Annotated in this window: 49 protein-coding genes, 1 tRNA gene and 2 pseudogenes (2 of these 52 running past the window's edge); 19 read left to right on the top strand and 33 right to left on the bottom strand. The window is 71.2% G+C overall.

Annotation, left to right across the window (positions count from 1 at the left end; translation table 11 throughout):
• The 3 genes from Vgi01_RS05320 to Vgi01_RS05310 all read right to left on the bottom strand — a co-directional run.
• Window positions 1-7,392: the 5' portion of a LamG-like jellyroll fold domain-containing protein gene (locus Vgi01_RS05320; protein ID WP_204290313.1), read on the bottom strand. Its footprint begins 3,450 nt before the window's first position; 7,392 of the gene's 10,842 nt are visible here — the first part of the coding sequence; the start codon lies at window positions 7,390-7,392; the stop codon falls past the left edge of the window.
• 108 nt (window positions 7,393-7,500) lie between these two features.
• Window positions 7,501-7,971 carry a type 1 periplasmic-binding domain-containing protein gene (locus tag Vgi01_RS05315; protein ID WP_146017403.1) on the bottom strand — a complete coding sequence of 157 codons (471 nt, stop codon included), beginning with the start codon at window positions 7,969-7,971 and terminating at the stop codon, window positions 7,501-7,503.
• Window positions 7,972-8,147: 176 nt separating this feature from the next.
• Window positions 8,148-9,938 carry a potassium channel family protein gene (locus Vgi01_RS05310; RefSeq protein ID WP_204290312.1) on the bottom strand — a complete coding sequence of 597 codons (1,791 nt, stop codon included), beginning with the start codon at window positions 9,936-9,938 and terminating at the stop codon, window positions 8,148-8,150.
• Between the two features lie 100 nt (window positions 9,939-10,038).
• Here Vgi01_RS05310 and Vgi01_RS05305 point away from each other — a divergent pair, with 100 nt between their 5' ends.
• The 3 genes from Vgi01_RS05305 (at window position 10,039) to Vgi01_RS05295 (ending at window position 12,957) form a co-directional block, all read left to right on the top strand.
• Complete coding sequence (locus Vgi01_RS05305; protein ID WP_102655924.1) at window positions 10,039-10,518, top strand: MSMEG_6728 family protein; 480 nt, start codon at window positions 10,039-10,041, stop codon at window positions 10,516-10,518.
• A 109-nt stretch (window positions 10,519-10,627) separates the two neighbouring features.
• Window positions 10,628-12,154 carry a hydroxysqualene dehydroxylase gene (locus Vgi01_RS05300; RefSeq protein WP_204290311.1) on the top strand — a complete coding sequence of 509 codons (1,527 nt, stop codon included), beginning with the start codon at window positions 10,628-10,630 and terminating at the stop codon, window positions 12,152-12,154.
• Window positions 12,155-12,513: 359 nt separating this feature from the next.
• Window positions 12,514-12,957 carry an HNH endonuclease gene (locus Vgi01_RS05295; RefSeq protein ID WP_204290310.1) on the top strand — a complete coding sequence of 148 codons (444 nt, stop codon included), beginning with the start codon at window positions 12,514-12,516 and terminating at the stop codon, window positions 12,955-12,957.
• A 69-nt stretch (window positions 12,958-13,026) separates the two neighbouring features.
• Here the strand turns inward: Vgi01_RS05295 and Vgi01_RS05290 are convergent, their stop codons facing one another.
• Both Vgi01_RS05290 and Vgi01_RS05285 read right to left on the bottom strand, forming a co-directional pair.
• A complete protein-coding gene (locus tag Vgi01_RS05290; protein WP_204290309.1) occupies window positions 13,027-13,794 on the bottom strand; it encodes an enoyl-CoA hydratase/isomerase family protein in 768 nt (255 codons plus the stop codon).
• A 177-nt stretch (window positions 13,795-13,971) separates the two neighbouring features.
• Window positions 13,972-14,048 (bottom strand) — tRNA-Thr (locus Vgi01_RS05285).
• 315 nt (window positions 14,049-14,363) lie between these two features.
• On the opposite strand from Vgi01_RS05285, the gene Vgi01_RS05280 reads away from it, so the two are divergent.
• Complete coding sequence (locus Vgi01_RS05280) at window positions 14,364-15,455, top strand: ABC transporter ATP-binding protein (protein WP_158244823.1); 1,092 nt, start codon at window positions 14,364-14,366, stop codon at window positions 15,453-15,455.
• 72 nt (window positions 15,456-15,527) lie between these two features.
• Here Vgi01_RS05280 and rlmB read toward each other — a convergent pair whose 3' ends face one another.
• Both rlmB and cysS read right to left on the bottom strand, forming a co-directional pair.
• Window positions 15,528-16,649 carry a 23S rRNA (guanosine(2251)-2'-O)-methyltransferase RlmB gene (rlmB, locus tag Vgi01_RS05275; RefSeq protein WP_204290308.1) on the bottom strand — a complete coding sequence of 374 codons (1,122 nt, stop codon included), beginning with the start codon at window positions 16,647-16,649 and terminating at the stop codon, window positions 15,528-15,530.
• On the bottom strand, window positions 16,649-18,064 hold the full coding sequence (cysS, locus tag Vgi01_RS05270; RefSeq protein ID WP_204290307.1) for a cysteine--tRNA ligase: 1,416 nt from the start codon (window positions 18,062-18,064) through the stop codon (window positions 16,649-16,651). The genes rlmB and cysS overlap by 1 nt, the downstream gene beginning before the upstream one ends.
• A gap of 210 nt (window positions 18,065-18,274) precedes the next feature.
• Between cysS and Vgi01_RS05265 the strand changes: the two genes are divergently transcribed.
• Both Vgi01_RS05265 and Vgi01_RS05260 read left to right on the top strand, forming a co-directional pair.
• Complete coding sequence (locus tag Vgi01_RS05265; RefSeq protein WP_199180042.1) at window positions 18,275-18,910, top strand: IclR family transcriptional regulator; 636 nt, start codon at window positions 18,275-18,277, stop codon at window positions 18,908-18,910.
• 280 nt (window positions 18,911-19,190) lie between these two features.
• Complete coding sequence (locus Vgi01_RS05260; protein WP_102655932.1) at window positions 19,191-20,162, top strand: hypothetical protein; 972 nt, start codon at window positions 19,191-19,193, stop codon at window positions 20,160-20,162.
• Window positions 20,163-20,321: 159 nt separating this feature from the next.
• Here Vgi01_RS05260 and Vgi01_RS05255 read toward each other — a convergent pair whose 3' ends face one another.
• The 3 genes from Vgi01_RS05255 to Vgi01_RS05245 are packed head-to-tail and all read right to left on the bottom strand — an operon-like array spanning window position 20,322 to window position 23,747.
• Complete coding sequence (locus tag Vgi01_RS05255; RefSeq protein WP_102656017.1) at window positions 20,322-21,998, bottom strand: S8 family serine peptidase; 1,677 nt, start codon at window positions 21,996-21,998, stop codon at window positions 20,322-20,324.
• Window positions 21,999-22,033: 35 nt separating this feature from the next.
• On the bottom strand, window positions 22,034-22,774 hold the full coding sequence (locus tag Vgi01_RS05250) for an HAD family hydrolase (RefSeq protein WP_204290306.1): 741 nt from the start codon (window positions 22,772-22,774) through the stop codon (window positions 22,034-22,036).
• A gap of 13 nt (window positions 22,775-22,787) precedes the next feature.
• Complete coding sequence (locus Vgi01_RS05245; protein WP_102655933.1) at window positions 22,788-23,747, bottom strand: EamA family transporter; 960 nt, start codon at window positions 23,745-23,747, stop codon at window positions 22,788-22,790.
• Window positions 23,748-23,830: 83 nt separating this feature from the next.
• On the opposite strand from Vgi01_RS05245, the gene Vgi01_RS05240 reads away from it, so the two are divergent.
• Window positions 23,831-24,376 carry a CGNR zinc finger domain-containing protein gene (locus tag Vgi01_RS05240; protein ID WP_204290305.1) on the top strand — a complete coding sequence of 182 codons (546 nt, stop codon included), beginning with the start codon at window positions 23,831-23,833 and terminating at the stop codon, window positions 24,374-24,376.
• Window positions 24,377-24,449: 73 nt separating this feature from the next.
• Here Vgi01_RS05240 and Vgi01_RS30480 read toward each other — a convergent pair whose 3' ends face one another.
• The 4 genes and pseudogenes from Vgi01_RS30480 to Vgi01_RS05225 all read right to left on the bottom strand — a co-directional run bounded on the left by Vgi01_RS30480 (window position 24,450) and on the right by Vgi01_RS05225 (window position 25,834).
• Window positions 24,450-24,722, bottom strand: coding sequence for a pyridoxamine 5'-phosphate oxidase family protein (locus tag Vgi01_RS30480; protein WP_239088822.1), 273 nt, complete (start codon window positions 24,720-24,722; stop codon window positions 24,450-24,452).
• Window positions 24,723-24,741: 19 nt separating this feature from the next.
• Window positions 24,742-24,795, bottom strand: a pseudogene (locus Vgi01_RS30475) (pyridoxamine 5'-phosphate oxidase); the annotation flags it as partial.
• Between the two features lie 47 nt (window positions 24,796-24,842).
• Window positions 24,843-25,031, bottom strand: coding sequence for a DUF397 domain-containing protein (locus Vgi01_RS05230; RefSeq protein ID WP_102655936.1), 189 nt, complete (start codon window positions 25,029-25,031; stop codon window positions 24,843-24,845).
• On the bottom strand, window positions 25,022-25,834 hold the full coding sequence (locus tag Vgi01_RS05225; protein WP_204290304.1) for a helix-turn-helix domain-containing protein: 813 nt from the start codon (window positions 25,832-25,834) through the stop codon (window positions 25,022-25,024). The genes Vgi01_RS05230 and Vgi01_RS05225 overlap by 10 nt, the downstream gene beginning before the upstream one ends.
• A gap of 255 nt (window positions 25,835-26,089) precedes the next feature.
• Between Vgi01_RS05225 and Vgi01_RS05220 the strand changes: the two genes are divergently transcribed.
• Window positions 26,090-26,374, top strand: a complete 285-nt coding sequence (locus Vgi01_RS05220) for a hypothetical protein (protein WP_204290303.1) — start codon at window positions 26,090-26,092, stop codon at window positions 26,372-26,374.
• A 6-nt stretch (window positions 26,375-26,380) separates the two neighbouring features.
• Here Vgi01_RS05220 and Vgi01_RS05215 read toward each other — a convergent pair whose 3' ends face one another.
• The 5 genes from Vgi01_RS05215 to Vgi01_RS05195 form a co-directional block, all read right to left on the bottom strand.
• Window positions 26,381-27,781: a class II fumarate hydratase gene (locus Vgi01_RS05215; protein ID WP_373306869.1), complete on the bottom strand. Its 1,401-nt coding sequence runs from the start codon at window positions 27,779-27,781 to the stop codon at window positions 26,381-26,383.
• A 62-nt stretch (window positions 27,782-27,843) separates the two neighbouring features.
• On the bottom strand, window positions 27,844-28,497 hold the full coding sequence (locus tag Vgi01_RS05210; RefSeq protein WP_204290302.1) for an NYN domain-containing protein: 654 nt from the start codon (window positions 28,495-28,497) through the stop codon (window positions 27,844-27,846).
• A gap of 389 nt (window positions 28,498-28,886) precedes the next feature.
• On the bottom strand, window positions 28,887-30,548 hold the full coding sequence (locus Vgi01_RS05205) for a fumarate hydratase (RefSeq protein ID WP_204290301.1): 1,662 nt from the start codon (window positions 30,546-30,548) through the stop codon (window positions 28,887-28,889).
• A gap of 169 nt (window positions 30,549-30,717) precedes the next feature.
• Window positions 30,718-32,172: an outer membrane protein assembly factor BamB family protein gene (locus tag Vgi01_RS05200; protein WP_204290300.1), complete on the bottom strand. Its 1,455-nt coding sequence runs from the start codon at window positions 32,170-32,172 to the stop codon at window positions 30,718-30,720.
• Window positions 32,173-32,275: 103 nt separating this feature from the next.
• On the bottom strand, window positions 32,276-33,574 hold the full coding sequence (locus Vgi01_RS05195) for an MFS transporter (protein WP_373306867.1): 1,299 nt from the start codon (window positions 33,572-33,574) through the stop codon (window positions 32,276-32,278).
• Between the two features lie 65 nt (window positions 33,575-33,639).
• Between Vgi01_RS05195 and Vgi01_RS05190 the strand changes: the two genes are divergently transcribed.
• Window positions 33,640-34,626, top strand: a complete 987-nt coding sequence (locus Vgi01_RS05190) for an ArsR/SmtB family transcription factor (protein ID WP_204290299.1) — start codon at window positions 33,640-33,642, stop codon at window positions 34,624-34,626.
• 37 nt (window positions 34,627-34,663) lie between these two features.
• Here the strand turns inward: Vgi01_RS05190 and Vgi01_RS05185 are convergent, their stop codons facing one another.
• Window positions 34,664-35,170 (bottom strand): Lrp/AsnC family transcriptional regulator, encoded by a 507-nt coding sequence (locus tag Vgi01_RS05185; protein ID WP_204290298.1) that lies wholly within the window; start codon window positions 35,168-35,170, stop codon window positions 34,664-34,666.
• A gap of 138 nt (window positions 35,171-35,308) precedes the next feature.
• Between Vgi01_RS05185 and hppD the strand changes: the two genes are divergently transcribed.
• The 4 genes from hppD to hisC are packed head-to-tail and all read left to right on the top strand — an operon-like array spanning window position 35,309 to window position 39,369.
• The gene (hppD, locus tag Vgi01_RS05180) at window positions 35,309-36,514 is read left to right on the top strand and encodes a 4-hydroxyphenylpyruvate dioxygenase (protein ID WP_102655944.1); all 1,206 of its coding nucleotides are present in this window, start codon (window positions 35,309-35,311) and stop codon (window positions 36,512-36,514) included.
• 11 nt (window positions 36,515-36,525) lie between these two features.
• Window positions 36,526-37,311 carry an RDD family protein gene (locus tag Vgi01_RS05175; protein WP_239088804.1) on the top strand — a complete coding sequence of 262 codons (786 nt, stop codon included), beginning with the start codon at window positions 36,526-36,528 and terminating at the stop codon, window positions 37,309-37,311.
• 22 nt (window positions 37,312-37,333) lie between these two features.
• Window positions 37,334-38,272, top strand: a complete 939-nt coding sequence (locus Vgi01_RS05170; RefSeq protein WP_204290297.1) for an RDD family protein — start codon at window positions 37,334-37,336, stop codon at window positions 38,270-38,272.
• Window positions 38,269-39,369: a histidinol-phosphate transaminase gene (gene hisC, locus Vgi01_RS05165; RefSeq protein WP_204290296.1), complete on the top strand. Its 1,101-nt coding sequence runs from the start codon at window positions 38,269-38,271 to the stop codon at window positions 39,367-39,369. Before Vgi01_RS05170 ends, hisC begins: the two co-directional genes overlap by 4 nt.
• A 113-nt stretch (window positions 39,370-39,482) precedes the next feature.
• Here hisC and Vgi01_RS05160 read toward each other — a convergent pair whose 3' ends face one another.
• The 4 genes from Vgi01_RS05160 to Vgi01_RS05145 all read right to left on the bottom strand — a co-directional run bounded on the left by Vgi01_RS05160 (window position 39,483) and on the right by Vgi01_RS05145 (window position 43,334).
• A complete protein-coding gene (locus tag Vgi01_RS05160; protein WP_204290295.1) occupies window positions 39,483-40,727 on the bottom strand; it encodes an outer membrane protein assembly factor BamB family protein in 1,245 nt (414 codons plus the stop codon).
• Between the two features lie 151 nt (window positions 40,728-40,878).
• The gene (locus Vgi01_RS05155) at window positions 40,879-41,088 is read right to left on the bottom strand and encodes a DUF397 domain-containing protein (protein ID WP_102656020.1); all 210 of its coding nucleotides are present in this window, start codon (window positions 41,086-41,088) and stop codon (window positions 40,879-40,881) included.
• 174 nt (window positions 41,089-41,262) lie between these two features.
• Window positions 41,263-42,459 carry a fumarylacetoacetase gene (gene fahA, locus Vgi01_RS05150; RefSeq protein ID WP_204290422.1) on the bottom strand — a complete coding sequence of 399 codons (1,197 nt, stop codon included), beginning with the start codon at window positions 42,457-42,459 and terminating at the stop codon, window positions 41,263-41,265.
• Window positions 42,460-42,467: 8 nt separating this feature from the next.
• Complete coding sequence (locus tag Vgi01_RS05145) at window positions 42,468-43,334, bottom strand: hypothetical protein (protein ID WP_204290294.1); 867 nt, start codon at window positions 43,332-43,334, stop codon at window positions 42,468-42,470.
• A gap of 84 nt (window positions 43,335-43,418) precedes the next feature.
• Here Vgi01_RS05145 and Vgi01_RS05140 point away from each other — a divergent pair, with 84 nt between their 5' ends.
• Window positions 43,419-44,582 (top strand): homogentisate 1,2-dioxygenase, encoded by a 1,164-nt coding sequence (locus tag Vgi01_RS05140; RefSeq protein ID WP_204290293.1) that lies wholly within the window; start codon window positions 43,419-43,421, stop codon window positions 44,580-44,582.
• 899 nt (window positions 44,583-45,481) lie between these two features.
• Here the strand turns inward: Vgi01_RS05140 and Vgi01_RS30470 are convergent.
• The 4 genes and pseudogenes from Vgi01_RS30470 to Vgi01_RS05120 form a co-directional block, all read right to left on the bottom strand.
• A pseudogene (locus Vgi01_RS30470) lies at window positions 45,482-46,129 on the bottom strand (tetratricopeptide repeat protein); the annotation flags it as partial.
• Window positions 46,130-46,138: 9 nt separating this feature from the next.
• On the bottom strand, window positions 46,139-46,621 hold the full coding sequence (gene ispF / locus Vgi01_RS05130; protein ID WP_203223085.1) for a 2-C-methyl-D-erythritol 2,4-cyclodiphosphate synthase: 483 nt from the start codon (window positions 46,619-46,621) through the stop codon (window positions 46,139-46,141).
• A complete protein-coding gene (ispD, locus tag Vgi01_RS05125) occupies window positions 46,618-47,334 on the bottom strand; it encodes a 2-C-methyl-D-erythritol 4-phosphate cytidylyltransferase (RefSeq protein WP_102655953.1) in 717 nt (238 codons plus the stop codon). The genes ispF and ispD overlap by 4 nt, the downstream gene beginning before the upstream one ends.
• A gap of 56 nt (window positions 47,335-47,390) precedes the next feature.
• Window positions 47,391-47,876: a CarD family transcriptional regulator gene (locus tag Vgi01_RS05120; RefSeq protein WP_007073334.1), complete on the bottom strand. Its 486-nt coding sequence runs from the start codon at window positions 47,874-47,876 to the stop codon at window positions 47,391-47,393.
• A gap of 481 nt (window positions 47,877-48,357) precedes the next feature.
• Here Vgi01_RS05120 and Vgi01_RS05115 point away from each other — a divergent pair, with 481 nt between their 5' ends.
• Window positions 48,358-49,038 (top strand): hypothetical protein, encoded by a 681-nt coding sequence (locus tag Vgi01_RS05115; protein ID WP_204290291.1) that lies wholly within the window; start codon window positions 48,358-48,360, stop codon window positions 49,036-49,038.
• An 11-nt stretch (window positions 49,039-49,049) separates the two neighbouring features.
• Here the strand turns inward: Vgi01_RS05115 and Vgi01_RS05110 are convergent, their stop codons facing one another.
• The 4 genes from Vgi01_RS05110 to Vgi01_RS05095 form a co-directional block, all read right to left on the bottom strand.
• Window positions 49,050-49,634 (bottom strand): hypothetical protein, encoded by a 585-nt coding sequence (locus tag Vgi01_RS05110; protein ID WP_204290290.1) that lies wholly within the window; start codon window positions 49,632-49,634, stop codon window positions 49,050-49,052.
• A 52-nt stretch (window positions 49,635-49,686) separates the two neighbouring features.
• A complete protein-coding gene (locus Vgi01_RS05105; RefSeq protein ID WP_204290289.1) occupies window positions 49,687-50,736 on the bottom strand; it encodes a type III polyketide synthase in 1,050 nt (349 codons plus the stop codon).
• A gap of 34 nt (window positions 50,737-50,770) precedes the next feature.
• A complete protein-coding gene (locus Vgi01_RS05100; RefSeq protein ID WP_204290288.1) occupies window positions 50,771-51,937 on the bottom strand; it encodes an acyl-CoA dehydrogenase family protein in 1,167 nt (388 codons plus the stop codon).
• A 109-nt stretch (window positions 51,938-52,046) separates the two neighbouring features.
• Window positions 52,047-52,784, bottom strand: a complete 738-nt coding sequence (locus tag Vgi01_RS05095; RefSeq protein WP_204290287.1) for a methyltransferase domain-containing protein — start codon at window positions 52,782-52,784, stop codon at window positions 52,047-52,049.
• Here Vgi01_RS05095 and Vgi01_RS05090 point away from each other — a divergent pair.
• The 4 genes from Vgi01_RS05090 to disA all read left to right on the top strand — a co-directional run bounded on the left by Vgi01_RS05090 (window position 52,783) and on the right by disA (window position 57,398).
• Window positions 52,783-53,670, top strand: coding sequence for a UbiA family prenyltransferase (locus Vgi01_RS05090; RefSeq protein ID WP_373306864.1), 888 nt, complete (start codon window positions 52,783-52,785; stop codon window positions 53,668-53,670). The two genes, Vgi01_RS05095 and Vgi01_RS05090, sit on opposite strands and share 2 nt — an antisense overlap.
• 140 nt (window positions 53,671-53,810) lie before the next feature.
• Entirely contained in the window at window positions 53,811-54,539 is a 729-nt protein-coding gene (locus tag Vgi01_RS05085; protein ID WP_204290285.1) for a hypothetical protein, read from the top strand.
• A gap of 103 nt (window positions 54,540-54,642) precedes the next feature.
• Window positions 54,643-56,112, top strand: a complete 1,470-nt coding sequence (radA, locus tag Vgi01_RS05080) for a DNA repair protein RadA (RefSeq protein WP_204290284.1) — start codon at window positions 54,643-54,645, stop codon at window positions 56,110-56,112.
• Window positions 56,113-56,219: 107 nt separating this feature from the next.
• Window positions 56,220-57,398 (top strand): DNA integrity scanning diadenylate cyclase DisA, encoded by a 1,179-nt coding sequence (gene disA, locus Vgi01_RS05075; protein ID WP_102655961.1) that lies wholly within the window; start codon window positions 56,220-56,222, stop codon window positions 57,396-57,398.
• A 7-nt stretch (window positions 57,399-57,405) separates the two neighbouring features.
• On the opposite strand, the gene Vgi01_RS05070 is transcribed toward disA, so the two are convergent.
• A protein-coding gene (locus tag Vgi01_RS05070; RefSeq protein WP_204290283.1) for a hypothetical protein crosses the window boundary here: on the bottom strand, window positions 57,406-57,671 show its 3' end. 460 nt of this gene lie beyond the right edge of the window; 266 of the gene's 726 nt are visible here — the last part of the coding sequence; its start codon lies beyond the right edge, outside the window; it ends in the stop codon at window positions 57,406-57,408.

The raw sequence follows: 57,671 nt of genomic DNA, 5'->3' as shown, positions 1-57,671 counted from the left end.
GTCGTAGCGGGCCACCTGCTCGGAGAGCAGGGCACCGCCCGGGGCGCGCTCGGTCGTGCGGATCGCCCGCCCGGCCAGGTCGTAATCGACTGTGGAGTACGAGCCGTCCGGCCGGATGCTCCTGGTCGTCCGGCCCTCCGCGTCGTATTCGTAGCGGGTCCGGTTGTTGGCGCCGTCGAGCACCGAGGTCGGCTCACCGAGCACGTTGTACTCGGTGCTGCTGGTCACGCCGGTCGCGCTGGTGACCACCGAGGGCCAGCCCTGCGCGTTGTAGGCGTACAGGGTGGTGTGGTTCGTGCCCTGCTGCCGCACGACCTCCGTCGTGGTGACCGTCCGACCCAGGTAGTCGTACGTCGCGGTGGTGACCGCTCCGGTCGGGTCGGTGGACGACAGCATGTTGCCCAGGTCGTCGTAGGTGTAGGTGCTCGCACCGTCGTTCGGCGCGATCGTCTTGGAGACCCGGCCAAGTTGGTCGTACTCGTAGCGGGTCACCCGGCCCGCCGGGTCCGTCACGGAGACGAGCTGCCCGGCCGTGTCGTACGCCTGGGTGCTGCGCGGGACGATCGGGGTCGACGAGCCCGGCGGCGTGTACGCCGGGGCCTGCTCGGCCACGACCCGGCCGACCGCGTCGTACTCCACCACCGACCAGTTGCCGTTGGCGTCGCGGGTGTCGGTCGGCTCGTCGAAAGTGTTGTAGCCGACCCAGCTGACCGCGTTGGCCATCGCCGAGACCTGCCCGGCCTGCTCGACCAGGGCCGCCGGGGAGGTGGTCTTCACCGCCCGGCCTTCCTCGTCGTACCCGTAGTAGGTGGTGTTGCCGTTCGGGTCGGTGACGGAGGTGGGCAGGCCGTCGAAGTCCAGGGTCTGCGAGGTCCGGATGACCTGCGCGTCCGCCGCGGGCACGGCACCGGTCCTGACCTGCCCGATCTCGGCGGCGGAGAGCGCCTTCTGGTACGCCTGCACATCGCTGATCGAGCCGGGGAACCAACCGAAGCCGTCGGCGCCACCGATGGTGAAGCCGGTCGACACGTTGTTGAGGCTCTCGGTGACGTTCACCGTGGTTTGCAGCACACCGTCGGCGTAGAGCCGCATCGTCTTGCCGACGGAATCCACCGCGAGGGTCAGGTGCGTCCAGGTACCCGTCACCGCGGATCCGTGTGGACCGCCGCCGCCGAACCAGGTGATGGTGCCGTCGGCCTTGCGAACCGACATGGCGGCATACCACCGGTCACTGACCGGCGAGTAGAAGACCTTGAGTGCGGAGTTGCCGATCGCACCCGGCGCGGAGAAGACGAGTTGTTCGTCCCCCAGGGCGGCGTTCTTCGTGGCGAGCTTCACCCAGGCGGAGACCGAGTACGCCCGGGTGGTGTCCACGACCGGGCCCGACTTGAGGTACCCGGTGGTGCCGTCGAGCACGGCGGAGCCACCACGCTCGGTGGACCAGGTGACGCCACCGAGCGCGGTAGCGGGGCTGTTGCCGACGGAGTCGGCCGCCTTCGTACCCCCGGTCTCGGCGAGCTTCCACCGGGCCACCGGCGTCAGCGCCGTGGAGGTGTACTCGGTTTCGGCGATCGCCCGTCCGGCGTTGTCGTACATCGCCTCGGAGATGCTGGTGGGCGTGCCGTCCGCGCCCGAGGAGGCGGTGGAGACCACGTTGTCGTCGGCGTCGTAGGTCAGGGTGGTGGTTCGCTTCAGCCCGTCCGGGTCCACCGTCGTGGAGATCGTCCGGCCGGCCGCGTCGTAGGTGGTCGTGGTGGTGGTGTGACCGTTGTTCGTCACCTCCCGCACCACGTTGCCGGCCGCGTCGTAGAAGTTCTCCTCGATCAGGAACTCGTTGCCCGCGTTGTCGGCGCGTACCACCCGCGCTTCAAGACCGTTGTCGGTGTAGGTGTAGCGGGTCTCCCAGTTCATCGAGTCGACCTCGCGGGCCAGTCGGCCCGCCGGGTCGTACGACCGCTGGGTGGTGACCAGATCGCGGGGCGCGGACGGATTGTTCGGGTCGCCGGTGAAGCCGACCACCGTCGAGGTGAGCAGGTTGCCCTCGACGTCGTAGGTGCTGGTGGTGACCCCGCCGTCGGGTTCGGTCTCGGTGACGATCCGGCCGTACAGGTCGTACGCGAACTGGGTGGTCTGGTTCGCCGCGTTGGTGACCGACACCTCCTGCCCGTACGCGTTGAAGGTGTGCCGGGTCGTACGCGGCGCGTCGCCGCCGGTCAGGTCGCTGACCGTGACCTCGGTGATGTTGCCGTCCACGTCGTAGGTGGTGCTGGTGTGGGCGGTGTGCACCGCGCCGGTGACCCGGTTGGTCACGGCCGGCTCGGTTTCGGTGATCTCCCGCCCGAGCAGGTCGTAGGTACGGCTGGTGACGAGCCCGGTGGGGTGAGTGTCGGTCACCTCGGTCTCGGTGAGCAGCCGACCGAGCCCGTCGTACGCGTAGCGGGTGATCTTGCCGCCCGGCTCGACGACCTCGGCGATGTCACCGCTGGCGTAGTAGATGATCCGCTGGATCTGCCCACCCGGCGTGGTCACCGTGTCCGGCAGGCCGGGCGGCGCGAACCCGCCGTCCTTGGCCGCGACCGTGGTGCCGTCGGTGTACGTCATGCGGGTGACCCGGCCGAGCGGATCGGTGATGGTGGTCTGGTTGCCCTTGGTGTCGTAGCCGTAGCTGGTCAGGTAGGTGTTGTCGGTCTCCGACGCCGACCGACCGTCGCGCAGGGTCAACATCAGGTCGTTGCGGGCGTCCGGTGTGAGGGTGGTGGTCGTCGCGTCCGGGAAATAGGTGTAGTAGACCGACGAGCATCTGCCGGCGGACTGGTCCTGGCAGGTGATGACCTGTTTGGTGTTGCCCCGGGCATCCTGGAGTTCCTGGGTCCAGACACCGCGCGGGTCGTAGGTGAGGTTTCCGTACCCGCCGACGTCGTAGCCGAACTTCGTGGTGTTGCCCAACCCGTCGGTCTGCGCCACCAGCCGGTTTCCGTTGACCAGGTCGTACGTGTAGGACGTGGTCTCACCGGTCGGCCCGGTCACGGTGATGGTGGAGACCGGCATCGGGAAGGCGGTGGCGACGCCGGAGATCATGGTCACCGCGACCGGGGCGGTCTGCTTCGACGCCAGGAAGTGCGTGGCCACCTGCTCGGCGGAGAGCTGCGAACGGTAGAACGCCACCTCGGCGATCGAGCCGGGGAAGTAGCCGACGTCTCCGGTGCCGTGCATGGGCCAGTTGCCGGCCCACTTGCCCGCCCCGACGTACGCGTTGACGGCGTCGGTGGTGACGAGCGCGTGGTCGAGCTTGCCGACGGAGATGCCGTCCAGGTAGAGCGACTGGGTGTTACTGGCGGCGGAGAGCACCACGTGGTGCCACTTGTTGTCGTTGACGGCTATCGGGCTGGTGATCACCCGGGTGGAACTGCCGGTCCAGAAACTACCTCGCAGCTTCCCGTCGGTACCGACATAGAGCGCGGGGGTCCAGTTGCCGGTCACTGCGGGGTCGTTGATCGGGCTGGCCTGGTAGCTGTAGAGGACGCCGCCCTTGTTGTTGCCGGACGGCATCTTGAACCACATCTCGACCGAGTTGGGCCCGGTGGTGGGCATGTCCTCGGGCGGCAGGACCAGATGCGAGGAGGTGCCGTTGAACGATCCGGCCTTGCTGTCGCTGAACGGACCGGCCACCCCGAGGGTGACCTGGTTGTAGGTGGCCGTACCGCCCTGCACCTCGTTGACGGCGTCGGTCACCTCGATCTCGCCGAGGCGCCAGTAGTCCGCCGGCTTGGCGCCGAGCACCGAGGCCGCGTAGACGTCGCTGCTGCCGGAGACGGTCGGGCTGCCCAGCTGCCACACCCCGCCGTTCTCGTCGGTGACCGTGGCGACCCGGCCGCTGACCTTGTCGTAGCCGATCTCGGCCGTGACCCCGCCCGACGGGCGGACCACCTTCTTGAGGACCGGATGACTGGTCCGACCGACGCTGTTGAGCTCGGCGGCGGTGGTGGCGGTCAGGGCCTGGTTGAAGAACGCGACCTCGGCGATGGAGCCGTTGAAGTAGGTCGCCTTGGCCGGGTTGGCACCGGAGTTGACGTGCGTCGGCCACGAGCCGCCGACGAAGCCCGCGCCGACAAGCACGTTCGCCGACCCGCCGGCGATCTGGGCGATCGTCCCGTTCAGGGTGCCCTTGAGCACGCCGTCGAGATAGAGCCGCTGCACGTTACCGGCACCGGCCAGCACCACGTGATGCCAGGCGCCGTCGGTGACCGCGACGTCCGTGGTGATCGTCGCGACGCTGCCGGTCCAGAATCCGCCGCGCAGCTTGCCGTCACTGCCGATGTAGAGCGACGGGGTGTAGTTGCCGGCGGTGGTGCCCTTGCTGATCGCGTCGGCCTGGTAGCTGAAGAGCACACCGTTCGGGGTGCTCGTCTTGAACCACATGCTGATCGACTGGTACTGGCCGTCGGCGACCAGCTTCCCCGGCAACTGGACGTGTGAGCTGGTGCCGTTGAAGGTCGCCGTGGTCGCGGTCGAGCCGGGCAGCGCGGCCGGCTGCCCGAGGGTCACGTTGTTGTACCGGGCGTTGTCGACCCCCGCGTTGCTCAGCACCTCGCTGACCGCGGTGGTCGCCCCGGCACCCTCGTCCAGTCGCCAGTACGAGTACGGGCCGGCGTTGAGCACCGCGTTGGCGTACTGCGAGGTGGTGTCCTGCTGATAAGTGGTGCACTTGGTGTGATCGGTCGGCGGGCACACCTTGGTCAGCTGATCGTTGGCGCCGTAGCTGTACGTCCAGGTGGCGACCGTGTTCGGGGCGCCGGGCACGGCCGGATCGGTGTAGACCGTGGCGACGTGCGGCTTGGTCGACCCGGCCGGGGTGGACCAGGTGAAGTGCAACGAGCGGCCGGAGGCCGACGTCGCTGTCGTCAGCTTCGCGGACGTGTCGTACGAGAAGGTCATCGCCCGGCCGTTGGCGTCGGCGATCCGGGTGACCTTGAATACCCCGGTGCCGGTCGCCCGACCGAAGGTGTAGACCGTGGCGTCCTTGTCGGTAAGCGTGTAGCCGGTGACCGTGCCGCCGGAATCCTTGGTCTCGATGAAGGTGGCGAACCGGCCGGACGGCGGACTGAAGGTGCCGTTGGCGTTGCGACCGAAGGCGACGTCCTGGCCGGTGGGATAGGTGACAAGCACCGACTGCACGCTGCCGGCGACGTCCTTGACCTGGGTCGCCCGCACGTCGACCAGGCTCGACCAGCCGGCGCCAAAGGCGTTGTCGCGGCGGGTGTCCAGGCTGTTGTAGCTGCGGGTCACCGACAGCGAGGGCCCGACGGTGCTGACGCTCGCGTCGGTTGCCGAGGTCGTGTAGTTGCCGACGCTCGGGTCGAAGCCCTTACCGGCGTTCTGCGCGAGGTTCGTGGTGAGCAACGGCTGCGGTACGGAGGTGGTGAACGCGTACGCGGGATAGACCGCGCTGTAGCTGACCTTGTCGTACACCCGGACGGTGTACAGGTAGGTCTTGTTCCAGGCCAGCTTGCCAGCCGGAACGGTCCAGGTGGGAGAGCTCACCCAGCCGGAGTTCACCACGGCGGCGTTGGTCGCGGCGTCAGTGATCACGTAGTTGTAGGTGAAGCCCTTGTTGGGCCAGTTGTCCGAGTCGACCGCCCGCGACAGCAGTTGCGGCGTGAGCGTGTTGACCACCGCGTTGTTGCCCGGGTAGCGCAGGTTGATCTGGGGCGCGACGTTGTTGGAGTACGTCAACTCCAGGTACGGCTTGTACGCTCCGGCCGAGTAGTTGGCGGCGGTGAAGCGCTTCCAGGCGGTCGAGTCGCTCACCGACGCGGTCAACGCCAGGCCCTCGTTCATCCCGCCCGTCGACCAGTCGTTGAAGGTGTCGACGGCGAGCGGCACGGTGACCCACTTGCCGGTGCTGCGGACCGCGTTGGTGTTCGTGCAGGCCGGGTAGTTGTCGGCGATCGTCAGCGAACCGATCGACGATGAGATCGCCGGACCGGGGTAGCTTCCCGTGGTCAGGTTCGCCACCGTCCACGCCTCGTTGACCCGGTGGACGTTGAACGGCTTGTGTGACGTGCAGTCGTACGACCAGGTGTGGAAGAGCTTCAGCTTCGCGGCGGTGATCCGCTTGCCCATCAAGCCGTCGTCGTCGAACTCGTCGAAGTGGATGAATGAGCGAGCCTTGACAGTGCCGCCGTTGTAGGTGCCGACCGGCAGGTTGTCACCGTTGTGGTTGGTCGTGCTGGAGTCGTTGTCGACGTAGACATCGCCGGTCGTACCGGTGGTGGTGGTCGGGTCCACCCGGACCGGGTACTCCCGCGCCGGGTCGTTGAGCCAGGCCGGGTCGGCGACGACCTTCAGAGCCAGCTGGCCGTCGACGGTCACCAGTTCGAAGCTGACGGCCGAGGACTCCGCCGGTGCCCCGGACTGCGGGTCGACCTTGGAGTCCTGCATGGATCCGTGCGGGAACCAGGCGACGGCCTTGCCTTCGCCGTTGAGCAGCTCCACCGATCCCTCAGACGTCGGGCGTGGCGTCAGCCCGTCCAATTCCAGGGGGAACACCCAGGTCGAGGCCGCCTCCGGCGACCGCAGGATCAGGGTTTCCTTGATCCCGGCGTCGAAGGTCGTCAGCTCCAGGTCGGTGTGCGGCAGGACGTCGCGGTAGAAGGCGGTGGCTCCGGTCACCTCGGGAGCACCGATGGCGCTGCCCTCCAGCCGGTAGGCGACGGACTCACCGGTCGGCAGGGTGAGCCGGGCCAGTTCCGCTTCCTGAGCGGTAGCACCGCTCCCGGTGCCGGAGGCGGCGCTGCGGTTGGCATCAACGGATGGCTCCCCGGCCACGGAGAGCTTCAGCCGGTTCGCCTTGACGTGCAGGCGTCCGTCGGAGCGGCGGGTCAGGTCGGAGTCGATCTTCTGCCAGGTGCCGTCGGCGGCCTGATAGTTGACCGGACGGTTGTGGGTGCGCTTGGTGAGCGACCCGTCCGCGTTGACGTAGACGTCGGAGCGGGCGCTGGACCGACGCGCGTCCCGCTTGCTGGTGCGGGCGTCGAACCCGGGCTCGGCGACTCCGGTCTCGTCCGGGGTGGACTCGATCTGATGCGGCTGGTACGAGTCGAGCGTGCCGGCGGCCGGCTTCGGTGCTCGCCCGGCGCCACGTCGCGCATCGGTCGCCGCAGCCGGCGCCTGGGGATCCACCTGCACCGGCCGACCCGCCTGCTGCACCGGCAGCCCGAGGAAGGCCGCGGAGGCGGACCATGCCGGATACTGCCTGAACCAACTCAGCCAGGTGAGCGGAAACTCCCCACCGGGCCGCACCACATCAGGCGGCACCGCGACGGTCAGCCCGAAGACCACAGCGACGACCAGCGCCGAGCGGCGACCGGCCTTGCCCAAGGATCGGCCCATGGCCGCTCACTCCCCCGTGAATATTGATGATCCTCGGGGGATTTTTGTGGCTAGCTGATCACGCGACAAGCTGTCCGAACGAACAGATCCTGAAAAAAACCTGAGAGCTCAGGAGGGCGTTCGGGTCAGCGCCACAACCAGGTCATGTGCTTGCTGCCGCACCACTTCCGGGTCGCTATCGTCCACAACCGACACATTCCGACCCGGCTCGATGGCACCGAACGCAACAAAACGCGCCTGGGGATAGCGGGCAGCGATCTTCGGCACTCCGGCGACCGGGGCCGCGCCGACCGCGAAGATCACATCGCAGCGGTTCTGCACCAGACCGGCCAGAAAGGTCTCCGCCTGCGCCCCGGTCTGCGGACCATCCACTTCCAGATACTGCACCTTCACCTGCGTGGCGAGGGACGCCTCCTGCATCCCGCTCCACACCGGACCGGCCTCCGGGGAGGCAACTCCCTGAGCGCCGGTGAGCAGGCAGGCGGTCTCAGCTCGGTACTCCCGCTGACGCGGCGGCGGTTCGTCGTCCGGCCAGAGCAGCCAACCGGCCGTCAGCACCACCACGAGACCGGCCGCCACCAGGGCCCACCGCAACACCGGACGCGGCACGCCCCCCCATGGCGGCCCGCCCCGGCGGGGCACCTGCCGCACCCGGGCTCGCCGTCCGACCCCACCACCAAGCACGGCCGCACCTTACTCCGCGCCCGGCAGCCGCGAGCGCACCGGCTCACGCGCCCGCCGGGACAGGTGGGACCTCACTCCTCGGTCTCTCTCGGCAGCGGCGGTGTCCCGACCGGGGGCGTGATCTCCTCCTCGGGCGGGGCGGCCTCGCGGAGCAGTGCGTTCAGGCCGGCGCGCCGGGCCACCACGGTCAGCCGGTCCCCGGCCACGATCACCATGCGGTGATCGGGTGACCAGTCGTAGCGCTGGCCGGGGCGGGCGTGCGCGAGCAGCCGTACGCTGCCGGTCCTGCCGACCGCGGCGAGTGGGCGGCCGTCGAGGGCCGAACCGGCCGCCACCGCGACCTCGGTGACCAGCAGGGCGTGCCGGCCGACCGGGATGGTGGCGATCACCGCCCGGTCGAGCAGGGCGGCGGCGAACGACGGGGCGGCCAGGTAGGAGACGCTGCGGGAGGTGCCGATGCCGAAGGCGCGCTGGACCCGCTCGGCGAAGTGGCCGTCGAACAGCCGCAGCACCACGCGAAGCTCGTCGTTGATGGCCCGGCCGTTGAGGGCGGCCCGCAGGTTGGCCCCGTCGTCGGTGGAGACCACCACCAGCGCCTGGCAGGTGGCCACCGAGGCGGCCCGCAGTGTCTCCTCCTCGGCGGCGTCCCCCACCACCAGCGGTACGCCGAGCCGGCGGGCCAGCCCGGCGCCGCGCGCGTCCCGGTTCTTGTCGATCGCCACCACCTCGACGCCGAAGTCGTTGAGCTGGGCCATCACCCGGGTGCCGATGTTGCCCAGGCCCACCACCACGACGTGCCCGGACCGCTCGGGCAGGATCCGCCCGGTGTGCAGGGCCAGCCGGGCGTTGACCACGCCGTCGACGACCACCGCCGTGATCAACGGGATCAGGGCCAGTCCGGCGAGGTTGAGGATCACCTGCACGACCTGCTCGGCAGCGCCTTTGGCGGTGTCCGGGTCCTGCCCGGTGAGGGTGGTGACCAGGGTCAGGTAGAACGCGTCGGCCAGGCTGACGTGTGCCGCGTTGGCGTACAACCCGCCGAGCAGCCCCACCACCGCGAGCAGCAGGATGACCGTGATGCCGATCTTGCGGGTGGCGAAGCTGCGGATCGCCCGGAGCACCATGGCCACCGGTCGGCGTCGTCGCCGCGCCCGCGCCAGCTTGCGGGCGGCCAACTCGGTGCCGACGGGCCGGCCGGCGGCCTCGGCGAGCACCACGTCGGCGGCCCGGTCGTCGGTCGGCAACACCAGGTCCTGCTGCGGATCACGGGTGTCGGCCACCCCGCAGACGACCTCGTTGGGGCGTACGTCCTCCCGGCGGGCCAGGTAGAGGGTGCGACCGCCGTGCCGGAAGTGGGTCGGCGCGACCTCGCCGAGCGCGGCGGCCACGAAGGCCGGGGCGGCGATCGAGGCGTCCGACAGCACCGCCGAGTCGGGGAAGATCTGCCGTACCCCGTTGGCCAGGCCGGTGTTGAACATCCGCACCACCAGACGCAACCCGGGCTCGACCTCCTGGGCGCAGAGCGCGGCGTGCATGTTGCCCACGTCGTCCTGGTGCAGCAGGGCCAGCCCGGCCGCCCCGGCCAGGTTGGCCCGGCGGAAGGTGTGCTCGTCGAGCCGGTCGGCCCGGATCACCTCGACGCCGGGCAGGTCCCGGCCGTCCGGTGCGGGGGAACGCTGCCGCCCCGGCACGATCAGGGTGATGCGCAGCCGACCGGCCTGCGGTTCGCTGCCCCGCAACGCCCGCACCACCCAGTAGGCGAGGGGATCCTGACCGCAGATCACATAGTGGGCCCGGGGCTCCCCGTTGACCCGCAACCGGCGGCTGGCCCGCAGGGCCCGATCGAGCAGCGGCTCCGCCATGTCCGGCATGGTAGTCAGCCGGTCGAAACCCGCGCAGCCCCGCAATGATCATGATTGCCGGCGTCGGCATGGCTCGGCCCGTGGCGGGTAGGCCATCCGAATGCAGACGTTCCTGCCGTATCCGGACTTCCTGGCCAGCGCCCGGGCCCTGGACCAACGCCGGCTGGGCAAGCAGCGGGTCGAGGCGATCCAGGTGCTGCGCGGGCTGACCCGGCCCGACTACGGCTGGCGCAACCACCCGGCGGTGAAGATGTGGGCCGGGTACGAGGAGGCCCTGACCCGCTACGGGCTGGACGTCTGCGAGGTCTGGTGTGCCGCCGGCCGGGCCGACACCTGCGCCGGCACACTCGCCGCCGACCTGGCCACCGCCTGCGGCATCGAGCAGATCCGATCCCAGCAGGAGTTGGCGGTGGCCGGGGAACTGCCACCCTGGCTGGGCCGCACCGATCTGCACCTGAGCCACCGCTCGTCGCTGATCCGCAAGGACCCCGCCCACTACCGCCCGATCTTCGGCGACGACGTTCCCCCCGACCTCGAATACGTCTGGCCACCCTCCGACCGCCCCCGCCGCTGCCTTTGAGGTGCAAGGAAGGGCACCCTGTTAACGCCTGGCGAGGTGAAAGGGCCCCTTGTTAACACGCGACTGTTCCCGGCATCTCGGGCAGACTGAGGGGGTCAGGGGGTGGCGGGTGGCGCTGTCGCAGATGGTGGGTCGGCTCCTCGGCGTACGCCGGCACGAAGTGGCGTCGGGCGGCGGTGGTCTGCCCCGCGTACCGCAGCCGGTGAGTGCGCTGGTCGTCGGTGGCGGGATCGCCGGCATGTCCGCCGCGGTGGTGCTCGCCGAGCGGGGCGTCGAGGTGACCGTGCTGGAGGCCGCGCCCACCCTCGGCGGCCGACTGGGCGCCTGGCCGCAGCCGCTCGACGACGGCAGCCGGCAGGTCAACGAACACGGCTTCCACGCGTTCTTCCGGCAGTACTACAACTGGCGCAACATCCTGCGCCGGATCGACCCGAAGCTGCGGTTCCTGCGGCCCGTGCCGAGCTATCCGGTGCTCAGCGCCGAATGGCCGACCGAGGAGTTCGGCCGGCTGCCACCCGCCCCACCGGCGAACCTGCTCACCCTGTTGGCCCGCAGTCCCAGCGTACGACTGCGGGACCTGCGCGGGATGGACCGGGACGCCGCCCTGCCGCTGCTGACCTACGACCCGGTCCGCACCTACGCCGAGTTCGACGAGCGCACCGCCGACGACCTGCTCACCTCGCTGCGGCTGCCGGACCGGGCCCGCGCGATGCTGTTCGAGGTCTTCTCGCACTCGTTCTTCAACCACGAGGCGCAGATGTCGGCCGCCGAAATGATCGCCCAGTTCCACTTCTATCTGCTCGGCAACCCGGAAGGGCTGGCCTTCGACTGCCCGGAGGACGACTACGCCACCACCATCTGGGGGCCGCTGACCCGACACGTGCAGCGGCACGGCGGCCGGGTGGTGACCGGCGTCGCGGCGACCGGGCTGCGCCGGGAGGAGGCCGGCTGGCGGGTGACGACCGCCGACGGGGCGTACCGGGCCGGGCACGTCGTGCTCGCCCTCGACCCGCCCGCGCTCGCCGCGCTGGTCACGGCCTCCCCCGGCCTGGCCGACGCCGCGCCGGAACTGGTGGCGGCGATGCCCGCGTACGGCAGGCCCGGTCCGCCGTACGCGGTGGCACGGTACTGGTGCGACGGGGACGTCGCCGCACAGCGAGCGGTCTTCAGCGGAGTGACCCGGCAGTCCACCCTGGACTCGGTGACGTTGTACCACCGGCTGGAGCACGGCAGTCGACGGTGGGCCGAGCAGACCGGCGGTTGCGTGCTCGAACTGCACGCGTACGCCTGCGAACCGGACGTGCCCGCGACGGAGCTGGCGGCGCGGATGTGGGCCGAGCTGACCACGCTGTGGCCGGAGGTGGGCCGGCTGCGGGTGCGCGAGCTGCACGCCCGGGTGGAGGCGAAGGCGCCCGCCTTCGCGCCGGGCAGCCATGCCCGCAGGCCCGGGGTACGCACCGACGTCGACGGGCTCTACCTGGCCGGCGACGGCATCCACACCGACTTTCCCAGCGCCCTGATGGAACGGGCCTCGGCGACCGGCATCCTCGCGGCCAACCACATCCTGCGCTCGGCGGGTGCGGCCACCGAACCGCTCTGGTCGGTCCGCCCCCGTGGCCTGCTCGCCCGACGCTGACCCACGAGACAGCCGACGCTGACCACACCCCGGCAGTGCGCTGACCGCAACCCGGGCTGGGCGCACTGACCACGACCCCGGCTGGGCGCATCGAAATGCGTTGCCGCCGCACTCGGGCGACACCTACCGTGATCGCGCAAGGTCAACCACCGTTCCGGGAGCAAGCCATGTCGAAGCAGCACTACTCGGCTGTGCCGTCGTGGCTGCTCGGCGGCGGTTGTCTGACGGAACACCCCCGAGGTGGCCGGCCCGGCTGACGCGCGTACCCGTACCCGTCGAGCCGCCCACCCGCCCTGGGGCCGGGCGGCTCGTCGCTGTCCGGCCCGCTACGCCCGTCACCGTCCTGGAGGGAGACACCGGTGTACGCCGTCCTCGTTGTCAACGCCGACCTCGGCCCGCTGCACCGGGTCACCGTCCAACACGCGATCCGGATGCTCTGCCGTCGGGTCGCCGAGATCCACGAGGCCGTACCCGACCAGGTCATCGGGGTCTTCCCGGTGCCCCGGGTGGTCCGGCTCGTCCGGTACGTGGTGACCCGCTGGCGCTTCACGTCCGGCCCGGCCTGGTCCCGCGCCGGAGTGCTGGCCCGCAACGGGCGGTGCTGCGCGTACTGCGACGGCCCGGCGAGCACCATCGACCACATCCTGCCCCGCTCGCGCGGTGGCCGGAACACCTGGAAGAACACGACAGCCGCCTGCTACGCCTGCAACCAGCGCAAGGGCGACCGTACGCCGGCCGAGGCGGGCATGCCGCTGCGGCGCGTACCGGTCGCGCCGAGCTGGGCGGCGCTGGCCGGGCGGTGACGGGCCGGGCCGGCGGGAACGGGGGGCGGCGTCGGAATCCGGCGCGGCACCCGCCGGCCCCCGGTCCGGTCAGCCTGTGGGCGGGGGGCTCCAGGTGAACCGGGGCGGGCGGCGTTCGTGGAAGGCGGTGATGCCCTCGCGGGCCTCACCGCTGGCCCGCACCTGCCCGTACCACCAGTCCACCCGGGCGTCGTCGGCCCGCCCGTCGATGATCTCCTTCGCGGCCACCACGCTGAGCTGCGAGCGTTCCACGATCGTGGCGGTGAGCTGGTCGATGCGGGCGGCCAGGCGGTCGCCGGGCAGCACCTCGTCGACCAGGCCGATCCGCTGCGCCCGCTCGGCGTCGATCAGTTCGCTTGTGAACAGCAGGTGCTTGGCCGCCGCCGGACCCACCAACCGGGCCAGCCGGCGGGTGGTGGGTGCCGGGTAGACCAGGCCGAGTCGGGCCGGGGGCACCCCGAATCTGGCGTCGTCGGCGGCGATGCGCAGGTCACAGGCGACCGCGAGCTGACAGCCACCACCGACGCAGGCACCCTGGACGGCCGCCACGGTGGGCTTGGCGAAGGCGGCCAGGCGTTCCTCGGCGGCCACTGCTATGCCGGCGTCGCCGGTGGACAACTGCTCATCCAGGTCACCGAGGTCGGCACCGGCGCAGAACGTGCCGTCCGCCCCGGTGAGCACCAGCGCGCGTACCGCCGGTTCCGCCTCCAGGTGATCCAGCAGTACGGGCAGTTGCCGCCACATGGCCAGGGTCATGGCGTTGCGCCTGCCCGGATTACGGATGACCACCGTGGCCACCTGACCCGAAACCGCCACGGTCAGCTCTGCGTCCACCACTGTCCACCGCCCCTCTGGCCGGGCTCGGTCCTGCCAAAAGGGCGTCTGCCCGGGTACGGCGACGATAGCGGTGCCGCCCGACCGCCCCGCCGGGCAGGGAGCGTCGCCGCCGGGCGGGGAGCGTTCGCGGCCGGGCCACCGAGGTGTCAGCTCGGTGGGCCGCGTACGTGGTGCGGATGGAGCCCCCGGCCGGGATCGAACCGGCGACATCCCGCTTACAAGGCGGGTGCTCTGGCCAGCTGAGCTACAGGGGCAGTGTCCGAGGCCAGCATAGCGACCGGCGTCCGCTTTTCCCGCCCGGCAGGGGTCCCCAGCACGGGAAACGTCGACATCCCGACCTGCGAACGTCGATTCGTGTCCGACCGTGCCCGAGTGACCGGTATGCGTATGCCGTCCGTCCCATCCACTGTTCCGCATCTTGGCAGCGTGGCAAAAGCCGTTTACCGTGCAGTGACACGGCCGACATGGGCTCGTCCCCTGACGGCCGTGGCGCCGGTGCGCCAAGCACCGGTCGCTCCTTCACTCGGATCGTCCGGCACGTTCCTGCCGGTGAAAGGATGCACCCCCTCATGGCTACGGTCACCTACGCGAAGGCGTCCCGGGTCTACCCGGGCACCGAACGCCCCGCGGTCAACCAGCTCGACCTCCAAATCGGCGACGGGGAGTTCCTCGTCCTGGTCGGCCCCTCGGGCTGCGGTAAGTCCACCAGCCTGCGGATGCTGGCCGGCCTGGAGGACGTCGACGACGGCGCGATCTACATCGACGACCGGGACGTCACCCACCTGCCGCCGAAGGCCCGCGACATCGCGATGGTCTTCCAGAACTACGCGCTCTACCCGCACATGACGGTGTACGAGAACATGGCGTTCGCCCTCAAGCTGCGCAAGACCTCGAAGCCGGAGATCGACCGGCGGGTCAAGGAGGCGGCGGCGCTGCTCCAGCTGGAGGAGTACCTCAACCGCAAGCCCAAGGCGCTCTCCGGCGGTCAGCGTCAGCGGGTCGCGATGGGCCGGGCCATCGTCCGGGAGCCCCAGGTCTTCCTCATGGACGAGCCGCTGTCGAACCTCGACGCCAAGCTGCGGGTGCAGACCCGTACGCAGATCGCGTCGCTGCAGGCCAAGCTCGGCATCACCACCGTCTACGTGACCCACGACCAGGTCGAGGCCATGACCATGGGTCACCGGGTGGCGGTCATGCTCGACGGTGTGCTCCAGCAGGTCGACACGCCGCGTGCGCTCTACGACACCCCGGCCAACGTCTTCGTCGCCGGCTTCATCGGCTCCCCGGCGATGAACATCAAGACGGTCCCGCTTACCGAGCAGGGTGCCGCCTTCGCCGAGATGTTCATCCCGCTGACCCGCGAGCAGGTCGAGGCCGCCAACGCCGAGGGCGGCGCCGGCAAGGTCACCGTCGGTTTCCGGCCGGAGGACTGCGACATCGTCAGCCCGACCGAGGGCGGCATGCCGGTCGTGGTCGAGCTGGTCGAGGACCTCGGCTCGGACGCCAACGTCTACGGTCACGCCGCACTGGACGGCGCCTCCGAGCGGTTCGTGGTGCGGACCGACCGGCGGACCATGCCGAACATGGGCGAGACGATCTTCGTCAAGCCGCGTGCCGGCCAGAACCACGCCTTCCACGCCACCACCGGCAAGCGCATCTGAAGTAGCAACTGACAAAGGGGCGGCCCGTCGGGCCGCCCCTTTCGTCGTTCGTCTCCCTGCGGCAGCCCGCTGTCAGCTCTCGACGGCCCGGCGACGCGCCACCTCGGCGAGGGTGACCGCGGCGGCCACGCTCGCGTTCAGCGACTCCACCTCGGAGATCATCGGGATGCTGACGGTCAGGTCACAGGTCTGCCCGACCAGCCGGGACAGCCCGCGTCCCTCCGAGCCGACCACCACGACCAGCGGGCCGACCGCGGCCTCCAGGTCGTACAGGTCGGTCTCGCCGTCGGCGTCCAGGCCGACCACCATGAAGCCGGCGTCCCGACACGCCTTCAACGACCGGGTCAGGTTGGTGACCTGGGCCACCGGCACCCGCGCGGCCGCACCGGCACTGGTCCGCCAGGCGGTCGCGGTGATCCCGGCCGCCCGCCGCTCCGGTACGAAGACCCCCTGCGCGCCGAACGCGGCAGCCGACCGGATCACCGCGCCGAGGTTGCGCGGGTCGGTGACCCCGTCCAACGCCACCAGCAGCGGTGCCGACTGTTCCAACGCGGCGGCGACCAGATCCTCGAACGGCTCGTACGCGAACGGCGGCACCTGAAGGCCGACGCCCTGGTGCAGCACGCCCCCGGTCATCCGGTCCAGTTCGGCGCGGCTGATCTCGAGGATGGCGATGCCCCGGTCGGCGGCGGTGCGGATGATCTCGTTGACCCGGTCATCCATGTCGATGCCCTGGGCGGTGTAGAGCGCCGTGGCCGGCACCTGAGCGCGCAACGCCTCCAGCACCGGGTTACGACCGACCAGCAGCTCCGGCGTGTCCTTGGCCGGGTTCGACTTACGCCCGGGCGCGACCCGGGGACCACCACGTCCGGCGGGCTGCTTGCCGCGAGCGGGCTTCGGGGTGGGCGTACCCCGGCCACCGCCCCGACCCCAGGTGGTGTCCTTGGTGCCCGGCTTGCCGATCTTCGGGGCGCGCCCCTCCTCGGCCGCCGCGCGGCGTTCCTTCTCCTGCTTCCAGGCGGTGCGCTGGGGCACCTTCTCCGTGCCGGAGTACCCCTTGTGCCACGGCCGCTCGTCGGCGGGCAGGGTACGGCCCCGACCGGCGAGGGAATCCTTGTTCTTGCCGCCGGAGCCCTTGGGTGCGCTCGCCTTCGACGCCACCCGCCGGCCACGGCGCTGCGAATTGCCGGCCATCAGTCATGCTCTCCAATTGTCCAACGCGGGCCCTGTGGGGTGTCCTCGACCACCACTCCGGCCCGCTTGAGCTGGTCCCGCAGCGCGTCGGCGGCGGCCCAGTCCTTGCGGACACGGGCCTGCGCACGCTGTTCCAGAGCGAGGGCGACCAGGGAGTCGACCACACCGCGGAGGTCACTCGCCCGGGCACCGCCGGTCCAGGCCGGGTCGAGGGGGTCGACGCCGAGGATATCCAGCATCGCGCGGACACTGGCGAGCGCCGTGCGTACGGTCACATCGTCACCGCCGGCCAACGCGTTGTTGCCGTCCCGCAGTACGTCGTGCAGCACCGCCAACGCGGCCGAGGTGTTCAGGTCGTCGTCCATCGCCGCGGCGAACGCGGCCGGCACCTCGCCGAGCTGCCCGACGCCCACCCGCTCGACGGAGCGCTGCACGAAACCCTCGATCCGCCGGTACGCCACGGCCGCCTCGCGCAGTGCCTCCTCGGAGTAGTCGATCCGGGAGCGGTAGTGCGCGGCGACGTAGTAGTAACGCAGTTCGACCGGGCGTACCCCGAGCCCGGCGACGTACGCCAGGTCGAGGGCGTTGCCCAGGGACTTGCCCATCTTGGTGCCGCCGATGCCGAGCAGACCGTGATGCACCCAGTAGCGGGCGAAGGGCAGGTCGGCGGCCTGCGACTGGGCCAGTTCGTTCTCATGGTGTGGAAAAATGAGGTCGAGCCCGCCACCGTGGATGTCGAACTCGGCACCCAGGTACCGCCGGCACATCGCCGAGCACTCGATGTGCCAACCGGGCCGGCCCCGCCCCCACGGCGACGGCCAGTAGGCATCGGCCGGCTCGCCGGGCTTGACGCCCTTCCAGAGCGCGAAGTCACGCGGGTCGCGCTTACCACGCTCGGGGGCGTCGGCGGCGGACTGCATCTCGTCCGGCGACTGGTTGGACAGCGCACCGTACGCCGGCCACGAACGCACGTCGAAGTACACGTCGCCGGAGTCGTCGGTGGCCGGGTAGGCGTGCCCCCGCTCGATCAACTGCGCGATCAGCTGGTGCATCTCCGGAATGTGCCCGGTGGCCCGCGGCTCATAGGTCGGTGGCAACACGTTCAACGCCCGGTACGCCTCGGCGAGCTTCAATTCGTTGGCGTACGCGATCGACCAGAACGGCCGCTCCTGCTCCTGCGCCTTGACCAGGATCTTGTCGTCGATGTCGGTGACGTTCCGGATGAACGTGACCTCGAAACCGGCGGCCAGCAGCCACCGACGCAGCACGTCATAGTTCACACCGGAACGAAGATGGCCGATGTGCGGCGGTGCCTGAAGGGTGAGCCCACACAGGTAGACCCCCACCTTGCCGGCTTCCCGCGGGACGAAGTCCCGCACCGATCGGGTGGCGGTGTCATACAGGCGAAGCGTCACCGTACAAGGGTAGCCGTCCGTCGTTTTCCCGGTCCGCCGGAGCCGGGTCGTACGCTGCTGATCGTGACTTCCCCCGCGGCCCCCGGCACCGACCCGCCCACCCCTGCCACGCCCGACCGCGGCACGGCAGGCGGTCCGGGCGCTACCCGCGGTCCGGGCGCTACCGGTGGCACGGGCGCTACCGGCGGTCCGGGCGGGAGCGGGGTGGGCGTGCCGGGCGGGGAGACCTCGCAGACGCTGGACCGGGGGCTACGGCTGCTGCACCTCGTCGCCGACGCGCCCGGCGGGCTCACCGTCACCGAGGCGGCGAACCGGCTGGGCATCGGCCGGGCAGCGGTCTACCGCCTGGTCACACCATTGGCCGGGCACGGCATGCTTCGCCGGGACGCCGACGGTCGGCTGCGCCTGGGCGCCGGGGTGCTGCACCTGGCCCGGCGCGCGCAACCACTGCTCGCCGAGGGCGCGCTGCCGGCCCTGCGACGCCTCGCCGAGCAGGCCGGCGCGACCGCGCACCTGACCGTGGTCGAGGGCGGCGAGGGGGTCGCGCTGGCGGTGGTCGAGCCAAGCTGGACCTCGTTCCACGTGGCGTACCGCACCGGAGCCCGGCACCCGCTGGAACGAGGCGCGGCCGGGCAGGCCATCCTCGCCGGGCGCTCCGGCGCCGCCGGCCCGGTGAGCACCGTCGGCGAGTTGCAACCCGGTGCGTACGGGGTGGCAGCCCCGGTCCTCGGTGTGCCCGGCCTGGAGGCGAGCGTCGGCGTGGTCGCACTCGCCCCACTCGACGCCGACGCGGTCGGCGCCCAGGTCCTCGCCGCCGCCACCGCGATCGCCGCCGCCCTCCGCTGACACCACCTCATCCCCGCCGCCACCTGCCCCGGCCGGGCTGGCAGGCAGGCACCGTTACGGCGGAATGGCGGTAACCGGGAGCGACGGAAACCGCAATTCCGGCGTAATGGCGAAGCCTCCCTACCTCAGCGTGGCGCGCGGACGTCCATGACGGGGTGGCGCGGGCCCATACCACTTCCGGGCTGTGGCGTGTGTGTTGTCCACAGGGGTGGTCGATCATGAGGCCGACCGTTGTCCACAGGGGTGCCGCAGGGCTCACGGTAGGCCGCACGGTGGAGGCATGCCTCCTTCCCCGTACCGGCCGGCCGCTCTTGCGTGGCAGGTGTTCCGCGGTTCCGAGGCGATCCGCGACCGCCTGATCACCCGGCACCAGCTTCGCGGTGCGTCCTGGGTCCGCCTGATGCACGACGTGTACGCCGACGCCCGCCTCGACCGCGATCACGAGTTGCTCTGCCGAGCGGCCTCGCTGCGATTACCATCCGGCGTGCTGATGGCCGGACCGTCAGCGGCCTACCTGCACGGCATCGAGCACGCTGCAACCTTCACCGACGAGGTTCACGTCCTGGCACCGATGCAGTTCCGGCTCGGCTCCCAGCGCGGCATCCGAGTGCACACCCTCGGTCCACGCCAGCCGCCGCAGCCCACCTCGGAAGCCCAGCAGTGGCCCGAGTCCGCCGAGCACACCTGCCGGCCAGCCGCCATCGCGGGGCCGGTGGGCTCGCAGCCCTTGCCCCGATCGGATGTCATCTGCTCGGCCTGGGAGTGCGCGGTGTGGCTGGAGCCGGTACAGGCGGTCGGCATCATCGACGCCATGCTCCGGCAGAAGTTGGTCGACCACACCCGGCTGGACGCCATGGCCAGGGCAAACGTGGGCCGGCCCGGGGGTCGGCGGGCCGAGTGGGTGTTCGGCCTGGCCGATGGGGGTGCGCAGTCGCCGCCCGAGTCGCAGCTACGGGTCCGGCTGATACTGGCCGGGCTGCCCCGACCGGTCACCCAACATCCGGTGCGGCTGGCCAACGGTCAGATCCTGCACCCTGACCTGTCGTGGCCCGAATACCGGGTGGCCGTCGAGTACGACGGGCTCTGGCACAGCGATCCCGACCAGCTTCACCTCGACCGGCAGCGGCTCAACCAGTTGATGGCGGCCGGCTGGCGAGTGCTGCACGTGACCAGTCGACGCCTGCACCGCGACTTCCCGGGACTCGTGCGGGAGGTCCGTACCGCCCTCGCCGCCGCCGGCTGGCACCGCTGACCACCCGCCGCCCGCGCCGCGCGGAGGGGCTGATCCACTCCGTTACGCCGAAGTGGCGGTCACCCAGTACTCGGGTAACCGCCACTTCGGCGTAACTGCGGACGGGGCCGCGCAGACAGGCCGCACGAACCCGCGCGGCGGACGCGCGGGCCCGCGAGGCTAGCGGCGCAGCGGGGTGGTCACTGCGGCGTAGGCGTCGATGATGCCGTGGCCGTAGAAACCGTTGAAGTCGCGCGAGCCGGCGCAGTAGGCGTCGAACTCGGGTGAGCGGCCCTCGTTGGTGTAGGTCTGCAACCTGGGCTCCGGGCAGGCCCGCTCGGCGGCCGTGCGGAGCAGGTGCCGCTCGACCACGTCCGGGTCCAGGCCGAAGCCACCCCGGCCCTGCGGCTTGCCGTACCGGCTCACGATGAGCGCGGCGACGCCCGAGGCGTGCGGAGCGGCCATCGAGGTGCCCTGGAGGTACGTGTAGTAGGCGCACTGCCGGTTGGCCTTGCACTCCTTGAACACGAAGGTCTCCGCGCCCGGCACGATGTTGCCGTCCTCGTCCACCGAGCCCTCCTCCTGGAGGACCTTCAGCGGGTACGTGGACAGGATCATGTTGGCGTCGGTACGGAACGTGTCGGTGCCGAAGCCGTCCCGGAACCAACCGCCCGGCGCGGCGATGGCGGTCTGCTCGGTGCCGTAGTTGGAGTAGTCCGCCTTCTTACCCGACGGCCCGACCGACGAGACGCTGATGACGTGCGGCCCCTCGGTGGGCAGGTCCCAGCAGCTGTTGTTGTCGATCTCGCGGGGGTACGGCGCGACATCCCCGTAGTTCGGGCTGGAGAAGTCCGTACGCGGGTCGCCCAGGTCTTCGTGGTTGTTGCCGAGCGCACCGACCAGGGTGACGCCCCGGTCGTGGGCGTAGGTCAGCGCCCGCTTCATGGCCCGGATGGTGGCCCGCTGCGCGGCCTGCGCCTCCGGCGAGTCAGCCGGGTTGGCCGTGCAGTTGTAGAGCCACGGGTCCACGTAGAAGGACATGTTGACCACGTCCAGGCCCGACCTGCCGGCGTGCAGCAGTGCGTTGACCACCGGGTTCAGGAAGAAGTAGCCGGAGTCCTGGCCGCCCTTGAGGTTGACCAGCGAGACCTTCGGGGCGACGCCGGAGAGGCCGAAGCCGTTGGCGGCAGCACCGATGGTGCCGGCGACGTGCGTACCGTGTCCGCCGTCGTCGGTGCCGGCCGGGTCGAGGCAGCTCGGCACCTCGCACGGCCCGTCGATCTCGGGGATGTCGGGCGCGAAGTTGCGCGACAGCGCCCAGTTGAAGTTCGGCGCGATGTCCGGGTGGCTGGCGTCGACGCCGGTGTCCAGGACGCCGACGGTGACCCGGCGGTCGCCCGGCTCGATCTTGCGCGCCTTGTCGGCCCGGATCATCTCCAGGCCCCAGAGCTTGTCGTCCAGCGGGTCCATCTTCTTGCCCCGCTGCTTGCCGGCCCCCTTGGCGGCGGCTGCCAGCAGGTGCTCCTGCTCGACCCGGTCCAGCTTGGGCTTACGGCCGATGGCCTTCTCCTCGGCGGCGCCGATCAGGGCGGCGGCAGCGGTCGCCTTCGTCGCGAAGTCGGCCCGGTCGCTGGTCACCTGGAACACACCGACCTCGTCGGTACGGGACACCACGGTCCCGCCGGCCGACCGGATCGCGGCGATGGCGGCATCGGCGGAGACCCCGTCCTCCGCCACCACGGTGAAGGTCCGGGCGACGCCGGACGGCTCGGCACCAGCGGGCACGCCCAGGCCGGTCACCGTGAGTGCCAGTGCCGCCGCGGTCGCGACGACACCGACGGTGAAGCGCTTGCTCACCACATCGAATCCTCTCGTTGAGGGACGTGGCGTCATCAGACATCAACGCATGACGTTTCGCCAGACCGGCGTCCACTAGGAAGCAAAAAGTCTGCTTCGCCGGAAAGGCCGACCAGGACAGCGGGCAGCTCGGCAAGAGAGCAAACTGCCGCATCCGGCAGCACATCAGGGGGAAGCGACTCGCCCCGCCGGTTCAGCCAGACCGCCCGCAACCCGGCCCGCTGTGCGGCGACCACGTCGAGCGCCAGGTTGTCCCCGACGTACACCACCTGCGAAGGTGCCACCCCGGCCGCCTCGCACACCGCGGCGTAGAACTCCGGTGCGGGCTTCTTCGGCAGGCCGTTCTCGTGTGCGTACACCTCGAAGGCGAACTCGCCGGCCAACCCGCAGCGTTCCGCGCGGCTGTTGCCGTTGGTCGCGAAGCCGAGCTTCCACCGAGGCCGCAGGTCGGCGAGCGCGGGCAGCACGTCAGGGAAAGGCCGGGTGAGCGCGAACCGGCGGGCGAAGAAGACCTCTGCCAACTCGTCCAGGTGGTCGCCGAGGCCCGCCCGGGCCAGCGAACGGGCCAGTGCCGCCCGACGGATCTCCATCACCGGCGCCGCGGCCATGTCACCGAAGACGGCACCCCAGTCCGATTCGAGGTCGGCGAGCGACACCTCGGCCGCCGCCGGGGTCAGCCGCCGCATCTCGTCGAGTACGGTCGCCAACCCACCGGTGACGGCCGGGCGCAGATCGAGCAGCGTCTCGTCGGCGTCGAACACCACCGCGCTCAGCATGCCGACCAGAGTGTCACGTGAGGGCCGGCTCCGCCGCCTTCGGCTGCTCGGGGAGGGCGGGTGCGCGTAGTTCGTCGATGCGGACCAGTGCCACTCCGGCGACGATCAACGCCCCGCCGAACAGTTGCACCACCGTGGGCAGTTCGCCCAGCACCAGCCAGGCGATCAGCACCGCGAACATCACCTCGGTCAGCCCCACGAAGGAGGCCATCCGCGCGCCGAGCACACGGGTAGCGGCGATCCCGGCCAGGTAGGCGATCACCGCAGCCACCAGCACCAGACCGGCGATCGGCACCAACCAGCTCGTCTCCTGCCCGCCGAACTCCACCGCGCCGAAGCTGGCCCGCAGCGGCAGCGCGCCGACCAGGCCGAGCGCCAGCAGCACCGCGGCACCGACCGCCATGCCGCCACTGGCCATGACCACCGACGGCAGCGCGGAGTCGACCCGCCCGGCTAGTACGAAGTAGCCGGCGAGCCCGACCGCCGCGCCCAGCCCCCAGAGCACCCCGATCGGGTCGAGTCGACCCGCACCGGCCATGTCGAGCACGAAGAACAGGCCGGCCAGGGCTGCCACCGACCCGGCCACGGTCAGCCGACGCGGGCGCTGCCCCTGCACCAGCCAGGTCCACCCGACGACGAGGATGATGCCGAGGTACTCCAGCAGCAACGCGACGCCGACGGGCAGGTAGCGCACCGCGTTGAAGAAGCAGACCTGGGCGACCGCCACTCCCAGCAGCCCGAAGACACCGATCGAGGCAAGGTTGCGGCGCAGCACCGGCCACTGGCCCCGCATGACGAGCAAGGCGGGTGCCGCCAGCACCAGGGCGGCGAGGCCGACGCGGGCGATGACCACCGACTCGGCGGACCAACCGGCGTTGATCAGGGATCGGGCGAAGGTGCCCGAGGTGGCGAAGGTGACCGCGGAGAGCAGGGCCAGCGCGAGGCCGGCACCGGCGACGGGTGATTGACGCATGGCTCTCCTTGGCACGGCACCGCGACATCGGCAAACTAGGGTTACACCGATGACGCTAGAGTCGGGCCACGACAGGAGTCAAGTTGCTCTTCGCTCATGACACCGAGTGTTCCCTGATCGCCGTCGCCGCGCTGGTCAACACCGCCGGCCAAGGCGACGAAGGGCTACCCGACGTGGAGGCCCTGAGCGCCTTCTTCACCGCCCATGCCTACACCGGAAGACACGAACACACCGAAACCGAACTGCGGGCCGTACGCGCCCTGCGCCCCCGGCTGCGCCGGATCTGGTACGCCGACGTCGACGAGATCGTCTCGATCGTCAACGGACTGCTCCGCGAACACCGCGCCCTGCCCCAGCTCATCACCCACGACGACGAGCCGTACCACCTGCACGCCGTGCCTCGGGATGCCCCGCTGGCCACCAGGATGGCGGTCGAGGCGGCGATGGCGATCGCCGACGTGGTGCGCGGCGGCGAGCTGCGCAGGCTACGCACCTGCGAGTACCCCGACTGCGACAACGTGCTTGTCGACCTGTCGAAGAACCGCTCCCGCCGATTCTGCGAGGCCGGCTGCGGCAACCGGGCCGCCGTCAACGCCTACCGCGCCCGCAAGGCCGCCGCTCGCAGCTGAGCCCACGCTCTTTGGGTGCGTTTGTTGTCGCCAGAGCAACAGGAAACGCACCCAGAGACCCCGCATTGGGCGATCAGTGGGCGCGTCCGGCCATCAGCCAGCGGGTCATCACGATCCGCAGCAGCACGTACCGTCCGTCCGGGCCGTCCACTGTGACGTCCCACCCGTCGTACCGGTGCCGCAGGCCGTCCACGACGGCGGCCGGGAACGGCTGGCGCACGATGCTCGCCACGCCCTCGGCGACGACCGGCGCATCCCCGTCCGGCAGCGCCAGCGAGACCCGGGGATCGGCGGCGATGTTGCGGGACCTTCCGGTTGCGCTCGGCGGTGCCGATCCACCACTCACCGTCGAGATACAGGAACCAGACCGGTGTCAGGTGCGGCGACCCGTCCGGCCGCAACGTGCAGAGCCAGACCACGCGCTCCCGATCCAGCCGCTCCAACACCTCCGCGCCGGGAGCGCTGATCACGTCAGGCGCGGCGGCGCGGCAACGAAAACCCGCCAGGCGTACGCGTCAAAGGTCAGCACCGCCCCCGCCGCATCCTTGCTGTCCCGCACCCCCACCACCCCGGGCAGGTTCGTAGCCACCTCGACACACTGGTCGCTGGAGCCGCTGCGGCTGCTCTTGCGCCACCGCGCACCGCTCAGCTCCATGACTCGGCAATCTCCTTCAGCAATTCGATCGACTCCTGTGCTGGTAGGGCCGCGCCCAGGGTAGCTTCCCAAACCCGTTGCAGCATCGACAGATCCGACGGCCGATCAAGTTCACGGCCACCGATCTGGCCACCCAGGTAGGCCACGACCGTCCGGTCTTTCAGGGTGGCGAGCATGAACGGTCCGTTGAGCCCCGGATACTCATCGGCGGACTGCGGCACCACAAGCAGCCGGAGCGACGGATGATCACTGGCCAGCCGAGCCAGGTGCTGCGTCTGCTCCAACATGATCTTGCGGCCACCGACTCGACGTCGCAGAGCGGCCTCGTCTATCACCACCACCATGCGGGGCGGCTCCTCCTGGCAGACAACACCCTGGCTCGCCAGGCGGTCAGCGAGGCGTTCCTCGCGCTCCGCGCGGGCCAGCGAGTCGTCGGCCTCGAAGACCGCGCGAGCATAGGGCTCGGTCTGAAGTAGACCTGGCACGTGCAGTGGTTCAAACCACCGCAATTCGTCGGCACCTTCGAGGATGGCACGCCATCCTCGAAGCCAGACCTGGGCTTTGTCGAGGGCTACCAGGTGGGTGAGCATTCGGCCGTAGAGGCCGCCGGTGTCCAGGGCCTTGTCGAACTGTTCCAGGTACTTCGGGGTGGGCGGCTGTTGACCCAACTCCACCGCGCTGACCATCGACGGCGAGTAGTTCACGGCCTTGGCCAGATCCTCCTGACTCCAGCCCTGCCGAGCCCGCGCCCAACGTAACTCCGCGACCAGGAAGGCCGCCGCTGTCAGCTGTCCACTCGCCATTTCCAGCCGCCCTCCAGGAACCGGTCGATCGACTACAGCGCACCGCCACCGGCAACCCGGCCCGGCCACAGTGGGCCTCGGACAGCACGGCCAAACCCTTCCGACCGTAACGGTGTGCTCAGCAGACTGTGCGCAGCGACGCTCGCCGCTCATTCCCCCAAGGGGCGGCGTCGAGATGGGACCGCCCCGCTCCCCCGGCCGGGCGGTCCCATCGCCGGGGGCCGTGACGAGTCCGCTCTACCGGAAGGCTGCGCCATGCCGACCTCATCCGCCGAGGGACCGGTGACGCGTCCTCACCTGCCCTTGCGCCCACTGTGGCTGTGTCGGGCCTGCGCGGCACCCTGGCCCTGCGCGACGGCACGACTGACGCTGATCGCCGAGTACGCCCACGACCGGATCGCCCTCAGCGTCTACCTCTGCGCCGTACTGCACGAGGCGGCAGCCGACCTCTACCGCCTGGACCCGGACGAGGGTCCTGCCCCGGCCGCCCTCTTCGCCCGCTTCCTGGCCTGGGTACCGCGCCCCGAGGCGCAGCCGTGACGTCGGTCAGGGGTGGGTCATCCGGAGCAGGTCCAGGGCCTCGTCCAACTGGACCTCGGTGAGCTTGCCGGAGTCGACATGGCCACGGGAGATCACCACCTCCCGGATCGAGGTCTGCTTGGCCAGTGCCTCCTTGGCGATCGAGGCGGCCTCGTCGTACCCCAGGTAGCGGTTGAGGGGGGTGACGATCGACGGCGAGCCTTCGGCGTACGACAGGCAGACCTCGGCGTCCGCGACCAGGCCGACCACGCAGCGGTCGGCGAGCAAGCGGCTCGACGCGGCCAGCAGCCGGATCGATTCGAGCAGGTTGCGGCCCATCACCGGGAGCATCACGTTGAGTTCGAAGTCGCCCTGCGAGCCGGCGAACGCCACCGTGGCGTCGTTGCCGATCACCTGCGCGCAGACCTGCCGGACCGCCTCGCAGACCACCGGGTTGACCTTGCCGGGCATGATCGACGAGCCGGGCTGCAGGTCGGGGATGCGCAGCTCACGCAGGCCGGCGCGGGGGCCCGAGCCCATCCACCGGATGTCGTTGGCGATCTTGTAAAGACCAACCGCGACGGTACGCAGCTGACCCGACGCCTCCACCAGCGCGTCCCGCGCGCCCTGCGCCTCGAAGTGGTTGCGCGCCTCGGTCAACGGCAGCCCGGTGGAGTCGCGCAGCTTCTCGATCACGGCGGCGGCGAAGCCGAGCGGAGTGTTGATGCCGGTGCCCACCGCCGTACCGCCCAACGGCAGCTCGGCCAGCCGGGGCAGCACCCCGTCCAGCCGCTCGATGCCGTAGCGGATCTGTGCGGCGTACCCGCCGAACTCCTGCCCCAGGGTCACCGGCGTGGCGTCCATCAGGTGGGTACGCCCCGCCTTGACCACCGTCTCGAACTCCGTGGCCTTGGCTTCCAGCGCGCCGGCCAGGTGGTCCAGCGCCGGCAGCAGGTCACGGACGACGGCCTCGGTGGCGGCCAAGTGGATCGAGGACGGGAAGACGTCGTTGCTCGACTGGGAGGCGTTGACGTCGTCGTTGGGGTGCACGTCGCGGCCCAGCTCCCGGCTGGCCAGCGTGGCGATCACCTCGTTGGTGTTCATGTTCGACGAGGTGCCGGAGCCGGTCTGGAACACGTCGATCGGGAACTGGTCGTCGTACCCGCCGTCGGCCACGTGCGCGGCGGCGGCGGCGATCGACGCGGCCACGTTCGCGTCGATCACCCCCAGATCGCCGTTGACCTCGGCCGCCGCCCCCTTGATCTGGGCCAGCGCCCGGATCTGGGCGGGCTCGATGCCCCGACCCGAGATCGGGAAGTTCTGCACCGCCCGCTGTGTCTGGGCCCGCCACAGCGCATCGGCGGGCACCTCCACCTCACCCATCGAGTCGCGTTCGATCCGGTAACCCGTCGTCTCTGCAGTCGTCACGCCTACCATCCTGCCGCGCACCGGAGTCTCTCGCAGCAGGCCGCGGCAGAAAGCGGAGGCAGCTAGATCCACTTGCTGGGGCGGTTGTAGCTTCGCCCGGTCGCGGGGTCGGCCACGATGCCGGGTAGTTGAGCGCTGCGGAGGGCTCGTTCCCTGATGAAGAACTGTCCCAGGTTGCCGATGCTGGTGAGGTGGCTGGACGCCCTGGTGTTCCCGGGTGGCATCGCAAGGTAGATCAGTTGCGCAGGGTTGACCTGCTTGACGGTGGCCAAGGCAGGAGCGAGATCAGTGTCAGCGCTGATCAACAGGGTGGTGTCAGCGACGCGGAGGGCCGCGTCAGCAACCATCATGGCGCCAAGCGCCACATCGGTGCCCTTCTCCTCGTAGCTCTTGTAAGGTCGGCCGCAGCCGCAGATGTAGCCCTGGCCGCAACGCCGACAGTCCCGGATGGTGCGTTCCTTGAAGCGACCGAGGTGCACCGTGAGCACTGTCCCGTTCCTGATCTTCAGGGCTTCGATGTAGCTGGTCTGGTTCTGAGCAGCGGCGGGCTCGTTCTTGACAATGGCCGTGAAGTAGCGCACCGAAGCGACGGTGTCTTTGGGCCTGAGCTGGCGGACGAGTTCGACGACGTCGAGCCACATGTGCTTGCGGCCGTACTTGCTCTTCATGCCGTAGTACAGGTTGAAGCCGTCGATGTAGGCGGCGACTGTGCCCACGTTCACCCCTCTTGGTTCCCTGGACCGTGTATGGTGGCTCTATACGACGCCGAGAGATACGGCAGGAACGGCCCCTTCGGGGGCCGTTTTTTTGCGGGTGATGGTCTGACGCACCAAGCAGCGAGCTGATCATGGACTTACCTCGGCTGCGGCCAAGCCTCGTTCTTGGACCTCATCTACGAAGATGTGCGCCGACGCCGACCTTAGCGGTGCCGAAGGGTTTGGAGAGGTACGTTGCTCTCCTCGATCAGAGGTGATTTCCATCCGCCGCCGGCAGTAGCCCCCCACTGGCCAGCGTACGAAACACGCTACTGAAACCCAGCGCACGGAGCCCCGACCTGCGTCGGGGCTCCGTCGTCGCGCTGCAATCGATCAAGTGGCCAGCAGGATCAGTGGCGGCCGATGGTGAGAACGGGCTTGGTGACCTCGGCGAAGAAGTCGTTGCCCTTGTCGTCGACGACGATGAAGGCCGGGAAGTCCTCCACCTCGATCTTCCAGACCGCCTCCATGCCCAGCTCCGCGTACTCCAGGACCTCGACGTGCTTGATGCAGTCCTGGGCGAGCCGGGCCGCCGGGCCGCCGATCGAGCCGAGGTAGAAGCCGCCGTGCTGCTCGCAGGAGCGGGTCACCTGAGCGGAGCGGTTGCCCTTGGCGAGCATCACCATCGAGCCGCCGGCAGCCTGGAACTTCTCCACGTACGCGTCCATCCGGCCGGCGGTGGTCGGGCCGAAGGAGCCGGAGGCGTAGCCCTCCGGGGTCTTCGCCGGGCCGGCGTAGTAGACGGCGTGATCGCGCAGGTACTGCGGCATCGGCTCGCCCGCGTCCAACCGCTCGGCGATCTTGGCGTGGGCGATGTCCCGGGCGACCACCAGCGGGCCGGTCAGGGACAGGCGGGTCTTGACCGGGTACTTCGACAGCTCGGCGCGGATCTCGTCCATCGGCCGGTTCAGGTCGACGCGTACCACCTCGGTGGTGTCCAGCTGCGTGTCGGTGACCTCGGGCAGGTAGCGGGCCGGGTCGGTTTCGAGGCGCTCCAGCCACACCCCCGACGGGGTGATCTTGGCAACCGCCTGCCGGTCGGCCGAGCAGGAGACCGCGATCGCCACCGGGCAGGACGCGCCGTGTCGGGGCAGCCGCACCACCCGTACGTCGTGGCAGAAGTACCGTCCACCGAACTGCGCGCCGATGCCGAAGTTGCGGGTCAGCTCCAGCACCTCCGCCTCCAGCTCCAGGTCACGGAAGCCGTGCGCGGTCATCGAGCCGGAGGTCGGCAGCGCGTCGAGGTACTTGGCGGAGGCGTACTTGGCGGTCTTCAGTGCGTACTCGGCGCTGGTGCCGCCGATCACCACGGCCAGGTGGTACGGCGGGCAGGCCGAGGTGCCGATCAGCCGCAGCTTCTCCTCCAGGAACTGCATCATCCGCGTCGGGTTCAGCAGTGCCTTGGTCTCCTGGTAGAGGTACGACTTGTTGGCCGAGCCGCCTCCCTTGGCCATGAACAGGAACTTGTACGCGTCGGGGTGCCCGTCCGGGTCCTCGGCGTACAGCTCCACCTGCGCGGGCAGGTTGCTGCCGGTGTTGCGCTCCTCCCACATGGTCAGCGGGGCGAGCTGGGAGTAGCGCAGGTTCAGTCGGGTGTACGCCTGCCAGACGCCGCGGGAGATCGCCTCGGCGTCGCTGCCGTCGGTGAGCACGTGCCGGCCACGCTTGCCCATCACGATCGCGGTGCCGGTGTCCTGGCACATCGGCAGCACTCCGCCGGCGGCGATGTTGGCGTTGCGCAGCAGGTCCAGCGCGACGAACCGGTCGTTCGGCGAGGCCGCCGGGTCGTCGATGATCGACCGCAGCTGGGCCAGGTGCGCCGGCCGCAGGAAGTGGGCGATGTCATGCATCGCCTCGGCGGTCAACGCGGTCAACGCGGCCGGGTCGACGGTGAGGAATCGGCGACCACCCGGGCCGTTCACCACGTCGACGCCCTCGTCGGTGACCAGGCGGTACTCCGTCTGGTCCGGCCCGGTCGGCAACAGCGGGGCGTACGAGAATTCCGTGCTCATGCCGCCACTCCACTGCGCTCCGTGCCGCCGTGGGGCACCACCGCACTACACCCGTGATTCGCTCGCTGACGCTCGCCCATGACGGCAAAGCCTAGGGCAGAAGGTTCGATCACTCCTACCCACCGGGTGGGGTGGTGCCGCTCACCCTCGTCCGGCCCGGCGGACGGCGTCACTTGCCGGAATCAGGGTCGCTGCACAGCTCGTTCTTCGGCCCGCAGCTGCCCTGCGGCCCCGGCGCGCCGGGACTGCCCGCCGGCCCCGGCACACTCCCGTCGCCGTTGCGACCCGGATCACCATTACGGGCCGGGTCGCCGCTCGCCGCACCGAAGCGGATGTACCCGATCTCACGGCCCTCACCGATCACCATGCCGGCCGGGCCGACCGCCAGCGCGTTGGCGGAGGTGCGCAGCGCGACCAGTTCCCGGCCGGTACGCGGGTCCAGGGCCACCAGCCGGTTCGGCTTCTCGTCGGCGACGACGGCCGCGTACGGGGTCAGTGCCGCACCCGCCTTCTCGCCGCTCGGCCGGTTCCACCGCACCTGACCTGAGCTGAGTTCCCGGCCGGAGATCCCGTCCCGGCCGGCGGTGCGCACCACCGCGTACCGGTCGTCCACGGCGAGCACCCGTTCGGAGTTCTCGGTGGCCAGCAGCAGCCGCCCGTCGTACCCGTCGAGGATCGCCTCCCGCCCGTCCGGGGCGACCCCGACCAGCACGTTGCGGGCGCCGTACGGGTCCTCCCGCTGCACGCACCCGGCGCTGTCGGCGGTACGCAGGTTGAGCCCGGAACGCTGCCAGGTCTCCTGGCCGGTGGCCGCGTCCCGGCCGGAGATGGTGAAGTAGCAGTTGCCGTCCTGGGAGCGGGCGACGATGCGCAGCAGCCGGCCCCCGATCACCGCGAGCCGCTCGTCACGTTCCGGTTCCACGTTCTGCAACACCCGACCGGTGGCGGTGTCCACCACGTGCACCCGCCCGTCGACCGGGAAGCCGAGCAGCGCCGGTACGGTCTCCGGGCCCGCCACCTCACCGTGGATCCGAGGGCTGGACAGCCGACGACTGTCGAGCAGATTCGGGTTGTCGGCGAGCAGGCCGCTGCTGACCCCGGGGAGGAAGGCGGTCCACAGCGGGGCGACCCCGCGCGGCTCCCAGGCGCTCAGGGTGCAGTCGGTCGCCTCCACGCAACGCGCGTCGAGCAGCAGGTTGCGGTAGGTCCACACGGCCACCGCGTCGTTGTCGCGCCGACGGGTCACGCCGGTGGTCGGGTCGAGGACCTCGTACCCTTTGACCAGCAGGCGACCGACGGCGACCACGGCTTCGGCACCGCCGCCGGCCACCGCGCTCCAGTCGGCCTTGCGCTCCCAGAGCTGGCTGCCGGTGGCCAGGCTGCGGGCCTCGACCCGGGTGCGTTGTTCGACCACCACCGTCTCCCCGGCGATGGTGACGCTGCGCGGGGTGCCACCGATGCGCTGCTGCCAGACGAGGTCCGGCTCGGAGATGGGCGACCGCCTGTTCACCCAGTCCCACATGCCAGGAAACGGATTCCAGACTCCGGTGGCGGCCAGCGCGACGACCGTGGTCAGGCCAAGCAGCAGCCAGCCACGCACGCCGAGGCCGCTGCCCTTCGCCACCGGAACACGGTAGCCACCCGCACCTCCCACTGCGCGCACCCCACCGCGTGTCGTGAAAGGAAGGGCACCTTATTAACGCCTCCGGTAGTAGAAGGGCCCCTTGTTAACGCGGGTGAGCGGCAGGCTTCAGCACCGGCCACAGTGTCAGCGTCGCGGCGATCGACGCGGCACCGGCCACCGCCATCACCACGCCCGGCGCGAGCCACTCGCTCAGCCCGCCCGCGCTCGCCGCCGCCAGCCCCTGCATCGCCATCATCCCCGTGTTGACCAGCCCGAACGCCTGCCCCCGGCGCAACTCGGGCACCGCGTCGAGGAAGCGCCGGGCCAGCCCGAGCTGGTAGGCGAAGCCCGCGGTGGCCACCGCGAAGAGCGCCGCCGCCGGCAGCAGCCCCGGACCGGCCAGGAACGCCAGCATCGGTACGCCGAGCAGCAGCGCGAGCCAGGGCGTCCACCGCTCCCGGCGCGCCGGCGCCACGAACCGACCCACCACCAGGTCACCGACCAGCATCCCGCCCGCACCGGCCATCAGCAGTACGCCGGCACTGGCGCCCGGCCCCAACTGCGCCGCGTACGGCACCGCCACGCCTTCGGCACCGACGAGCAGCGAGCCGGGCAGCCACTGGGCGAGCAGCAGTCCCCGGATCCGGCGATCGGCGAGCAGTTGCCGGTTGACCCGCAGCGTCTCCCGAACGGCGCCACCCCTGCCGCGCCCCACGGCTGTGCCCCCGGCACCGCTGGCCGGGCCCACGGCACCAGTGCTTACGGCATCGGTGGCAGGGGCGGTGCGGATCCGGGCGGGCCGGCGGGTCAGGCCGACGCGTACCAGCAGCGCGGACAGGCCGCAGGTCAGCGCGGTCAGCCAGAGCGCGCCGTAGGGCCCGACCAGCCCGAGCAGCAGACCACCGACGGCGAAGCCGGCCACCTGGGTGCCCCCGGCGGCCACCGAGAGCAGCGACCGTCCCAACACGTACGCGTCGCCGTGCAGCACCTCGGGCAGCAGCGCGGTCCGCGCGGCACTGCTGACCGGGCCGAACAGCGCCACGACGGCGACCAGGCCGAGCATCAGCGGCGGCGACAGCACGCCGGTGGCGAGCACCACGACCACCGCCAGCCGCAACAGGTCGTACCCGACGATCAGCGCGCGGGCCGGCATCCGGTCCGCCAGGGCCAGCAGGAACACCCCGCCGAGCGCGTGCGGCAGGAACCCGGTCACGTACGCCAGCGCGGCCAGCAAGCCGGAGCCGGTGCGCTCGTAGACCAGGACGGAGAGGGCGAGCATCTTCACCGTCTCGCCGATCATGAAGATGCCGAAGCTGCCGAAGATCACCCGGAACTCGGCGACGGCGAAGACGTCGCCGAAGGTCGCCGGCCGCTCGGCGGTGGGCGTACGCGTGTCGGTCACGGTGATCAGCCTGGTCGAAGGCTCCGGTCCGCTCTATCCTTTCGCTGTCAAGCGAAAGGTGCGGCATGCGGATCGAGGTCACCCCGGCCGACGTGGCCGCCAGTCGGTACGCCGTCTCTCCGCTGGGCGAGACGGTGTCCGCGTTGCGGCTGCACGCCGGTCAACGGGCCTCCGACGGGCTGGGGCCGTGGGTGGCCCGGACCCGGCCCGCGTACGAGCGGCTGCGCCGGGAGGTGCCGGCGGTCGGGGCGCTACTGGCGCTGCTGCGTCGCGGCGGCTACAACGCCGACTTCATCCAGCCTCCGCCGGACGGCACGGCCCGGGACTTCCACGGCGAACTGGCCGTGGTCCGGGCCACCCCGTTGGCGCAGGCCCGCGACGAGCTGGCCCGCAACCTCGCCGGGCCCCGGGCCACCCCACCGGCGTACGCCCGCCGGATCTACGCTGCGCCGAACGTGGTCGACCTGATCGCGGACGCCATCGAGGCGGCCTGGCAGGCGCTTGTCGAGCCGGACTGGCCGCGTCTGCGCGCGATCCTGGAGCGCGACCTGGTCCGTCGGGCGGGTCGCCTGCTCGCCTACGGCTGGGGTGCGGCCGTCGCCGACCTGGATCCCCGGCTGCGCTGGATCCCCGGTGACGTCGGCGTCATCGAGATCGACAGCAACGACCCCGACACCCACTCGCTGGCCGGTCGGGGCCTGCTCTTCGTGCCCACCGTCTTCGGCACCCTGATCGCGTACGTCGAGCAGCCCTGGCCGTACGCGATCGTCTACCGGGCCTCCGGGGTGGCCGAGTTGCTCGGGCCGCCCGACCCGGCCCGGCCCGACGACGCCCTGGATCGGCTGGTCGGCCGCTCGCGGGCGGCGGTGCTGCGGGCGCTCGCCCTGCCCGCCACCACCAGCCAACTCGTCGCTCAACTCGGGCTCAGCCTCGGCGGTGTCGGCGACCACCTCACGGTCCTGCGGGAGGCCGGGCTGGTCAGCCGGATCCGCACCGGTCGGGCCGTGCGCTACCGGCGCACTCCGCTCGGTGACGCGCTGGTCGCCGACTGATCCGTGTTAAAAGGGGACCCCTGCTCTACCGGAGACGTTAAGAAGGTGCCCTTCCTTCGCCCCGGACGGCGGAGCGGACGAGGGGCAGGACGCGGTACGGGATCTGCTCGTCCAGGGCGATGATGGTGGAGGCGCGGCGGATGCCCTCGTACGCGACGATCTGGTCGATCACCCGTTGCAGGTCGGCGTTGGAGCGGGCCACGATCCGGCAGAGCAGGTCGCTGGAGCCGGTGATGGTGTGTGCCTCCAGCACCTCGGGAATCCCGGCCAGGTGGCTGGCCACCGGGTCGTGCCCGTGCCGTTGACTGATTTCCAGGGTGACGAAGCTGGTCACCGTGAACCCGATCGCGGCGGGCGACACCTCCGGCCCGAATCCGCCGATCACCTTCCGGTCGACAAGCTTGTCGAGCCGCGCCTGGACGGTGCCGCGAGCCACCCCCAGGCGACGGGAGCACTCCAGTACACCGATCCGCGGTTCCGCGGCGAGCAGTTCGATCAGGCTGACATCCAGCGCGTCGAGCTGTACATCCTGTCCAGGGTTCACGACTGATCACCCTACTTGTTGTGCAACCTGACCAGCGATTGAGCCGACAGTTGCTCAGTGAGCGGGGTCACGGTGATAGTCCGGGGAACGAGCACAGAGTCGGCCGAGCAGGCCGGCCGGTACGCAAGGGAGGCCACCATGACCCAGGCGATCGACCGACCCCAGTCGACCGACGACGTCGACGTCGATGCCCTCGTCGGCGCCGTCGACCACGACATCGCCCGTGACCCGTTCCCGGTCAAGGGCCTCGACCACGTGCACTTCCTGGTCGGCAACGCCAAGCAGGCCGCGCACTACTATTCCACCGCCTTCGGCATGACCTGCGTGGCGTACCGGGGTCCGGAGCAGGGCCACCGCGACCACGCCCAGTACGTGCTGACCAGCGGCTCGGCCCGGTTCGTGCTCACCGGCGCGGTACGCCCCGACGCCGACGGCGCCGAGCACGTGGCCAAGCACAGCGACGGTGTCAGCGACATCGCGCTGGAGGTGCCGGACGTGGACGCCGCGTACGCGCACGCCACCGCGCAGGGCGCGACCGGCCTGCTGGAGCCGCACGACGTCAGCGACGAGCACGGCACCGTCCGGATGGCCGCCATCGCCGCGTACGGCGACACCCGGCACACCCTGATCGACCGGTCCCGCTACACCGGGCCGTTCCTGCCCGGCTTCGTCGCCCGCGGCCCGATCGTGGACCGACAGCCGATGATCGACGCCGGCATCCAGCCGAAGCGCTTCTTCCAGGCCGTCGACCACGTGGTCGGCAACGTGGAACTCGGCCGGATGGACGAGTGGGTCGAGTTCTACAAGCGGGTCATGGGCTTCACCAACATGGCCGAGTTCGTCGGTGACGACATCGCCACCGACTATTCGGCGCTGATGAGCAAGGTGGTCGCGAACGGCACCCGCAAGGTGAAGTTCCCGCTCAACGAGCCGGCCATCGCCCGCAAGAAGTCGCAGATCGACGAGTACCTGGAGTTCTACCAGGGCCCGGGCGCGCAGCACATCGCCGTGGCCACCAACGACATCCTGGCCAGCGTCGACGCGATGCGGGCGGCGGGCGTCGACTTCCTGGACACCCCGGACTCGTACTACGACGACCCGGAGCTGCGGGCCCGCATCGGCGAGGTACGCGTACCGATCGAGGAGCTCAAGGCCCGCAAGATCCTGGTGGACCGGGACGAGGACGGCTACCTGCTCCAGATCTTCACCAAGCCGGTGCAGGACCGCCCGACCGTCTTCTTCGAGCTCATCGAGCGGCACGGCTCCCTCGGCTTCGGCAAGGGCAACTTCAAGGCCCTCTTCGAGGCGATCGAGCGCGAGCAGGAGAAGCGCGGCAACCTGTAACACTGTCGAGCGTGACCCAGCCCTCACCCCACCCCACGTCGCCGGCCGGCGGCGGCCCACCGATCGGTGGGCCGCCGCCCGTCGCCGGTGACGCCCTGCCGCCCACCGGCCCCCCGCCCCAGTACGCCCCACCCCCCGCGGGTTGGGCCGGCTCACCACCCCCACCTGGCGTCCCCGGTGGCCCGCCGCCCGGCTGGCATCCGGGTCAGCCGCCACCGGGCTGGCCGCCTGGTCAGCCGCCACCGAAGTGGGCGGGCGGACCGCCACCGCCGGTGCTGGGGCCGGGTGGGCAGCCGCTGGCCAGCTTCGGTGACCGGCTGCTGGCGTACCTGATCGACGTCGCGATGTCTTCCGCCGCCCTGCTGCTGTTGTTCATGCCGTTCTTCCTGACATTCGCTTTCCGGATCCTCTCCGTGACTCCGGAGACCAACCCGGACGGCAGCCTGGCGGACCCCAGCGACCTCATCACGGAGATCATGCTGCCGATGCTGCTCCTCCAGGGCGCGCTGTTCGTGGTGATGTTCGGGTTCTACTGGCTGTATCACGTCGAGTACATGAAGCGGACCGGGCAGACCTTCGGCAAGAGGGTGATGAAACTGCGGGTGGTTCCGCTCGACCCGACCCAGACCCTTGATCGGCGGATGGCCGGGAAGCGGTACCTCGTGCAGTTCGTGGGCGGGTCGCTGGTGCCGGGCGGAAGCTACGTCGACGGCCTCTGGCAGCTGTGGGACAAGCCCTGGCAGCAGTGCCTCCACGACAAGTTCGCCGGGACCGTCGTCGTTAAGGTGGCCAGGTGACCGAGCACAGCAAGGCCGCGCCGTGAGCGTGGCACCCGGCTGGTACGTCGACCCCGCCGACCCGCAAACCCGCAGATACTGGGACGGCGAGGGCTGGATCGGCGCGCCCATCCCGGTCGACGCCACCCCACCCGAAGGCCCGCCCCCGCCCGAGCCCGAACCGACACCGGAACCCGAGCCGGTGACATCGGCCACCCCGCCCGGCACACCAACCACCCCGCCCGGCACACAGATCACCCCGCCGGGCACACCGGTCGGGGGCCCACCCCCGGGGCATCCCCCGCCCGCCGGCTGGCAGCAGTGGCCGCCGGCCGGCGATCCGCGGCACGGGCCACCGCCCGGCTGGCCGTACCCGACCTGGCCCGGACGGCCACCGGAGCCCCGGCCGCACGGTATGCCGCTGGCCGGCTTCGGCGCTCGGCTCGGTGCCAGACTCATCGACTTCGGCATCGTGTTCCTGCTCAACGTGCTGGTCAACGGCTGGTTCGTCGCGCGCCTGCTGGACGAGGTCTCGGTGCCGCTCAACGAGTTCGGCCGCCGCCTGCAGAACCCGGAACGCAACACCGAACCGCTGCCGCAGGCCGGCGACCAGACCGGGTCGTTGATCGTGGTGATTCTGCTGATCGCCACGATGCTCTGGCTGGCGTACGAGGTGCCGTCGATGGCGGCCAGCGGGCAGAGCTTCGGCAAGCGGCTGATGGGCATCCGGGCGGTACCGGTCGAGGCCGACGCCCCGCTCGGGTTCGGCCGCGCGCTGCGTCGATGGAACACCCTCGGTCTGCCCACCCTGCTCTGGTACTGCTGCGGCCTCGGTCTGCTGCTCCAGTTGATCGACGCACTCTCCCCGCTCTTCGACCACCCGCTGCGACAGGCGCTGCACGACAAGCGGGCGCAGACCGTGGTGGTCAAGGTTCCCCGTACCCCCGCCGACGGCGCCAACCCACCCGGAGATGCCCCATGACCGACACCGGACGCCAGCCGACAGTGCGGCTGACCCGTGCCGACCTCGACGCGCTGCCCAACTACGTGCCCGGCCGCAGCCCGGCCGACCTGGCTCGCGAACTGGGTCTGCCGGAGGCCATCAAGCTGGCCAGCAACGAGGTGCCGTACGGCCCGCTGCCCGGTGTGGTGGAGGCGGTCGCCGAGGCCGCCGCCGGGGTGCACCGCTACCCGGACATGGGCGTGGTGGCGCTGCGCCAGGCGCTCGCCGACCGGTACGGGGTGGACGCCGACCGGATCGCCACCGGCTGCGGCTCGGTCGCGCTGGCCGAGCACCTGGTACGCGCCACCTGCCTGCCGGGTGACGAGCTGGTCTACGCGTGGCGGTCGTTCGAGGCGTACCCGATCATCGCGGCGACCAGCGGCGCGACGAGCGTGAAGGTGCCCAACGACGCCGGGCACGGGCACGACCTGGCGGCGATGGCCGCGGCGGTGACCGACCGGACGCGGATGATCCTGGTCTGCAACCCCAACAACCCGACCGGCACCGCCATCCGCCGCGCCGAACTGGACCGTTTCCTGGACGACGTGCCGGACGACGTGCTGGTGGTGATCGACGAGGCGTACCGGGAGTTCGTCACCGACCCGGAGGTGCCCGACGGCCTGACCTACGCCGACCGGCCCAACGTGGCGGTGCTGCGCACCCTGTCCAAGGCGTGGGGTCTGGCCGGTCTACGGATCGGGTTCCTGGTCGCGCAGCCGCAGGTGGCGGCAGCGGTACGCAAGGTCGTCACGCCGTTCTCCAGCAGCATGGCGGCGCAGGCCGGGGCGCTGGCCGCGCTGGCCCAGGCCGACGAGATGCAGCGGCGGTGCGCGCTGGTGATCGCCGAGCGGGAGCGGGTCACCGAGGCGCTGAGCAAGCTGATCCCGGACGTGCCCGCCAGCCAGGCGAACTTCGTCTGGCTGCCGCTGGGCGACAGGGCGCTGGAGTTCGGCAAGGCGTGTGAGGCTCGGGGCGTGATCGTCCGGCCGTTCCCGGGTGACGGGGTCCGGGTCACCATCGGCACCCCGGCCGAGAACGACGCCTTCCTGGCCGCCGCCGAGGCCGCGCTGAGCTGAGCCCGGCTCCCCACGCAGTACCGGGCCGGTCCGCCATCCCCCAGCGGACCGGCCCGCAACCTACAACCAGCAGCATATGTCTTCTTTGTCCGCTTTGCGGATATTCGGGCTGATCAGGTTGCGGCGACGATCAACGGTTCTGCGGTGAAGTAGTAAGCGTGGTCGTCCCCATCGAGGTCGACTGGACGCCGCAGCCGTTCCACCGCGACGTATCCGTCAGCGGCGTACACCGACCCGGGCACCCACCCGGTGCCGTCGGAGCCCACGTTGAGGACGAACCGGGACAGCTCACGGCCGCTTGCCGCGTCCACCGTGACCAGCTCGTTCTCCACTGTCAACACATGCGCCCGGCCCGACTGAACGGCGATCAACCGGCCCGGCCCGACCGACGCCCGCCAGCGCTCGGTGCCGTTACGCACCGCGCGGCCGACGAGCAGCCCGTCCGTCAGGGTCACGGCCGTCCCGTCGAGCAGTTCGGCGTCCGCTGCGTCGAGCACCCGAGCCGCAACCGGCTCACCGGAGCCGATCAACCAACCCCGGGCCGACATGTCGTCCGGACCGGCGGTACGCAACGCCGCGCAGCCCGTCGGAGCGCAGCCGATCAGGGTCGCCGTCAGCTCGTCACCGGCCTCCGGAGGACGCCACCGGTCGCCCACCTTCCCGGTCGCCGCGTCCCGGAACTCGATTACCGTCGGACCGTCGCAGCGGTCCAGGGTGAGCAACTGACCGTCGGCGCTGCCGCCGACCGGCTCCCGGCAACCACGCCCCACCTCGGCCTGCCACAGCAGCGCGCCGCCAGCCAGGTCCACAGCCCGCACCTCGCCGGCACCGGAGGTCACCACCGCATCCCGGCCGTCGGCCGTCCGGACCACGGAGACGCCACGAGGCTGCCAGACGATCGCCGACCCGGTCCGTCGGGTGACCCGTTCCCGGTCCGGCTCAGGGCCGTCCGCGCGCCAGGCGACCTGCCCGGTACGCGCGTCGAGGGCCACCAGCATGCCGTCGGACCACCGGCTCACCACAGTCGTACCGCTCGCCACCACCGCGTCCACGGTCGCCGGCCACCGGCGGTACGACCAGTACGGCGTACTCCGGTGCCGGCCGTCGGCCGGTTGGTCGGCGTAGACCTGGCGCTGTGCCGCGTACACCCGCAGCCGGCCGTCCACGATCAACGGGGCGACCGGCAGCCGGCCCACCACCCCGGGTGCCCGCTGGCTGCGTGCGGGATAGTCGCCTCGGGCGGTGGTGCTGACCTCGGCCGGCGCCAGGACGCGGTACGCGACGAGCGCCAGTGCCGCCGCGACCCCGGTCGCCGCCACCGCTGCCACGATCCGCCGCTGCCCCGTCGTCCACCCCATGCCGCACCTCCCCGCCCGGCACCCTACCCACCAGTCGGAACGGCCCGGAGGCTGCGGTCAGGCTGCGCTGCGGCGGAGGTCGGCGGCCGACGCGGCGAGATCATGATGCGGGGCCCCGGGGCAGATCGTCCGCCCCGGAGACCCTGGGCGGTCAGCGGGCGAAGTCGCCGTCGCGGATCGCACCGACGAACGCGCTCCAGCCCCGAGGGCTGACCGTCAGCACCGGCCCGGCCTGGTCCTTGGAGTCACGTATACCCACCACGCCGTGGCGGCGGGCCAGGTTGTCGGCCACCTCCACGCAGAGACCCTGGTCATTGGAGCGGCTGCTGGTACGCCAGACCGCGCCCACGAGATCGTGCATCGTCGTCATCTCCCTCGGGTTCGACATGCCGCCCGCCGCGACCGGGCCGACCGGAACGGGGGGCACCGGTCAGCCCGGCGCGGTGTGGCGACGGAATTCCGAGACGATCAACGAAGACGGTGACGGCCCTTGATCGCACAGCCGGTGCGACAGCGTGGGCCTGTCGGATAGGGGTCAGCGGGCTGGCGCGATCATCCCCGTAACCTCGGCCAACGTGATGGTGGAGCCGTCCGGTCCGGGTGCGGTGGCCGTGATGGTGACGGTGTCGCCGTCGAGCAGGAACGTGCGTTCCGCCCCGCCCACGGTCACCGGCTCGGCGCCGCCCCAGGTGAGTTCCAGGAAGGAGCCGACCTGGTCACGCCGGTCACCGGAGACGGTGCCGGAAGCGTAGAGGTCACCGGTACGCAGTGAGGCGCCGTTGACGGTCAGGTGGGCCAACTGCTGGGCCGGCGTCCAGTACATCCCGGCGAACGGCGGCTCGCTTACCGTCTCGCCGTTCCACTGCACGGTCAACCGCAGGTCCAGCCCGACGTGCGGCTCGTCGCGCAGGTATTCCAGGACCGACGGATCCTGCTCCGGCGCGGCCACGTACGCGCTCCGCAGCGCGTCCAGCGGGGTCACCCAGGCGGCGATCGAGGTGGCGAACGACTTGCCCAGGAACGGGCCCAGCGGCTGGTACTCCCACGCCTGGATGTCCCGGGCCGACCAGTCGTTGACCAGCACCACACCGAAGACGTGCTCGTCGAAGTCGGCGGCGGCCACCCGGGCGCCGAGCGGACTGGGTACGCCGACCACGAACCCGACCTCGGCCTCGATGTCGAGGCGTACCGACGGGCCGAAGACCGGCCCGTCCTTGCTCGGCCGCTGGCCCTGCGGGCGTACCACCGGGGTGCCGGAGACCACCACGGTGCCGGCCCTCCCGTGGTAGCCGATCGGCAGGTGCTTCCAGTTGGGCAGCAGCGCCGGCTGGCCGGGTCGGAAGATCTGGCCGACGTTCGAGGCATGCTGCTCCGAGGAGTAGAAGTCCACGTAGTCGGCGACCTCGATGGGCAGTTCCATCCGTACCTGCTCCAGCGGCACCAGCAGCGGCTCCACGGCGACCCGGTGGGCCGGGTCGGTGAGCAGTTCGGTGATCCGCTGCCGCACCGCGGTCCACTGCGGACGACCCAGCGCCAGGAACGTGTTGAGCGTCGGCCGGCGCAGCGCCCCGCCGGCCAGCACCAGACCGGCGTCCTCCGCGGCGGCCAGGTCCAGGACCACGTCGGCGATGCGTACGCCGATGCGCGGTTCCCCGTCGCCGACCCGGAACACCCCGTACGGCAGGTGCTGGATGCCGAAACCGGACCCTTCCGCGCCCGCCACCCAGCTCACTCGCTCGCTCATGCCTGATTTCTCCCGTTCACCAGCCCCAGCCGGATCAGATCGGTAAGTGGTTCCACGATGCTGCACGAGCCGAAGCCCATCCACAGCGGACGCGCCAGGTCGTGCCGGCCCTCGATCTGCTGCACCAGGGGTCGCTCGTCGCGGACGGTGAGCAGCTCGGTCACCGTCCCCACCGCAGCGCCCTCGGCGGCGGCCAGCGTCGCGGCCAGCACGTTGGCGAAGCCGTGATGGGTGATGCCGGTTTCCGGGTCGAGGTGGCGCACCGCGTGGTGCAACCCGGCGGTCAGCTTGAACGGCAGCTGCCGGTCCCGGCAGGCGCAGATGACCGCGGCCAGCTCGGCGGGCGTGGGGAACAGCTCGGCGGCCAACCCACCGGTACGGAACTTGGCGGCGACCGACAGCCCACGGGAGCGCGCCTCGGCCAGCGTGTCCAGGGCGGCGGTCAGGCCGAACGTCAACGGGATCTCCGCGAAGACGGCGACGGTGTCCAGCCGCTCGGTGAGGTTGATCAGCTCGGCCAGGCCGGGCTGCGGGTCCTCACCCCGCTTGGCGACCGGGGCCTCCAGCTGCCGGACGGCCACTCCGAGCGGCGGCAGGAACGACAGGGCGAAGGGCAGCCGGTCGAGGCCGATGTCGCCGATCAGCCCGATCACGAAGCCCTCGGCCGGGTCGACCAGCCCGCTCAGTTCGCCCGCCGCGACCTTGGAGGCGGGCAGCAGCAGCGGGCCGACGAGGTCGGCGTACCAGTCGGCGCGGTGTCGCCGGTGGGCGGCGACGGCGTCGGGCAGCGACGCGCTGCCCGGCGGGAAGACGGCGGCGTCGTCGACCAGGCCGGCGACGAGTGCGGGCAGCTGCGTTGACACGAGACAAGAATGTACGGGACGCTACAAGGAGCGGACAACAGCGTCCGATAATCGGACGCATCGAGCTGGTGACCGGGAGGCGACATGCCGTACTACCGCAGCGTCGGCGAACTGCCGCGCAAGCGCCACACCCAGTTCCGGCAGCCCGACGGCAGCCTCTACACCGAGGAGTTGATGGGCCAGGAGGGCTTCTCCTCCGACTCGTCCCTGCTCTACCACCGGTACGCCCCGACCGCGATCGTCGCCGCCGAGGAGTTCACCCCGCCGGCCGTGACCCGGGTGCCCAACCTGCCGCTCAAGCCCCGGCACCTGCGCACCCACAAGCTCGACGGCACCGGGGCCGACCCCATCCTGGGTCGGCGTTACCTGCTCGCCAACGACGACGTACGCATCGCCTACGTGCTCGCCGACCGGCCGTCCCCGCTGTTCCGCGACGCCACCGGCGACCACTGCCTGTACGTCGAGGCGGGCACCCTGCGGGTCGAGTCGACCTTCGGCGTACTGGACGCGGTGGCCGGCGACTACGTGATCATTCCGACCTCGACGGTGCACCGGTTGGTGCCCACCGGGGACACGCCGACCCGGCTGCTGGCCGTCGAGGCGACCGGCCACATCGGCCCACCCAAGCGCTACCTCTCGGTGCGCGGCCAGTTCCTGGAACACTCGCCGTACTGCGAGCGGGACGTCCGGGGACCGGACGCGCCGCTGCTGGTCGACGGCACCGACGTCGAGGTGCTGGTACGCCACCGGCGCGGTTGGACCCGCCACGTCTACGCCAACCACCCGTTCGACGTGGTCGGCTGGGACGGTCACATGTACCCGTGGGCCTTCTCCATCCACGACTTCGAGCCGATCACCGGCCGGATCCACCAGCCGCCACCGGTGCACCAGACCTTCCAGGGCCCGAACTTCGTGATCTGCTCGTTCGTCCCCCGCAAGGTCGACTACCACCCGGACGCCATCCCGGTGCCGTACCACCACCACAATGTCGACTCCGACGAGATGCTCTTCTACACCGGCGGCAACTACGAGGCGCGACGCGGTTCCGGCATCGAGCAGGGTTCCATCTCGCTGCACCCGTCCGGCTTCACCCACGGCCCCCAGCCCGGTGCCGCGGAACGCTCGATCGGTGTCGACTTCTTCGACGAGTTGGCCGTCATGGTCGACACCTTCCGCCCGCTCGACCTGTGCGACGCGGCAGCCGACTGCGAGGACGACGCCTACGCCTGGACCTGGTCCCGCCGCTGACGAAGGAAGGGCCCCTTGTTAACGCCTCGCGAGGTGAAGGGGCCCCTTCTTAACGCGCCAGGGTCGTCGGCGTCAGAGCTGCGCACGTCGCACCAACGCCAGGCCCGTTGCCTGCCGCACGGCGGCGGCGGGACTCAGGCCACCGGGCGCGAGACGATCGTCAACTGGGCGACGGTGGCGATGCCGATGGAGAGCACCAGCGGCCAGGGCGTGCCGACCAGGGCGTAGAGCAGGATCAGCGCGGGCGCGGCGGCTGCCGCGTACACGGCCAGGACCAGCGGACGGTCGGTTCGCCGCAGTACGGGCAGCACGGTCCGGGTCAGGCCTGGCAGTCGGGACGCGTGCCGCCAGAGCACGATGCCCCCGCCGGCGGCCGCCAGCACCGCCATGAACCGGGAGAACCCGGAACCGGTGGTCGCCGAACAGGCGATCACGATGGCGGCCACCATCGACCAGCCGGCCCCCCAGAGCACGAACTGCCGCAGCGCCGCCGGCACCGGACGACGCGCGACGAACGGACCGGTGCCGGCCCGACCCGCATCCACCGGCTCGCCGAGCCGGCCCGGCTCAGGGAACTCGGCTGCACCGTGGCCCGGCTGCTCCCCACCCGCGCTGGGAACAGGCCCCGGGCGGCGCTCGCCAGCAGGCGTGTCCCACCCCGCCGGCGGTCCGCTCGGCCAGGTACCCCCGTCGGCCGGCGGACCGCTCGGCCAGGTACCCCCGTCAGCCGGCCCGCCCGGCCCGGTCCGACCCTCAGCCGGCCCGCCCGACTCGGTACGACCCTCGGTCGGCCAGCCGGGCTGCTGGTTGGTGCCCGGACCGCTGGGCGGGTACGGGCCCTGCCGGGGCAGATCGTCGGGAGCCTGTTCCGGACGGTTCACCTCGGTCCGGCGGGGATCGGTAGGCGGCAGCGTCGGCACGGCGGCCTCGGCGAGTTGCTCCAGGGTGGCGCTCCAGCGTCGCTGTTCCAACCGCAGCACGCCGACGTCCTCACTGACCTCGGCCAGTCGCGGGTCCAGTCGCAACGCCTCCCGGTAGGCCCGCTCGGCGAGATCGAACATCCGCATGTTCGCCGCCACCAGGCCGAGCACCAGGTGCCCCTGGGGTTCCTCGGGTGCCAACTCCACCGCGTGCCAGGCGGCGTTCAGGGCCGGCTGGCCGTTGCGGGAACCAGCCAGGATCGCCGCCGCGCTGCGTTGGGCGTACGCGTCCTGCGGGCCCAGGGCCAGGATCTCGTCGGCGGTACCCGCGGCCTCGCCGTACCGTTCCAGGTCGCCGAGAGCCAGGCCACGCAGGACGAGCGGGGGAACCTGCCCCGGCGCGGCGGCAACGGCGGATTCGGCGGCGGCCAACGCCTCGACGGGCCGGTCGGCGGCCAGCTGCACCCGGGCGAGCATGACGAGCGTTTCCACGTGGGCGGGGTCGAGGGCGAGCGCGAAACCGAGTTCACCGACCGCTTCGTCGTAGCGGCCCAGCTCGGCGAGGAGGGTGGCGCGCTGCAGGTAGCCGTCGGCGGCGGGCGGGTCGGCGGGTACGTCGGCGGACATCGCGCGAGCCTAGGCGCTCGGCTGGGCGTACACCAAGGCCACCGCGATCCCGGCGAGTCCCTCTCCGCGCCCGGTGAAACCCAGCCCGTCGGTGGTCGCGGCGGACAACGTGACCGGGGCGCCGACCGCCTCCGACAGCACCTGCTCGGCCTCCTCCCGGCGTGGACCGATCTTGGGTCGTACCCCCACGACCTGCACGGACACGTTGCCGATGGCGAAGCCTGCGGCGCGGACCCGGCGCGCGGTCTCGACCAGCAGGCGTACCCCACTCGCCCCGGCCCACTCCGGCTGCCCCACCCCGAAGTTGGCGCCGAGGTCACCCAGCCCGGCGGCGGAGAGCAGCGCGTTGCAGGCCGCGTGCGCGGCCACGTCGGCGTCGGAGTGCCCGGCCAACCCGTCCTGGTCCGGCCAGTGCAGGCCGGCCACCCAGCAGGGTCGGCCGGCCTCGAAGGCGTGCACGTCCGTGCCGATGGCCACCCGAGGAACGATCATGAATCGAGGGTACGCGTCCGGAGATCGGTCGCCAGCAGGTGCTCAGCCAACGCGAGATCGAAGGGGCGAGTGATCTTCAGGGCGTGATCCGAGCCGGGAACACAGAACACCGGTACGCCCTGTTTCTCCACCAGCCCGGCGTCGTCGGTCAACGCGTCACCGGCGGCGGCGTGCGCGGCGGCCAGTACCGACCGGCGGAACCCCTGCGGGGTCTGCACCGCCCGCAGCGCTCGGCGGTCGACGGTGCCGAGCACCAGCTCATCCGCGTCGACTTCCTTGATCGTGTCGACCACCGGGAGTACCGGGATGACCGCGTCGTGGCCCGAGCGCACCGCGGCTGCCACCGACTCCACCAGGGCGGGCGGGGTCAGGGCGCGGGCCGCGTCGTGCACCAGGACGATGTCGGGCCCGACGGGCACGGCGGCAAGGGCGGCGGCCACGGACTCCTGCCGTTCGGCCCCACCGGGTACCACGGTGACCGGTGCGATCGGGGCGAGCAGGTCACGTACGGCCGCGACCTCGGCGATCGGGGCAGCCACCACGATGGTGTGCACCGACGCGGCGGCAGCCAGCCGACGGACCGCGTGCACCAGCAGCGGCTCCCCGGCCAACAGCCGCAGCGCCTTGGGTCGGCCGGGGCCGAGGCGTACGCCGGCACCGGCCGCAGGCACGAGGACCGCGACGTCACCGCGCGGATTCAGCTGCGCGGTCACGTCGCGGTCCTCGATGGTTTCTTCGCTACGAAGTGGGTACGACGATGCTGTGCGGACTAGGCCTCGGTCAGCACCTTGTCGAGCAACGTCTCCGCCTCGTCCTTGGTGCTCTTTTCGGCCAACGCGACCTCGCCGACGAGAATGTCCCGGGCCTTGGCGAGCATGCGCTTCTCACCTGCGGAAAGGCCCCGCTCCCGCTCCCGGCGCCACAGGTCGCGGACGACCTCGGCCACCTTCAGCGGATTGCCGGAGGCCAACTTCTCCAGATTCGCCTTGTAACGTCGCGACCAGTTGGTCGGCTCCTCGGTGTGCGGAGCCCGGAGAACGTCGAAGACCTTGCCCAGGCCCTCTTCGCCCACCACCTCGCGCACACCCACGATCTCGGCGTTCTCGGCAGGCACCCGGACCGTCAGGTCACCCTGCGCGACCCTCAGGACGAGGTACTGCTTGGGCTCGCCCTTGATGACCCGAGTCTCGATTGCCTCGATGAGTGCGGCCCCGTGGTGGGGGTAAACAACGGTCTCGCCGACACTGAAAACCATAGGTTCGAAACCCCTTTCGCTGTGTCTAGGGTAACACGCTCAGGCACCGATGTCTCACCGCTGTCCTGACCGTTGGCGCAGCTCAGGGGCCCTGTGAGAGGTCTTTCTTCGGCTTGACATATGACCGATCCGATGATTCGAGCACGCTCTGTAATCCGAAGATGACCCATCGGGCATGGCCGACGAAAAGGCCGTGATCCTCGGCGTGCCCGTCAATGATCAACCCACCAATGATCAATACGTCTGCAGACCAATACCTCTACGTCAGCGATTTCCGCCCACGCCAGAGATCAAGTACCTCATTGCTCAGACACCCGATGATCAGGCACTCAAAGATCAAGTAACCAGAGATCAAAGGCTACGCACCCACCCCATGATATCTCGCCGTACCCAAGTGTGGGCAGCGGTAGCGGGACCGCGCGCAGTACGGGACGCTGGAGAGGCCACTGTCCGCGTACCCAGGAAGCACCAGGGGGTCGTGATGGGCAAGGCTGACGCCGACGGTCCCGGGCTGCCCGACCTGCCTCCCGAGTGGGGTCGGGTGGTCGTGCCGGACGACGCCTCCGCGCTGGCCGCAGAGGCCGAACAGGTCCGCCGTGAGCTGCGTACGCAGATGGTGGGCCCACCCCGGCGGTGGCGTCTCCCGACGGCGCCCGTGCTGGTGCTGCTCGTCGCGGTCATCGCCACCGTCGCCGGCCTGGTCACCGTCACCTGGCCCCGCGCCGGCAGGGGAACTCCCGAACCGGCCACGGCGGGGCCCGAACCCACACCCACCCAGTTCAACGGGCGGGCGTTACCGGCACTGGACCTCGTCGACGCCGAACAGTCGCCGGTGCCGCTGCGCGGGCTGCTGCCGGCGGTGGTGCTGCTGGTGGACGGGTGCGCCTGCCCGCATCGGGTCACCGAGGCGGCCGCGGTGGCACCCGTCGGCGTCAACGTCGTCACCGTCGGGGCGCAACGCCCTCGAACAGCTCCTGCGGGCAGCAATGCACGCGCCCTCGGCGATCCGGCCGGCGGGCTGCGCGCCTTCCTGCACCTGCCGGCCCGCCCGGACGCGGTGACCGCCCTGCTCGCCGACCGCACCGGTCGAATCGTGCTGGTGGTCCCCGCAGTCGGTTCGGTCGCCGACTACCAGGGGGAACTGGCCGTCCTGGCCGGCTGAAGCCCGCCTGCTCAGGACGGGTCGACCAGGCGGGCCACCAGTTGTAGCGGCGCCGCACCGGCGGTGGAGAACAGCACTGTCACGTTCGCGCCGGTGCCGACCATCTCCGTCGTGATCACTGTGCCGTCGCAGGCCGCCGTCAGCGGATCGCCGGCTCTGGCGCCCACGACGGTGACCAGCAGCTCGCCGGGACCGGTGCAACTGAAGACCAGCACATTCCGCTCGTCGCGATCGAGCCGGGACTCCCGGGCCAGCGCCGTGCCCGCGTTCAGCGAGGCCCGCTCGGTCCACACCGCCGCGTGTCGGGCGGTACCCCGTCCCGCGCCACGGCCGGCGTCGCTCTCGGCAACGGACCCGATCACCTGCCCGGTGTGCGGATCGACAAGCACCGTGCCGGTGGTGGACTCGATCACGATCGACGAGGATGTGCCCGGCTCCTGTCGGAACCTGCTCCGATCCGCCTGCCAGACGGCATCCTCCGACGCGACCTCGGTGCGCTCCCCCGCCGGCGGCGACGCCGGGGCTTCCGCCCGCCACCACCAGCCGCCCAGGGCCAACGCGGCGACGCCGATCCCGACCAGCAAGGCCCCACGCAAGCGGGAAATGGCATCGACGTCCACCCCTGAAGGGTAGCCGCCGCCGAGCCGCTCAGGCCTGACGTTCCAGCAACGCTGCGTAAAGGGTCAACCCGGGTCCAAAGGCGAGCATCACCACTCGACGTGGCGACGGCGCGTACCGCAACAGCCGGTCGAGAATCAGCAGCACGGTGGGAGACGAGCAGTTGCCGTGCTCGGCAAGGGTCTGCCGAGAGGCGGTCAGCGCGGCAGGGGCCAGGGCCAACTCCTGCTCGACCACGTTGAGGATGCGCGGTCCCCCCGGGTGTACGGCCCAACCGTCGACGGCGGACAGGCTGCTGCCGTGACCGGTCAACAGCTCGTCGACCAGACCCCGGACGTGGGCCGAGAGCACCTGCGGCACCTTGGGGGACAGCCCCATCCGGAAGCCGGTGTCGGTCACGTCCCAGGTCATGTGATCGGCGGTGGACGAGTCGGTGACCGAGGTGACCGCGCGTACGGCGTACCCGCGGCCGCCGGGAACCACCACGGCGGCGACGGCGGCATCCGAGAAGAGCGCGTGCGAGATGATCTGCTGGGTGTCCACCCTCGCCGACGACGGTTGCAGATGCAGGCTGGTCAGCTCGGCACAGAGCAGCAGCGCCGGCCGTCCCCGCGCGGTCACGAAGTCACTCGCCGCGCCCAGCCCGGGCAACGCCGCGTAGCAACCCATGTGACCCACGAACATCCGCTGGGTCGACGGGGCCATGCCCAGGTCCCGGGCGAGCAGGATGTCCAGCCCCGGCGTGGCGTACCCGGTGCAGGAACAGACGACGAACAGCCCGATGTCACCGGCCGCCAGCCCGGCGGCGGTCAACGCCCGGCCCACCGCCTCCTTACCCAGCGGCAGTGCCTCGACCTGGTATCGGCGCATCCGCCGCTCGGTCGGCCAGTCGGAGACGTCCTCGATCAACGGGTTGACCGCGGCCTGTCGCCGGTCGACCCCCGAGTTCGCGAAGATCCGCTCGGCGAGCGCACGGGTGCTGCCGGAGTAGTGCCGGGAGAAGAACCGCTCCCACAACTCGTCCTGGTCCGCCGACGGCGGCGAAGCCGTGCCCAGGCCCGCGATCACCGGTACCGACACGGCTTCACCCTCCTTCTGGTCGGACCTACCACCCTCACCAACGAGGGGCCGAGCCCTCACGGTCCGGGTCACCACCGAGGGCGGCGACACCGAGCCAGTCGGCGCAGACGTCAGAGGTGGCCGGATGCAGCGACCCGCACCGGGCGTCCCGGTAGAGGCGCTCCAACGGGTGGCCACGTCGGGTGGCGGAGGTGCCCGCCGCCTCCAGCACGGATGCCGCCACGTCGGCGGCGGTCGTACCGGCCAGCAGCTTGGCCCGCCACACCCACCGGTTGGTCTCCGCGTCACCGGGTGCCTCGTCGACCCGGCGGGCCGCCTCGGCCACCGTCAGCTGTGCCGCCGCCACTGCGGCGTCGGCCCGACCGAGGCGGGCGCGTACCGCCGGCAGGCCGGCGAGGTTGCGAGCGTTGAGGTGCTCCGCCGCCGCGTCGATCGCCGCCCGGGCCACCCCGACGTAGACGGCGGCGTAGCTGGCAACCAGCCAGTGCGGCATGAGCTGGGCGACCACCAGGGCCAGACCCTCCACCCCGCCGAGCAGCCGGTCGGTCGGCACCGTGACGTCCAGGTGCAGGTCGTGCGAGGCGGTGGCCCGCATGCCGAGGGAATCCCAGGTCGGTTCGACGGTCAGACCCTCCCCCGCCGGAACCAGGAACTGCGAGACGATCGACGGGTCGGTCGCGCTGCGGGCGGCCACCAGGTAGCCGTCGGCGTGACCGGCACCGGAACAGAACGTCTTGCTGCCCTTGATCCGCCAGCCGCCGTCGACCGGCTCGTACACCGTGCTGAGCTGGGACAGTCGAGCGCCGGCGCCGCGTTCGCTCATCGCGACGGCGTACCACGCCCCGTCGGCCGCCGCCCGCAGCAACCGGTCCCGGGCGGCAAGCGCCTCCTGCGGTACGCCGAGCGCCTCGGCCAGTTCCTCGGTGACCGCCCCCAGCGCGCCGGTGACCGAGGCGTGCATGTTGAACACCAGTGCCGTCGCGCCGTTGCCGCGGGCCAGCTCGGTGGCGACGGCTGCGTACTCGGCGAAGGTGGCGCCCGCACCACCGAGCTCGGCGGGGACCATCAACCCGAACAGTCCGGCCGCGCGCAGATCGGCGAAGTCGGCGGCCGGGAACGAACCGGCCTGGTCATGCTCGGCGGCCCGCGCCGCCAACCGGGGCGCCAACCGGCGAGCCGCGGCCGCGGCCGCTTCACCCATGCCGGCGCTCCGCATCGACGCGGGCCACCGCGCCCCGCCGACCACCCACCCGATGACGCTCGTTCATGGAACCCTCCTCGCCCATCCCCATACCCCCCGTCGAGTTCCGCTATCCGTCGCGTACCCCGTGGCCCTGGTAGAGCACGGCGGCCGAGGCCGTCGGCACGATGCGCGGCACCTGGTCCGGCGGCGTCCCGATGCCACGAGCCCGGCGGAGCAACCAGCGCAGCAGGCCGGGCACGGCCGGGCGGACGCCACGCACCCGCAGGTCCACCCCGTGTCGGGCGCACTCGGCGACCAACTCACGATCGTCCACGAACAACCGTGGGTCGTGGATGCCACGCGGCACGGTGGGCAGCCGTTCGGCGATCCGGACCGCGACCAGCCGGCTCAGGGCCGTGTCGTTGAGCGTGTCGAGCACGAGCAGGCCGCCCGGTCGCAGCAACCGGCACGCCTGCGCGACCGCGGCGCGCCAGTCCGGGACGTGTTCGAGCAGTTCGCCGGCGGCGACCACGTCGGCACAGCCGTCGGCGAGCGGCACCGCCGTGGCGTCACCGTTGACCACGGTGACACCGTGGTCGGCCGCCTGGATCAGCGCCGAGCGGGTCAGGTCCACCCCGACGTGCCGGTAACCCTTGCCGACCAGGTGCGGGGCGAGCAGGCCGGCACCGCAACCGAGGTCGACCAGGAGTGCACCCGGACGTGCCGCCGGGGGCACCAGGGCCGCCCGGGCCCGGGCGAGCCAGTGCAGCATGGCGAAGGCGCCGTCCGGCCGCCACCATTCGCCGGCCAGGTCGTCGTACTGGCGCGGATCGTTGCGGGGCAGGCTCAGGCCGGCATCACGCATGACATCGAGCGTGGCACGACTGACGGGTAACGACCAGACTTCCGTTATGTCGTCGACGGTGTTAGGGCTGGTCAGGGCGAGCCATCCGGAGCCGACGGCGGCAGTCACCACAGTGGCCGCCCTGCTCGCCGCCGGCACCGGTCACCAGCCCCACGGCATCGCCACGGTGGCGATCACCGTGGCGGCCAGTCAGTTCGCCGTCGGCTGGACCAACGACCTGGTCGACGCCGACCGGGACGCGTTGGTCGGCCGGGCCGACAAGCCGGTCGCCGCCGGGCTGGTCAGCCGCCGGCTGGTGGCGGTGGCCGCGACGCTGGCCGCCATCACCACCGTGGCGGTGGCGCTGACCACGGACCCGGTGGCCGCGCTCTGGGCCACCATCGGGCTGGTCTCGGCCCTGCTCTACGACTGGCCGCTGAAGTCGACGGCGATCTCGGTACTGCCGTACGCGATCTCCTTCGGCGCGTTGCCCGCCTTCGTGGTCCTGGCCCTGCCCGGCGCACCCGCCCCGCCCTTCTGGCTGGTCGCCGCCGCCGCCCTGCTCGGCGCGGGCGCACACTTCGCCAACGTGCTGCCCGACTTCGCCGACGACGCCCGGACGGGGGTACGCGGGCTGCCACACCGGCTGGGCCCGGCGGGTAGCCGGTTGGCGGCCGTCGGGCTGCTGGTCGCGGCGACCGGCACGCTTGTGCTCGGCCCGCCCGGCCCGCCGTCGGGCGTGGGCCTCGCAACAGTCGCCGCCGCCCTGATGATCACCGCAAGCGCCTGGTACGCCGGTCGCAGCGCCGAACGAGCCGGCGTCCGCCCGGTGGCCGCCTTCCGGGCGATGATGTTGGTAGCTCTGATCGATGTCGTGCTGCTGGTCACGAGTGGTCGGCTGGTCTGAGCCTCACCCGGGCAGGTGGCAGCACCGGGTCGGCGTGCGGCCCACGATCAGCTCCAACTACCCTGGAGCGCGGTCTGCGCGGGCATGGCCAGCGGGTCCGGCGGGTTAGCCGGGTAGTGATCGTGACGAGGAGGACCGACGTGACGCGCTCGATCAGGGGATCCCGGCGAGCTGCCGTACTGCTGCCCGGAATCGCGGCGGCAGCGGCGCTGCTGCTGTCCGGGTGCGGCGCCGGCCAGATCTCCGAGACGGCCAACAAGGTGCCGTCGGTCCAGGGCGTCAACCTCCAGGGCGCCGAGGGCAAGTACGGCGTGCAAGGCGTCCTGGTCGCGTACCCGGGCGTCGAGGGCTACCAGGCCGGCGACAACGCTGTGCTGAACGCGGTCTTCTACAACGACACGCACAACCCGATCACCGTGACGGTCACCTCGCCGGACGCCCGCGAGGTCGTGCTCACCACGGTCCGTGCGGCGACCAGCCCGTCGCCCACCGCGAGCCCGTCGCCGACCGGCTCCCCCTCACCGACCGGCTCGCCCTCGCCCGACGACTCCCCCTCGCCCGACGACTCCCCCTCGCCCGACGACTCGCCGTCGCCGGATCCGACCTCGTCGCCGGACAGCCAGCCGGCCCGGATCGAGATCCCGCCGCTGAGCTACGTGCAGCTGAACACCGAGGGTGACCGGGTGCTGCAGCTCATCGGGCTGAACGGGGCCGTGCTGGCGGGCCAGAACATCACAGTCGAATTCGACTTCGGTGGCGGCGACCAGATCACCAGCCCGGCCCCGGTGGCCGTGCCGCTCACCCCGCCGCCGCCGCCCTCGCCCATCATCGAGCGGCACACCGAGTTCGAGGGCGAAGGCGGCCACTGACCCACCGGGCGGCAGGTCCCGCCCGACCGAATTCCGGCGCCGCCGGCGTGGTGACCCCATGCCGGCGGCGCCGTCGTCGTACCCGGGGGTTAGCGTCGCTGGGGTGAGCATCTCCCGATCGACTCCGGCCCGAGGCGCCGCCGGTGGGCGCGGCACCACCGGTGGGCGCGGCAGGGCCTCCGCCCGCGAGCCCCGGCCCGCGTACGAGTGCGACGCCTGCGGTCACCAGCCACCGAAGTGGGTGGGACGCTGCCCCGAATGCGGCGAATGGGGTTCGGTGGTCGAGTGCACGATCACCGGTCCCACCGTCTCGGGACGGGTGGTCAGCTCCCGGATGCCCGCCGAGCCGGCCCGGCCGATCGCCACCATCAGCGCGGCACCGGCCCGGGCCCGGCCCACCGGCGTCAGCGAGCTCGACCGGGTGCTCGGCGGCGGGCTGGTGCCGGGGGCGGTGGTGCTGCTCGCCGGTGAGCCCGGTGTCGGCAAGTCGACCCTGCTGCTCGACGTGGCCCAGCAGTGGGCGGCCGGCGCGGGCAGCCCGTCGCTGGTGGTCAGCGGCGAGGAGTCGGTCAGCCAGGTGCGGCTACGGGCCGAGCGGATGGGCACCCTGCACGACCAGCTCTACCTGGCCGCCGAGAGTGACCTGGCGGCGGTGCTCGGTCACCTCGACGCCGTCAAGCCCGGCCTGCTGGTGCTCGACTCGGTGCAGACCATCTCCACCACCGGCACCGAGGGGGTGCCCGGCGGGGTCACCCAGGTGCGGGCGGTCACCGCCGCGCTGGTCTCGGTCGCCAAGGAACGCGGGATCGCCACCGTGCTGGTCGGCCACGTCACCAAGGACGGCCAGGTGGCCGGCCCTCGGGTGCTGGAGCACCTGGTCGACGTGGTGCTGCACTTCGAGGGCGACAAGCACTCGTCGCTGCGGATGGTGCGCGGGGTCAAGAACCGTTTCGGCGCGGCCGACGAGGTGGGCTGCTTCGAGATGCACGAGGGCGGCATCAGCAGCCTCGCCGACCCGTCCGGGCTGTTCCTCACCCGCTACGCCGAGCCGGTGCCGGGCACCTGCGTGACGGTGGCGATGGAGGGACGGCGGGCCCTGGTCACCGAGGTGCAGGCGCTGATCGGTGCCACGGTGGCCGGCTCCCCCCGGCGTACCGTCTCGGGTCTGGACTCGGCCCGTCTGGCGATGGTGCTCGCGGTGCTGCAGCGCCGCACCGAGCGACTCACCCTGCACGACCGGGAGGTCTTCGCGGCCACCGTCGGGGGCATCCGGGTGGTGGAGCCGGCGGCAGACCTGGCGGTCGCGCTCGCCGTCGCCTCCGGCGGCCTCAACCTGGCCATCGCACCCCACCTCGTGGCGATCGGCGAGGTCGGTCTGACCGGTGAGGTACGCCGCGTCGGCGCGGTGCCCCGCCGGCTGACCGAGGCGGCCCGACTCGGCTTCCGGCTGGCCCTGGTGCCACCGGGCTGCGGGCCGACCAGCACCGGTGCCGGTCCCGACCAGATGCGGGTGATCGAGGTCGACAACGTCCGTTCGGCGCTTCAGGCGGCAGCCCGGGCATCGGCGGAATGAAAGCCACGTCCCGGGTGATTCCGCCCGGCCCGGACGGAGGGACGGATCGTGACACATCACAGTAACCACAGGAGCACCCACCGCACGGCAGTCCGTAGACTGTGCCCGTGCCAGTCGACCGCGATACCACCAAGCCTGCCGGCGCGACGCCCCACGCCCGCACCGGCGCCGTGGGCTCGCCCGCCCGTCCGATCAGCATCAGCGTGACCGGGGGTGGCAGCGCCGGCGATCCGCTGCGCGCCAATCTGGCCCTGATGGCACCCGGCACCGCACTGCGCGACGGTCTGGAACGCATCCTGCGCGGGCGGACGGGCGCCCTGATCGTGCTCGGCTACGACAAGGTGGTCGAAGGGCTGTGCACCGGCGGTTTCCCGCTCGACGTCGAGTTCTCCGCCACCCGGGTCCGCGAGCTGTGCAAGATGGATGGCGCGGTGGTGCTGTCCAGTGACGGCACCCGGATCGTCCGCGCCGCGGTGCACCTGATGCCCGATCCGACCATCCCGACTGAGGAGTCCGGCACCCGGCACCGCACCGCCGAGCGGGTCGCCCGGCAGACCGGCTACCCGGTGATCTCGGTCAGCCAGTCGATGCGGATCATCAGCCTCTACGTCAACGGGCAACGGCACGTGCTCGACGACTCGGCGGCGATCCTGTCCCGGGCCAACCAGGCGCTGGCCACCCTGGAGCGTTACAAGCTCCGGCTGGACGAGGTCTCCGGCACGCTCTCGGCGCTGGAGATCGAGGACCTGGTCACCGTGCGTGACGCGGTGGCCGTGGTGCAGCGGCTGGAGATGGTCCGCCGGATCGCCGACGAGATCGCCGGCTACGTGGTGGAGCTGGGCACCGACGGCCGGTTGCTCGCCCTCCAGCTCGACGAGTTGATGGCCGGGGTGGACGCCGACCGCACGCTTGTCATCCGGGACTACCTGCCGACCGGTCGGAAGCCCCGCACGCTCGACGAGGCCCTGGTCGAGCTGGACCTGCTCACCGCCACCGAGCTGATCGACCTGGTCTCGGTCGCCAAGGCCATCGGCTACCCGGCCGCCTCCGACGCGCTGGACGCGGCGGTCAGCCCTCGCGGTTTCCGGCTGCTGGCCAAGGTGCCCCGGCTGCCGGTGGCCGTGGTGGACCGGCTGGTGCTGCACTTCGGCAGTCTCCAGCGGCTGCTCGGTGCCACCGTGGAGGATCTGCAGGCCGTCGAGGGCGTCGGCGACGCCCGGGCCCGAGGCGTACGCGAGGGCCTGTCCCGGCTCGCCGAGGCGTCCATCCTGGAGCGGTACGTCTGACGCTCGCTCAGTCGGTGAGGACGAGCTTGACCGGCTGGCTCAGCTTGGTACCCACCCGAGCGAAGACCTCGTACGTCCCGGCGGGCGGGGTTTCGCCGCTCGCCAGCCCGTTGGCGCACCGGCTGCTGTCCTTGCCGTTCCAGCCCACCTGGTACGAGCGCTCAAAGCCCGAGGTGAAGGACTGCACGTCCGACCCGGCGGCGGTGCCGCAGGTGTCCGACGACCAGACCACCTCGGCACCGGACTTGATGTAGATCTCCTGGGCGGTCGCAC

The organism is Micromonospora gifhornensis, assembly GCF_016863515.1.
Taxonomy (GTDB): domain Bacteria; phylum Actinomycetota; class Actinomycetes; order Mycobacteriales; family Micromonosporaceae; genus Micromonospora; species Micromonospora gifhornensis.
This window is presented reverse-complemented; position numbering and strand designations above follow the sequence as displayed.

Bases quoted from the DNA above. Each gene is read 5' to 3' on its own strand.
- Vgi01_RS05245 (WP_102655933.1), bottom strand. From the start codon at position 23,747: ATGCGTCAATCACCCGTCGCCGGTGCCGGCCTCGCGCTGGCCCTGCTC.
- hisC (WP_204290296.1), top strand. From the start codon at position 38,269: ATGACCGACACCGGACGCCAGCCGACAGTGCGGCTGACCCGTGCCGAC.
- Vgi01_RS05305 (WP_102655924.1), top strand. From the start codon at position 10,039: ATGCAGACGTTCCTGCCGTATCCGGACTTCCTGGCCAGCGCCCGGGCC.
- Vgi01_RS05225 (WP_204290304.1), bottom strand. From the start codon at position 25,834: ATGGCGAGTGGACAGCTGACAGCGGCGGCCTTCCTGGTCGCGGAGTTA.
- ispF (WP_203223085.1), bottom strand. From the start codon at position 46,621: ATGATCGTTCCTCGGGTGGCCATCGGCACGGACGTGCACGCCTTCGAG.
- Vgi01_RS05160 (WP_204290295.1), bottom strand. From the start codon at position 40,727: ATGGGGTGGACGACGGGGCAGCGGCGGATCGTGGCAGCGGTGGCGGCG.
- Vgi01_RS05120 (WP_007073334.1), bottom strand. From the start codon at position 47,876: ATGGTTTTCAGTGTCGGCGAGACCGTTGTTTACCCCCACCACGGGGCC.
- Vgi01_RS05155 (WP_102656020.1), bottom strand. From the start codon at position 41,088: ATGCACGATCTCGTGGGCGCGGTCTGGCGTACCAGCAGCCGCTCCAAT.
- Vgi01_RS05250 (WP_204290306.1), bottom strand. From the start codon at position 22,774: ATGCTGAGCGCGGTGGTGTTCGACGCCGACGAGACGCTGCTCGATCTG.
- Vgi01_RS05310 (WP_204290312.1), bottom strand. From the start codon at position 9,938: ATGGCGGAGCCGCTGCTCGATCGGGCCCTGCGGGCCAGCCGCCGGTTG.
- Vgi01_RS05115 (WP_204290291.1), top strand. From the start codon at position 48,358: ATGGGCAAGGCTGACGCCGACGGTCCCGGGCTGCCCGACCTGCCTCCC.
- rlmB (WP_204290308.1), bottom strand. From the start codon at position 16,649: ATGGCCGGCAATTCGCAGCGCCGTGGCCGGCGGGTGGCGTCGAAGGCG.
- Vgi01_RS05095 (WP_204290287.1), bottom strand. From the start codon at position 52,784: ATGCGTGATGCCGGCCTGAGCCTGCCCCGCAACGATCCGCGCCAGTAC.
- hppD (WP_102655944.1), top strand. From the start codon at position 35,309: ATGACCCAGGCGATCGACCGACCCCAGTCGACCGACGACGTCGACGTC.
- Vgi01_RS05220 (WP_204290303.1), top strand. From the start codon at position 26,090: ATGCCGACCTCATCCGCCGAGGGACCGGTGACGCGTCCTCACCTGCCC.
- Vgi01_RS05140 (WP_204290293.1), top strand. From the start codon at position 43,419: ATGCCGTACTACCGCAGCGTCGGCGAACTGCCGCGCAAGCGCCACACC.
- Vgi01_RS05090 (WP_373306864.1), top strand. From the start codon at position 52,783: ATGACATCGAGCGTGGCACGACTGACGGGTAACGACCAGACTTCCGTT.
- Vgi01_RS05230 (WP_102655936.1), bottom strand. From the start codon at position 25,031: ATGGAGCTGAGCGGTGCGCGGTGGCGCAAGAGCAGCCGCAGCGGCTCC.
- Vgi01_RS05280 (WP_158244823.1), top strand. From the start codon at position 14,364: ATGGCTACGGTCACCTACGCGAAGGCGTCCCGGGTCTACCCGGGCACC.
- Vgi01_RS05205 (WP_204290301.1), bottom strand. From the start codon at position 30,548: ATGAGCACGGAATTCTCGTACGCCCCGCTGTTGCCGACCGGGCCGGAC.
- Vgi01_RS05260 (WP_102655932.1), top strand. From the start codon at position 19,191: ATGCCTCCTTCCCCGTACCGGCCGGCCGCTCTTGCGTGGCAGGTGTTC.
- Vgi01_RS05100 (WP_204290288.1), bottom strand. From the start codon at position 51,937: ATGGGTGAAGCGGCCGCGGCCGCGGCTCGCCGGTTGGCGCCCCGGTTG.
- Vgi01_RS05190 (WP_204290299.1), top strand. From the start codon at position 33,640: ATGCGGATCGAGGTCACCCCGGCCGACGTGGCCGCCAGTCGGTACGCC.